Source organism: Achromobacter sp. K91, from assembly GCF_003576205.1.
Classification (GTDB): Bacteria; Pseudomonadota; Gammaproteobacteria; order Burkholderiales; family Burkholderiaceae_B; genus Achromobacter; species Achromobacter aegrifaciens.
Map to the genome: position 1 here is coordinate 57,006 of NZ_QWFB01000086.1, position 55,037 is coordinate 112,042.

The window sequence follows — 55,037 nt, forward strand, 5'->3', positions numbered from 1 at the left end:
CGGGCCTGGTGGCCGGCCTGCTGGCCGACATCTCAATCGCGGCGCGCGACGCGCGCATCATCGACGGCCATACCCGCCTGGGCGTGACGGCCGGCGACCACGCCGCCATCGTCTGGCCGCTGCTTTGCGGCATGGCGCGCGCCAAGTACTACCTGATGCTGTGCGAAACCGTGACCGGCGAGGAAGCCGAGCGCATCGGCCTGGTGTCGCTGTGCGTGGACGAGGCCGAACTCATCGGCCGCGCCTTTGAGGTCGCCAACAAGCTGGCCGCCGGTTCCCAGACCGCCATCCGCTGGACCAAGTACTCGCTGAACAACTGGCTGCGCATGGCCGGGCCGAGCTTCGATACGTCGCTGGCGCTGGAATTCATGGGCTTTGGCGGCCCGGACGTGCGCGAAGGGATCCAGTCCCTGCGCGAACGCCGCGCCCCGAACTTCCGGCCGGATTCGCCGTTCTGAGGCGACGGATTACGCGCGCCAGGCTAGGGCGCGCAATCCGGCTTTCCTACTTCTTGAAGAACTTCGCGAACGCCGCCTGCGCTTCCTCGGATTGCAGGCGGATGCGGAATTGCTGGGCTTCATAGTCCAGCGTGTCCTGGATCGCCTGGCGGTCCGGGCGGCGCAGCATGGCCTTGGTCAGGCGCAGCGCGGCCGGCGGCTGGCGCGCCAGGTCGGCGGCGGTGGCTTGCGCCGCCGCCAGCGCCTGGCCCTTGGGCGTGACCGAAGTGGCCAGCCCGGCGTCGCAGGCGTCCTGCGCCGTGAAGGCCTTGCCCTGCAACAGCCATTCGGCGGCGCGGCGGGCGCCGGCCAGGCGCGGCATCAGCAGGCTGGAAGCGCCTTCCGGGCACAGCCCCAGCGCCACGAACGGCATGCGCAAGGTGGCGCCTTCGCCGATGTGGACGAAATCGCAGTGCTGCAACAGGGTCACGCCGATGCCGATGGCATAGCCTTCGACTGCGGCGATGACCGGCACGTCCGCCATCACCAGCGCCCGCAGGAAGGTCAAGGCGGCGCTGTCGCCTGCGCCGCGTTCCGCCTGGAAGTCGCGCAAATCATTGCCCGCCGTGAAATGCTCGCCCGCGCCGGTCAGGACCACTGCCGCCAACGCCGTGTCGGCGCATGCCAGCGTGATCTGCTCGGTCAGGGCGGCATAAGTGGCCGTATCCAGCGCGTTGCGGCGGTCCGGGCGATTGATGGTCAGCGTCAGCACCGCGCCGTCACGGCTGACCTGCAGGCCGGCGCTCATGCGCCGAAACCGTCGGCCAGGCGGGACTTGGCGTCCGCGTATTCGCTGCGCAGCGTGTCCACGATCTGGCGGGTCGGCAGCACGCTGGCGATGCCGCCTACGCCCTGGCCCGCGCCCCAGATGTCCTTCCAGGGCTTGACCCGGGTGGAGCCGAAATTGGACGCGCCGCTGTCTGGCTGCGGCAGGTTGGCCGGGTCCAGGCCGGCGGCGGCGATGCTGGCCTTCAGGTAGTTGCCGGGAATGCCGGTGAAGAACGGGGTATACAGGATGTCCGAGGCGCTGGCGTCCACGATGGCGGACTTGTAGCCTTCACTGGCGTTGGCTTCCTCGCTGGCGATGAAGCGCGTACCCATATAGGCGAAGTCCGCGCCCATGGCCTGCGCGGCCAGGATGTGCGCACCCGAGGTGATCGCGCCCGACAGGATCAGCGGGCCGTCATAGAAGCGGCGCACTTCGGACACCAGCGCGAAGGGGCTGAGCGTGCCCGCATGGCCGCCAGCGCCGGCGCACACCAGGATCAGGCCGTCCACGCCAGCTTCCAGCGCCTTTTCGGCGTGGCGGATGGTGGTCACGTCATGGAACACCTTGCCGCCCCAGTCATGGATGCCTTTGACCAGGTCGCCGGGGGCGCGCAGGCTGGTGATGATGAGCGGCACGCGGTGGCTGGCGCACACGGCCAGGTCCTGCTCCAGCCGGTCGTTGGACTGATGGATGATCTGGTTGACCGCAAACGGCGCCACCGTCGCGCCGGGGTTGGCCTCGCGGTGCGACGCCAGGCCGGCCTGGACTTCGTCCAGCCAGTCGGTCAGCAGGCTCTGCGGACGCGCGTTCAGCGCGGGGAACGACCCCACGATGCCGCTGGTGCACTGCGCCACCACCAGCTTGGGATTGGACACGATGAACATCGGGGCGCAGATGACCGGCAGGGACATCTGGCCGTACAAATCAGTCACGAGAGAGTGGGGCATGGCTTCGTCGCGGAAAAAGGTCACGGGAGAACTTGAACATCGGGACTTGAACACCGTTGGCGGGTGTGCCTATAATTACCTACCGACCGTCCGGTAATTAATTAATCCTTATTAAACGGCATGCGCTGAAGCGCTGTCAATGGAGGTACGCGAGTCCCTCCGGCAGCTGCGGCGCGGCCCCTGCAAAGGCTGCCATGGCGACCTCCGCCCCTCCCGCCCAGAAACGCGCCCGCGCCGGCCGGCCGCCCACCGTGGCGGCCCCGCGCGAACGCATCCTGGAAGAAGCCGCCAAGCTCTTCGCCCAAAGCGGCTACGACGGCAGTTCGGTATCCGACCTGGCCGGCGCGCTCGGCGTGTCCAAGGCGGCCATCTACCACTACTACACCACCAAGCAGGACATCTACGACGCCATCATCCTGGCCGTGCTCAGCGGCCTGACGCAGGCCGTCGCCCAGGATGTGGCGCGGGCGGAGGGCGCCACGGCCCGGCTGCGCGCCTTCATGGTGGGCCACGCGCGCTACTTCGAGCAGCACCACGCCGAATTCGTCACCATGCTGATCGGCTATTCCGGCATGGCCCTGACCGAACGCGAAGACGCCGCCCGGCTGCGCGACGGCTACGAGAAGCGCCTGCGCGAACTGATCGCGCAAGGCGTCGCCGCCGGCGAGTTCCGCGCGCTGGACGTGGCCGCCGCGGGCCGCGCCGTGCTGTCCATGCTGAACTGGATGGTGCGCTGGTACAAGCCCGGCCAGGGCGACAGCGCCGAAGCCATCGCCGCCGGCTATTTCGATCTATTGGTCGGAGGCATGCGCGCCTGAGGCGCGGCTGTCCCCGGCTTGCCCCGTATCTTCTTGAGACTCCCACCATGGCCCTCGATACCGAAACCCTGAACCTGTTGCTGGACGCCGTGCGCCGCTTCGTGCACGAACGCCTGATCCCCGCCGAAGACGAACTCGCCGAAAGCGGCCAGGTGCCGCCCGACATCGTCAACGAGATGCGCGACCTGGGCCTGTTCGGCCTGTCCATCTCGCCCGACCATGGCGGCCTGGGCCTCACCATGGAAGAGGAAGTGCGAGTGGTCTTCGAACTGGGGCAGACCTCGCCCGCGTTCCGTTCGCTGGCCGGCACCAACATCGGCATCGGCTCGCAGGCCATCGTGCTGGCCGGCACCGACGAGCAGCGCGCCCGCTACCTGCCCAAGCTGGCCAGCGGCGAATTGATCGGCTCGTTCGCGCTGACCGAACCCGACGCAGGTTCCGACGCAATGGCGCTGCGCCTGTCCGCGGTGCGCGACGGCGACAGCTATGTGCTCAACGGCACCAAGCGCTACATCACCAACGCGCCCATCGCCGGCCTGTTCTCTGTCATGGCCCGCACCGCGCCGGAACGTCGCGCCAATTCCATTTCGTGCTTCCTGGTCGAAGCAGGCACGCCGGGCCTGACCATCGGCAAGCCCGACAAGAAGATGGGCCAGGCCGGCGCCCTGACCAGCGACGTGGTGTTCGACAACTGCCGCGTCCCGGCCAGCGCGCTGCTGGGCGGCGAAGAGGGCAACGGTTTCCGCACCTCGATGCGGGTGCTGGACAAGGGCCGCCTGCATATCTCGGCGCTGTGCGTGGGCATCGCCGACCGCCTGCTGAGCGATGCCGTGAAGTACGCCATTGAGCGTAAGCAATTCGGCCAACCCATCGCCGAATTCCAGCTGATCCAGGCCATGATCGCCGACAGCCAGGCCGAACTCTACGCCGCGCGCTGCATGGTGCTGGACGCCGCCCGCATGCGCGACCGCGGCGAGAACACCACCATGCAGGCCGCTTGCTGCAAGCTGTACGCCACCGAAATGGTGGGCCGCGTGGCTGACCGTGCGGTGCAGATCCACGGCGGCGCCGGCTACATGTCGGAGTACGCGGTCGAGCGCTTCTACCGCGACGTGCGTCTGTTCCGCATCTTCGAAGGCACTTCGCAGATCCAGCAGCTGGTGATCGCCCGCGAAACCATCAAGGCGCATTCCTGAGCGCGGACCCGGCGCAAGAGGCTAATATCCTGCATGACTGACGGTGATCCGGCGCACGGCCCATGGCCGCGCCGGCATATGACGCGCCAGCGGCCGCGCGCCGCCGGCATGACGGAATTCCAGTCTGGCTTGCGCGCCGCCGCAAGCCGGACGTTTTCATTTCTCTTCTAGCGAAAAGACTAATGTCGCAACGTCCCGCTCCCCTTACCGGCATACGCGTGCTGGATCTCACCCGCGTCCTGGCGGGTCCCTGGTGCACCCAGAACCTCGCCGACCTCGGCGCCGAGGTCATCAAGATCGAACGCCCCGGCGCGGGCGACGACACGCGGGCTTGGGGGCCTCCGTACCTGAAGGACGAGGCGGGCAACGACACCACCGAAGCTGCCTATTACCTGTCCGCCAACCGCAACAAGCTGTCGGTGGCGCTGGACATCGCCTCGCCGCGCGGCGCCGAGCTGGTGCGCGAACTGGCGTTGCAAAGCGACATCCTGGTTGAAAACTTCAAGGTGGGCGGCCTGTCCAAGTACGGCCTGGACTACGAAAGCCTGAAGGAGCTCAACCCGCGCCTGATCTACTGCTCCATCACCGGCTTCGGCCAGACCGGCCCTTACGCCAGCCGCCCCGGCTATGACTTCATGATCCAGGGCATGGGCGGGCTGATGAGCATCACCGGCGAACGCGATGACCTGCCCGGCGGCGGGCCGCAGAAAGCGGGCGTGGCGGTGACCGACCTGATGACCGGCATGTACTCCACGGTGGGCATCCTGGCCGCGCTGCACGAGCGCTCGCGCAGCGGCCTGGGCCAGCACATCGACATGGCGCTGCTGGACTGCCAGGTCAGCATGCTGGCCAACCAGAACCTCAATTACATGACCTCGGGCGTGGCGCCCAAGCGCGCCGGCAATGCGCACCAGAATCTGGTGCCTTACCAGGTCTTCGCGGCCAGCGACGGCCACCTGATCGTGGCGGTCGGCAACGACAGCCAGTTCCGCAACTACTGCGGCGCGATCGGCCTGCCCGAGCTGTCGGCCGATCCGCGCTTTGCCACCAATCCGCAGCGCGTGAAGAACCGCGCCGAACTGGTGCCGCTCCTGGCCGAACGCATGGCCACCGGCGCGCGCGACCACTGGCTGGCCGCGCTGGAAGGCGTGGGCGTTCCCGCCGGCCCCATCAACACGCTGGACCAGGTCTACGAAGACCCGCAGGTCCTGGCGCGCGGCATGAAGCGCGAAATGCCGCATCCGACCGCGGGCACAGTGCCCATTGCCTCCAGCCCGCTGAAGTTTTCCGACAGCCCGGTCGAGTACCGTCGTCCGCCGCCCATGCTGGGCGAGCACACCGAACAGGTGCTGTCCGAGAAGCTGGGCCTGTCGGCCGAAGAAATCCTGGCGCTGGCGCAAAGCCGGGCCTGAACCCCATCCAATAAAGGCAGGAGAGTGTTGATGAAGGAGATTCAAACCATCGGCGTCGTCGGCGCCGGGGCCATGGGGCGCGGCATCGCGCAGATCGCGGCGCAGGCCGGGCTGCGCGTGCGCCTGTACGACACCAGCGCCGATGCCGTGGCGGCTGCGCGCGAATCGTTGCGCCAGACCTGGGACAAGCTGGCCCAGAAGGGCAAGCTGAGCGCGGCCGACGCGCAGGCCGCGCTGGAACGCGTGGAATCCGCCACCGCGCTGACCGACATGTCCAACTGCCAGCTGGTGGTGGAAGCCATCGTCGAACGCCTGGACGTCAAGCGTGACCTGTTTGCCGCGCTGGAAGGCGTGGTGGCCGAAGATTGCATCCTGGCGTCGAACACCTCGTCGCTGTCGATCACCGCCATCGCCGCCGCCTGCAAGCGGCCGCAGCGCGTGGCCGGCTACCACTTCTTCAACCCGGTCGCGCTGATGAAGGTGGTCGAAGTCATCGACGGCCTGCGCAGCGCGCCCGAAGTCGGCGACGCGCTGGCCGATCTGGCGCGCCGCATGGGCCACACGCCCGTGCGCGCCAAGGACATGCCGGGCTTCATCGTCAACCACGCTGGCCGCGGCATGAATACCGAAGGCCTGCGCGTGGCGCAGGAAGCCGTGGCGACCTTCGCCCAGGTCGACGCCGTGATGCGCGAACAGGCCGGTTTCCGCATGGGGCCGTTCGAACTGCTGGACCTGACGGCGCTGGACGTGTCGCACCCCGTCATGGAGTCCATCTACCGCCAGTTCTTCGACGAGCCGCGCTTCCGTCCTTCGCCCATCACCACCGTGCGCCTGGCGGGCGGGCTGATCGGCCGCAAGGCCGGCGAAGGTTTCTACGTCTACGCCGACGGCCAGAAGCAGGTGCCAGCCGAGCCGCCCGTGCCGGCGCTGCCCGAAAACCTGAAGGTCTGGGTCAGCCCCAAGCACGGTGAAGGCTACGCCCGCGCCGCTGCGCTGGTCGAAAAGCTGGGCGCCACGCTGGTGACCGGTTCCACGCCCGACGCCGACGCGCTCATCCTGGTCACGCCCTACGGCGAAGACGTCTCCACCACCGTTTCCGCGCAAGGCCTGAACGCGGCCCGCACGGTCGGCCTGGACACGCTCTACGCTTTCGACAGCGCCAAGCGCCGCACCATCATGGTGTCGCCCGCCACCGAAGCCAAGTGGCGCGACGCCGCGCACGCGCTGCTGGCTGCGGACGGCGTGCCCGTCACGGTGATCGAGGATTCGCCTGGCTTCATCGCCCAGCGCATCGTCGCCACCATCGTCAACATCGCCAGCGACATCGCGCAGCAGCAGATCGCCACGCCCAAGGACATCGACCTGGCGGTGACGCTGGGCCTGGGTTATCCGGTGGGCCCGCTGGCCCTGGGCGACAAGCTCGGCGCCGACCGCATCCTGGAAATCCTCAAGAGCATGCAGCGCGTGACCGGCGATCCACGCTATCGCCCCAGCCTGTGGCTGCAGCGCCGCGTGCAGCTGGGCATGTCGCTGACCAAGGCGGCTGGCGAAGAGTGACGCGATGAGCATGGCAGGCGCCGCCCTGGCATGCGAAAAAGCCCGCAAGACATCATGTCTTGCGGGCTTTTTTTCGCGACGCCGGCCGCCTCAGTTCGCCGGCTTGACCCCGATCAGGGACACCAGCGGCGTCCATAGCGCGATGTCGTCGCGGATGCGCCGGGCGAACTTCTCCTTTACTTCGCCTGCCCGCGGCTGGCTGCCGGACGCGTCGAATTTGCTGAGCACCTCCGGGTCGCGCAGCATGACCTGCACGGCGTCGGCCAGCCTGTCCACCACTTCGGCGGGCGTGCCAGGGGGCGCGAACAGGCCGTTCCAGGTTTCGATCTCGTGTCCGGAGATGGTGTCGGCGATGGCCGGCACGCCGGGCAACTGAGGCACGGGCTGGCGGCTGGACACGCCCAGGAAACGAATGCGGCCGCTGTCCTTGTACGGCAGGATTTCGGAGATGTTGGCCGAGTACAGATCGGTCGTGCCGCCCATGGTGTCGAGCAGGGCGGGCGCGCCGCCCCGGTAGCCGATCAGTGTCGCCTCGACACCCGCGCGCTTGAGAAACACCAGCACCGACATGTGCGACATCGACCCTTCGCCGCCGTGCGCGACGGTCAGCGCGCCCGGCTTGGCCCGGCCATACTCGATCAGTTGCGCCAGGCTCTGGAAACGCGAACTGGACGGCACCGTGAGCACCAGCGGATTGCTGGCGATGTTGGCGACCGGCACCAGATCGTTCAACGGGTCGTAACGCACATTGAACAAAAACCGCACCAGCGAAACCTGGCCGATGGAGCCCACCATCAGCGTGTTGCCGTCGTTGCGCGAGCGTATCAGCGCATCGGTGGCAATGGTGCCGCCTGCGCCGGCCTGGTTCTTCACGACGACCGATGAACCCAGGGTGCGGCGCAGCGAATCGGAGGTAATGCGCGCCACGTAGTCGGTATTGCCGCCAGGCGGATACGGCACGATCAACGTGATGGCGGTCCCATCCTGGGCGCGGACCAACGTGGGCAGCAGCAATGGCGCAGAAGCCAGCAGCCGCGAGAACTGACGACGATTCATGATGTTTTCCCCTTGTGTCGTAGTGATGCGCGGCCTGGGCTTCAGCGTACCGCGGCAGCCATCTGGCCGCCGCCCTTGGCGCCGACCACTTTACCGTCCGCGTACACCGTGGCGCCGCGCACCAGCGTGTGCACCGGCTTGCCCTTGAGGCGGCGGCCGGCATAGGGGCTCCAGCCCACCAGGCTGAGCACGTCCTCGTCACGCACCTCGTATTCCGTCTCCAGATCGACCAGCACCAGATCGGCGTCCAGGCCCGCGCGGATTTCACCCTTGCTGCGCAGTCGGAACAATTCCGCGGGCTTGGCCGAACATGCCTCGGCCACGCGCTCCAGGCTGATCTTGCCTTCCTGGGCCGCCGTCAGGAACATGCTCAGGTAGAACTGCGTCGATGGCGTGCCGGTATGGGCTTTCCAGCCATCGGTCCAGCCCACTTCCTTTTCTTCGCGCGTGTGCGGCGCATGGTCGGTGGCGATGATGTCGATCGTTCCGTCGTTCAGGCCTTCCCACAAGCCGGGCACGTTCTTCTCCGGCACCCAGTACGACAGCGCATACGAGCCCAGGCGCTGGATGGCCGACCATTCGCAACCCAGGAACAGGGCCCAGGGATTGATTTCGCAGGTGACCTTCTGGCCTGCCGCCTTGGCCTCGCGGATGAGCTGCACGCTGCCGGCGGTCTGGGTGTGCAGGATGTGCAGGTGGCAGCCGGCCGCCTTCTGCAGCCGCAGCAGCGTGGCAATGGCGGTTTCCCAGATCACGCCATCGTGGGCGGCGTAGGCGCGCGCATAGGCGAGAGCGTCGCGTTCGCCCCGGTCCCAGTAGGTCTGTTCGATCACGTCCATCAGGGCCTGGTCGTGGGGATGCACCATCAAGGGCACGTCCAGTTCGGCGCAGCGCTGCATGATGCGCAGCAGCTTGCCGTGATCATGCACGCCGATGCCGGGCATGTGCGGGTAGTCTCGGCCCGTGTCCACCACCATGAAGATCTTGAACGCGGCGATACCCGTGGCGGTCATGGCTTCCATTTCCGACTCTATCGTCGGCGCCGGGTTGAAGTTCCAGTCGACCACGGCATCGCTGCGGTAGATGGCGAACTGCTTTTCCAGCAGGTCCAGCGAGTTGGGCGGCGGATTGACGTTGGGCATGCCCACGCTGGTGGTAACGCCGCCAGCGGCGCATTGCTGCGTGGCGGTGAGGATGGTGTCCTTGTACTCGAACCCCTTCTGCGAGCCCTGGCGGTGGTGCGAGTGCATGTCGATCGCGCCCGGCAATACGGCCAGGCCGCTGGCGTCGATGACGTTGCGCGCCTCGGGTTCGCTGCCTGCCTCGTACAAGCCGGCGATCTTGCCGTCGCGGATGCCGATAGAGGCGCGCACCTGTCCCTGGGGAGTGACCACCAGGCCGTTCTTGATCAAAGTGTCCATGCTGTTTTCCTTGTGATGGGGAATGCCGAAACGATCAGGCCGCGCGGGCGGCAGGCGGGAGGGCGCGCTCGCGCACCGTGTCCCAGACCTGCATGACGTAGTCCTTGCTCAGGCCTTTGGTAATGAAAACCATGCGGGATTGCCGGTCCGCGTCCGGCCATTGCGGCAACTCGACAGGCGGATGGAACAGGCGCTGCACCGCTTGCAGCACGATGGGCCGTTCGTGGCCGGCTATGTGCAGGATGCCCTTGACGCGCAGCAGCTCGTCGGGATGCGCCATGACCAGCGCATCCAGCCAGGCGCTGACCTGGGACCAGTGCAGGGGGGCGGCGAAGTCCAGGCAGAAGCTGTCGATGCGCGCATGGTCATGCGCATGCGTGTGTTCATGGTGGTGCCCATGCCCATGCCCGTCCGCGTAGGGCGCGGCATTGAGCCATTGCCGCGCCTGCTCCGGGCGCACATCCACGTCATAGACGTCGGGTCCGTCCAGCACGGCGGCGTCCGGCCGGGCGGCGGGGTCGCAGACCAGGCGCGTGGCGCCGGGGTTGACTTGCGCAAGCGTGTCCACAAGCGCCGCGCCGCGCGCGCCCGGCAGGTCGGTCTTGGTGACGATCAAGGCATCGGCCACAGCCACCTGCTTGATGGCTTCCGGGTGTGCCGCCAGGGTGCCTGGCCCGTTGACGGCATCCACCACGGTCAGCACGCGGTTCAGGCGAAACGAGCGCGCCACCGGAAACGTCATCAAGGCCTGGATGACCGGCACCACGTCGGCCATGCCCGTGGTCTCGATCAGGACGCGGTCGAAGGCCGGAATCTGGCCAGCGCTGCGCTTGGCGCGCAAATCGCGCAGCGTCTCGACCAGATCGCCCTGCACGGTGCAGCACAGGCATCCCGTGCTCAGTTCGATGGTGTTGTCGTTACTGCTGGCGATCAGCGCGTGATCGATGCCGATCTCGCCAAACTCGTTGACGATGACCGCCGCATCGGCCAGCGCCGGATCGCGCAGCCAGTGATTCAGCAGAGTGGTCTTGCCGCTGCCCAGGAAGCCCGTCAGCAAGGTGACCGGGATGCGTGTTTCGGAGGTTCCATCGATTGCCATGATGCGCCTTTGCAAAAAACATTAAATTCGCAATCATTGCGATTAAATGGATTTTTGCATCCACTTGACGCTTTGGCAAGCCCCCCGCGATTTCGCGCCACAGCCTCGGGGCAGAGGGAGGGATGACGCTGCTAGAATCGCGGAGAAATTAAATTTCGCAATGGATGCGAAATTGCGGGCCGTAAAGGCGCAACAACAAAGAGAGGGCGACGTGGCGGGTGAAATCAGGACGCGCAACCGGATACTGCACATCCTGCAGCTCTATGACAGGAGCGCCGCATGGTCGGTGGAGGAAATCGCCGTTGAAATGGATGTGTCCGTCAGCTCGGCCTATCGCGACGTGCAGGAACTGGTGCGCGCGGATTTCCTGACCCCGGTGATGGGCGCGCGCTACGTGCTGGGGCCCACGTTTGCCCATTTCGACCTGCTGATGCGCCATGGCGACCCCTTGCTCAAGGTGGCGGAGCCGCTGATGCGGCGGCTGGTGGAGGCCACCACGCCCTCGTCGGCCTCGGTGCTCACGCGCAGCTACCAGGACAAGGTCATGTGCATCCACCAGGAAATCGGCGATCCGGCCGCGCGCGTGGGCCGCTACGAACGCGGCGCCACCATGCCGATGTTCCGCGGCGCCACCTCCAAAGTCATCCTGGCGCACCAGAGCCGCCGCGCCCTGGAGCGCATGTACCTGGCCCACGAAGAGGAAGTGCGCGCCATTTCGCACTGGAAGAGCCTGAAGGACCTGTGCCTGGAACTCGATGCCATCCGCGAGGCGGGCGTCGCCGTCAGCGATTCCGAGATCACGCCGGGGACCATAGGCATTGCAGCGCCGATTTTTCTGGAGCAACGCGTGGTGGCCGGGCTGAGCCTGATCGTGCGCGCCGAGCATTGCCGTCTCGAGCCGTTCCGCGCGGCGGTCATCGAGGCCGCCGGCCAGATCAGCAGCCAGTTGGCCGAGGTGGAAGGCGCCTGGGTGGCGCGCGCCTGAGCGCCAGCACAAGACTTCGCAATCGAGTCGCGCCCGTGGTCTGGCGCAAAGAAAAAGCCCCTTGATCAGATCAAGGGGCTTTATTCATCATGGGCCGCGAGCCTTACTTCACTTGGCCGCATCCACCATGTACTGCACCGCTGCGCGGATGTCGTCTTCCGAGGCGTTGGCCGCGCCGCCCTTCGGGGGCATCGGCGGCTTGCCTTGCATGGCGACCTTCACCATGGCGTCCATGCCGGTCTTGATGTAGGGCTCCCAGGCGGCCTTGTCGCCGAACTTGGGGGCGTTGGCCACGCCGGTGGCATGGCAGGCGAAACAGACGCTCTTGTACAGCTTTTCGCCAGCCGGATTGACTGCCGCTGCTTGCGGCGCGGCGGCTTGGGCTGCCGGAGCGGGAGCGGGAGCAGGCGTGGCGGCGGCCGGTGCCGGAGCTGCCGCAGCGGGGGCGGCAGCGGCGGGCGCTGCAGGCGCTGCGGCGGGAGCGGCAGCGGCTTCCTTCTTGTCGCCTTCCGCGGCCGGAGCGGCGGGTTCGGGCAGCGAAGCGCCCGACTTGTTGGCCATGTACACCACGGCGCGCGCGACTTCGTAGTCGGACAGCGTGGGGTTGCCACCCTTGGCGGGCATGCCGCCCTTGCCGTGCAGGGCCACGTTCATCATGGCGTCGTAGCCCGCGGTGATGAAGGGCGCCCAGGCGGCGTTATCGCCCACCTTGGGTGCGCCAGCCACGCCGGCGGTATGACAGGCCGTACAGACGGCGGCGAAGACCTGTTCGCCGGTCTTGAAGACCTTGGGGGCATTTGCATCGACCAGCTGGAAACCCGCGACCGGGGCAATGCGCTTGGCGACAGCTTCTTGGGACAGCGTGTCCGAACCCGCTCCTGTTTTGTTGCCCGACACCACCATGTTCACCAATAGGATGATGATGGCGATCGGGATCACGAAAGACAGGACGATCGTGACGATCAGTTGCTTCGGGGTCTTGATGGGGGAGGAGTGCTCTTCTATGTGTTCCTGCTCGTTGCTCATGACCAAATCCTGCTAACGGGTACCGGGGGCGCCTGGCGGCGGCAACAGAAAATCAGTACTGCACAAGTCGGCGGCATGAAGAGCCCGCCTTGCAAGCAAACGCTGGATTATATAACGGTGTCATAGACACGAGTCCAATGCAACCGACGGGGTTTTCGCTGAGTTTGCCGGAAGATTTGATCCCGTTCATGCAGTTCAGCGAAAACTGGGTACAATACCGCCTCCTTGCGCTGCGCCCGTAGTTCAATGGATAGAATGAGAGTTTCCGAAGCTCTTGATACAGGTTCGATTCCTGTCGGGCGCGCCACCAAATCCAAGACTAAGGAATGGCTTGGGTCCGCACTGGGCCTGAATGTGGCTGTTCCGATTCCGGTTCAGAAGGCCTGATTGGCCTCGCCCGAAGATGCCGCGCAGCAAGCCGCCGCATCGTGTCTCTCCCCTGGCTGATTTGCGATCTTGTCGATCCACTTCGAGTAGCGCTCGAAGAGCATCTTGACGTCTTGCGCCCATCTGCGTGGACGGATGCTTCAGGATATGCCACTTCAAGAACTGCGGTAGACACGAGGCTTGTCGCAGAAGGTTTTGGCTGACATATTGCATGTCCAGCAGCCGTTCAAGGCCAATCATGATGCAGAACCCTCCGCATCCGGGTGAAATTCTCCGGAACGATGTAATTGTTCCCTTGGGGCTATCGGTGACCGAGGCTGCCGACAGGCTGGCCATGTCGCGCGTGGCGCTTTCACGAGTTCTCAACGGCAAGGCGGGCATCAGCCCGGATCTTGCCGTCCGTCTGGAGCATGCCGGGGCCAGTACTGCCCAGGCTTGGGTCGCAATGCAGGCTAACTATGATCTGTGGCAGGCGCTACAGCATGAGCAGCCGCCCGTTAGGCCGTTGACTTCGACAGCAGCCGCGCAGTGATCCTGTCAATTTGATCGCCAAACAGGCCAGCCTCCTGCCGTCTCAGGTAGTAGTCTGCACATGCAGCCGGCTGGACTTGCAGCGGTGCAAGGCGCGGTAGTGCTCCAGCGCCCGCCCGTTGGCGCCATAGGCGATGGACTCGATGCGCAGCAAGGGTTCGGGATCTTTCATGCCCAGCAATTCGCAGGTCTGGGCGTCCGGTTGCACCGCGTCTATCCAACGTTCCGCGCGCACGATGCGCAGGCCGTACTGTCTGCGCAGCACGTCGTAGAGCGAACGGTTTTCCAGGCGGGTGCGGTGCAGGCCCGGCACCAGGTCCGCGGGCACGGCCGTTTCCACCAGCAACTGCAGTTCGCCGTCGACGCTGCGCAACCGCTTGAGCGCCACGACCTGGCTGTCTTCGGTCAGCCCTAGCGAACTGGCTTCGTGCGCCGTGGGGGCGCGGAGTTCCTGCAGCAGCACCTGGGTGCGTACCGTGCGGCCCTTGCGCTCCATTTCGTCCGAAAAGCCCAGCACGGTGGACACGAAGTCTTCGTCGCGCTCGCGCGCCGACACGAAGGCGCCCTGGCCGCGGATCTTGTAGATCAGGCCGTTGCGGACCAGGTCCGCCAGCGCTTCGCGCACGACGATGCGCGAAATGCCATATTGCTCGCCGAACTCGGCCTCGGTGGGCAGCTTGTCGCCCACGGCCAGTTCGCCTTGCAGGATCTTGCCGCGCACCACGTCGCGGAACTGTGTCCAGAGCGGGGCGCCGGCGCTGCGGTCCAATATGGCTTCGGTGGAGATGGGGCTGCTCATGTCGTCAAAGAGTTTGAAATCGAACCTGTAGCCAAGGCGGAATCGGCGGGCTCTGCCCAGGGCGCCTCGTCTGGAGGAAGTTGAACACAGTGCCGGTCCCGCAGCGTCGCGGTGCAGGCTCGTAACTCGTCTTGCCGGCGCGCCGGGCTCCAGCCCAGCTCGGCTGCGGCGATATCCGCCAGTTCCGCAAGCAGTGCCGGCGTGACATGGCCGCGAATGGCCAGCAAGGTGCGCCGGATCGCCAGGTCGGCCAGGTGCTGCACAGACGTTTCGCGGCACAGATAGCGGATCTCGGCCGTTGAATGATCTGGCGCGTGGCGCAAGGGCTTATCGCCCGCCGCGGCGAAATCCGCCGCCACGACGCCCGCCCGCGCACCATAGCGCATGAACAGTTCGGCGACGCGCCCGCGGTCCAGCGCGGTGGCGGCCTGAATGCTGTCCAGAAAGCGTTGCCGTCCCGCCGCATCGGCGGGCATGCCCGCGCCTCCACCGATCGCCACCTGCTCGGTCGACTGCCGCCGCGCGCGGCCCAGTTGCTGCAGCACCGCGTCGGCCGCCAGTTGCGCCAGCGAACGGAACGTCGTCCATTTTCCGCCGACCAGGCACACCATCGGCACCTCGCGGCGCGAGTTGGGCGGGTCGATCACCACCGCGTGGTCGCGCGATATCTGCCCGGGTTTGTCGGCATCCGACTGGGCCAGCGGCCTGACGCCCACGTAAGTGTAGACCACGTCCTTCCGGCTGAAGTCCAGGCGGGGAAACACCTCATGCAGTACATCGAGCAGGTAGTCGATCTCCGCCGGTTCGGTCGCGGCGAGGTCGGGATCATCCACCGGAATGTCGGTGGATCCCACCAGCACCCGGTCCAGGAACGGGTAGACGATGCACACCCGGCCGTCGGACGCCTCGAAGTACGCCATGCGTCCCTGGAGCGCGGTGCGCAGTGCGGGGTGATCCAGGATCAGGTGTGATCCTTTGGTGCCCATGACGCGCGAGCCGTCGCCTTCCAGGGCGCCAGCCGCGCGGTCCAGCCAGGCGCCCGTTGCGTTGACCACCGTGTCGGCAGTCACTTGCACGGATTCGCCGGTCAGCGCATCGCGCAGGGTAATGGCGCGGCCCTGGCAAGCCGTCACGCTGCAATAGTTCGACGCGACCGAGGCCGGGTGGCCGCGATGCGCATCGTCGATCAGCTCCAGCACCAGCCATTCCGGATGCCGTATCCAGGCGTCGTAATACGTGGCCGTCCAGCGCACCGCCGCGCCGAACAGCGCGCTGTCCGCCGCCGGCAGGCGCTCGATGCGATGTTCGGGCATGACGCGCTGGTTGCGGCCCAGCTTGTCATAGAGGCGCAAGCCCAGTCCCACCACGCACAGTCCCCGCGCGCCAGGCGAGGCGTTCAGGCCGGCAAAGCGCAGCATGCTGCCCCAAAGTCCGCCGAAGCGGCTGGATAGCGGCACCACGGTTTCCAGCGGCTGCACCAGATGCGCCGCATTGCGCAGCAGCAGATTGCGTTCGCGCGTGGCCTCCGCCACCAGGGAAAATGATCCGCTTTCCAGGTAGCGCAAGCCGCCGTGGATCATGCGCGATGGCGCGCTGCTGGCGCCGGCGGCCACATCGTCCTTGTCCACGATCAGGCAATCCACGCCCTGCAGCGACAGGTCGCGGAACACGCCAGCCCCGTTGATGCCCGCGCCTACGATCACCGTCGAAAAATGGCGTCCCGCCAACGAAGCCGGGCGCATGAAAGCGGATGTGCGAGGAGTCATCGCGCGGATCCCGCAAGATGGCCGAAAGCCGGGGCCATGCTGTCCACCAGGCCATGGAAGCTGGCGTAGAAATCGGCGTGCGCCTGCGCTTCGGTGGCCAAGGGTTCGACCCGTTCGCATGGGGCGGGCAGCAAGTCGGCGCCGCCAGGGTTCTGCGACAGCGCGGCATACAGCGCAGCGCCGCGCGCGCCGGTTTCGTCGTCGCCGCAGCGTTCCACGGCGTGGCCCAGAAAGCCCGCCAGCAGGCGCGCCAAACGCAAGTCCCGGGCGCCGCCGCCCAGCGCGGCGACCTTGTCTGGCACGCCCAGTCCAAGCGCCGCCAGGCGCTTCAGGTGCCGCGCGTGCAGCGCTACCACGGCGTCCACCACGGCACGCGCCATGTGCGCGCGGGTGTGATGGCCTTGCAGGCCGACGTAACCCGCGCAGGCTCCCGCCGGCCAGCTGCCGCCATTGATGAAGGGCAGAAAACGCAGACCGTCGGCGCCCAGGGGCACGCCCATCGCGCAATCCACCGCCGCGGCCGCATCCTGGAACTGCAAGGTGCGCGCCAGCCAGGCCACGTTCGCCATCGATGAGGGGCTGTTTTCCAGATAAAGCCTGCGGTCCGGATCGCCGAAGCTGACGATGGCGCCCACCTCCGGCTTCGGTTCGCGGGCCGGCGCCACCACGGCATTCACGCACCAGGTGCCGAGCACGGCCACGGCGTGCCCCTGGCGCTCCGCGTTCACCGCCTTCAGCGAGGCGAGCAGATCGATTGCGCCGAGCGCCACGGGCAGGCCGGCGGGCAAACCGAAAGCGGCCGCCTGGGCCGGCCGCAGCCGGCCGATCACGGCGCCGCTGGGCGCGATGGGCGCCAGCGCCGTGGCGGACAGGCCGGACAGGCCGGCGGCCTCGAAAGCCATCGTGGACCAAGTCCCCGTGTTGAGCGACAGCAGGCCGGCCGTGCTGGCGTCGCTGGCGTCCGTGACGATTTCGCCGGTCAACAGGAATCCCAGATAGTCCTTGGCGAACGCCAGGTGGCGGATGCGGCGGAGTTGAGCGGCGTCCGCGCCGTAGAGTTCTGCAGCGATCAGCGACGACTGTCCTGACCACGGCCGGCAGCCGACTTCGTCATACAGTGCGTCCCCCATGTTGCGGCCCAGCGCCCGGGCGCGCGCGGCGGCGCGCTGGTCAGTCGATGCCACCGCGCGGCCTTCCAGCAATTGGCCGCTTGCATCCAGCGCATACAGGCCGGCGCCATGGCCGGTGCAGCACAGCGCGCGCAGGTCGGCCAAGCGCGGACCCAACTGGGTTGCCACGCCTTGCAAGGCCCGCGCCAGCGCCGTCTGGATGGCGCCCGCGGGCAGTTCACAACCGCCTTGCGCCAGTTGCCGATAGGGCAGCGCGCCGCCCGATGCGGCCAGTGTGGTCCCGCTCCCGGCCTCGAAGGCAACTGCCTTCAAGCCCGTGGAGCCCATGTCTATGCCCAGGTAGATGTCTGTTTTCATGTCATAACATTGTCTACAGATATTTTCCGCAGAATAGCAGTGTTTCCCCTAGTAATCTAAAAAATCCGGCTGCAATATAGTTCGTCGATGTCATAACAACGATTCGACCAAAGCAAGGTTGAACAACAGGCACCGAGGGCTGCAGGGTTCTTGGAACGATGCGAAAAAAGGAGCGGAACATGAGACGAGATTTCTTGAAGACCGTAGCGGCGGCGGGCGCCGGCCTGGCGAGCGTCAACGCCTTTGCGCAGAACACCCCGCAAGCCCCCGGGCTGCGCGGCAACGCCAACGACGTCTACGTGATGAACGTGATGGTGTCCGGGGTGGAGTACTGGTTCCCTGTCTACGAAATGATGAAGCAGCTGGGCCATTCGCTCGGCGTGCGCACCCGCTATTCGGGCACGCCCGAGTACGACGTCAACAAGCAACTGGCCTCGTTCGAGCAGGAACTGGCGCGCAAGCCGGCCGGCATCCTGCTGCATCCCATGAACCCCGACCCCTTCATCGAACCCATCAACCGCGCCGCGGCCATGGGCATCCCGGTGGTGACCTTTGCGGCCGACTCGCCCAATTCCAAGCGCGTGTCCTTTGTCACGTCCGACAACGACCGCGAAGGCGCGCAGGCCGCCGACGCCATCGCGGCCTCGCTCAATGGCAAGGGCGAATACGCGGTGCTGGAAAACCCCGGCCAGGACAACCATGACCGCCGCGTCGCCGCCTTCATCAACCGCATGAAGACCCAGCATCCCGGCATGAAGCTGGTGGGCCGCGCGGCCAGCAACCAGGATCCGAACAAGGCCTACCAGGCCACGCTGAGCCTGGCGCAGGCCAACCCCGGCCTGGGCGCCCTGTTCATGCCTGAAGCCAACTCGGCGCTGGGCGCGGCGCAGGCCTCCATCGAGACCAAGAAGAACATCAAGGTCCTGTGCTGCGACGTGAACGCCAAGATCCTGGACATGATCAAGTCGGGCGAGGTCTTCGGCTCCGTCAACCCGAACCAGGGCGTGCAGGGCTATATGGGCATGATGCTGCTGTTCCTGGCGCGCAACCAGCAACTGATCGACCCGATGAATGACGCCAAGCGCAACGGCACCAACCCCATGGCCGTGCCGTTCCTGGACAACGGCCTGTCCATCGTCAGCAAGGCGAACGCCGACGACTTCTATTGGGACAAGTACCTGGCGCGTCGCGGCACCAAGGGCATCAACGAATGAAGGCGCCCGCAGCGCTGCTGGAACTGCAGGGCATCAGCAAGCAGTTCGGCGCGTCCAAAGCCCTGGCCGACGTGCGCTTCACGCTGCGCCGGGGCGAAATCCATGCCTTGTGCGGCGAGAACGGCGCTGGCAAGTCGACGCTGATGAAGATCATCGACGGCATCCACCAGCCCGACAGCGGCGACATCTACCTGGAAGGCGAGCGCGTGGTCATCAACGGGCCGGCCCATGCGATGCGCCTGGGCATCGGCCTGGTGCACCAGGAAATCTCGCTATGCGGCGATGCGACCGTGGCCGAGAACATCTTCATGCCCATGATCAGCGCGGGTGCACAGGCCTGGATGGACTATGCCGGCCTGCAAGAGCGCGCTGCGGCCGTGCTGCGGCGGCTGGGCCAGGACATCGACCCGGGCCTGCGGGTGGATGCGCTGGGCATATCGAGCCAGCAGCTGGTCGAGATTGCCCGCGCCTTGACGCTGGACTGCAAGGTGCTGATCCTGGACGAACCCACCGCAGCGTTGACGGAAGTGGAGTCCGTGGCGCTGTTCCGCGTCCTGCATGACCTCAAGGCCCAGGGCATCGGCATCGTCTACATCAGCCACCGCATGGCAGAGATCTTCGAGCACTGCGACCGCGTTACGGTACTGCGCGACGGCCGCGATGTGCACAGCGGCGATATTGCGGCGCTTTCTCCGGATGCGCTGGTGCGCTGCATGGTGGGGCGCGATCTGGGCAATTACTACCCGCCCCGGCAGGCGGCTGGCGATGCGCCGGCCGAGACCCTGCTGGAAGTGGAGGACCTTGCCGACGGCGCCGCAGTCCACGGCATTTCGTTCACGCTGCGCCGAGGCGAAATCCTGGGCATCTCCGGCCTGATGGGCGCGGGCCGCAGCGAACTGGCCGAAACCGTGTGCGGCCTGCGGCGCGCGCGGCGAGGCGCCGTGCGGCTGCGCGGCCAGCCCCTGCGGCTGCGCCGCTATGCCGACGCCCTGCGCCATGGTATTGCCTACCTGAGCGAAGACCGCAAGGCAGCCGGCCTGTTCCTGGACATGCCTATCGAACAGAACGTGTCTTCGATGGCGCTGCGCCGCATCAGCTCGCGCTTCGGCCTGCTCAAACGCACGGCGGAACGCAGCCTGGCCGTCGAGCTGGGCGCCCGGCTCAGGCTCAAGTCGGACGGCGTGGCGATCGACGCCAGCTGCCTGTCGGGCGGCAACCAGCAGAAGGTGGCCATCGCCAAACTGCTGGCGACCCGCCCTTCGGTGCTGCTGATGGACGAACCGACGCGCGGCGTGGACGTCGGCGCCAAATCCGAGATCCATCACCTGCTGCGCGACCTGGCCAACCAGGGCGTGGGCGTGGTGGTGATCTCGTCCGAGCTGCCGGAAATCATCGGCCTGTGCGACCGGGCCTTGGTGATACGCAATGGCAGGCTCGCCGGAGAGCTTGCGGCCAGCGAAATGACGGAAGAAAAATTGCTGCGGCTGGCCTCCGGCCTGTCCGCCGAGGAGGCGACATGACGAGCGACCTGAAAACCCAACCGGCGGCGCAAGCAGTCCTGATGCCTCCGGCCACCGGCCTGCCGACGGGGGCCCGCCCGGGACGCCGGCTGGGCAGCTTCCGCGAAGCGGGGCTGCTGCTGATCATTGCCGCGCTGTGCGCCGTCATGAGCTTCGCGTCGCCGCATTTCCTGACCTGGGAAAACGTGCGCGCCATGCTGCTGTCGTTTTCCATCGAAGGCATCGTGGTGGTCGGCATGACCATACTGGTCATCGTCGGCGGCATCGACTTGTCGGTGGGCTCGGTGGTCTGCCTGGCCATGGTCATCACCGGCAAGCTCTTCCTGATGGGACTGGACCCATGGACCGCCAGCCTGGCCGCGATCGCCGTCTGCACGATGGTGGGCGCGCTCATCGGCGGCTGCGTCACCCGCATCGGCCTCAGCCATTTCATCGCGTCGCTGGCGTTCATGGTGATCGTGCGCGGCCTGTGCCTGGCCATCACCCAGGGCACGCCGCAATCGCTGTTCTCCTTGCCGCCGCAGTTCAAGTTCATCGGGCAGGGATCCATCGCGGGCATACCCGCCGTCATCCTGATCTTCGCCGCCATCGTCGTCATCAGCGATTTCGCGTTGCGCCGCGCCGCTCTGTTGCGCAAGGTGTTCTACACCGGCAGCAATGAAAAGGCGGCGCTCTATGCCGGCATCCGCACCGGCCGCGTGAAGTTCTGGGTCACTGTGCTGTGCTCGACCTTGGCCGGCGTCGCAGGGGTGGTCTACACGGCCCGCTTCGGCGCTGCCACGCCCAACTTCGGCGTGGGCATGGAGCTCAACGTCATCGCGGCGGTGGTGATCGGGGGCGCCAGTCTCAAGGGCGGCTCGGGCACCGTGCTGGGCGCGGTGCTGGGCTTGGCCTTGCTGTCGGTCGTCACCAGCTCGCTCATCCTGCTGGACGTGTCGCCCTACTGGCAAGACGTCGTCAAGGGGCTGATCCTGCTGGCCGCGGTCACCGTCGACCATCTCATGAACGTCAAAAAGGTTTCACGATGAAGACAACAACACTGGGCGCGTCCGGCATCGCCTGCGAATCCGTCGGCCTGGGCACCTGGGCCATGGGCGGCTGGATGTGGGGGGGCGGGGACGATGCGGCTGCCGTTGCCGCCATCCAGGCGTCCCTGGACGCGGGCGTGCGGCTTATCGATACCGCGCCTGCCTATGGCCTGGGGCACGCCGAAAGCCTGGTCGGCCAGGCGCTCAAGGGGCGCCGCCAGCAGGCCGTCATCGCCACCAAGTGCGGGCTGGTCTGGCATACACGCCAAGGCGAGCATTTCTTCGACGAGGAAGGCCAGGCCGTGCACCGCCACCTGGGCCGCGCTTCCATCTTCCACGAAGTAGAGCAAAGCCTGGCGCGGCTGCAGACGGACTACATCGACCTCTACATCACGCATTGGCAGGACGCCGGCACGCCCGTCGCCGAGACCATGGACGCCTTGCTGGATCTGAAGCGGCACGGCAAGATCCGCGCCATCGGCGTCAGCAACGTGGATCCCGGCACTTTGGCCGAATACCTGCGCCATGGCCCGGTGGACGCCATTCAGGAACGCTACAGCCTGATCGACCGCGAGATCGAAGCCACGCTGATGCCGCTATGCCGCCGCCACAACGTCGGCATCCTCGGGTATTCCTCGTTGGCGCTCGGCCTGCTGGCCGGACCCATCGATCCGGGGCGCCGCTTTACCGGCGACGACCAGCGCGCCGACAACCCCCGTTTCAGCGTCGCTAATCGCAGCCGGCTGCAAGGCTTCTTCGCGGAACTGGAACCGCTGTGCCAGCGGCTGGACTGCTCGGCTTCGCAACTGATGATCGCCTGGACCACGCGCCCAGGCGGGGTCACCGTGGCGCTATGCGGCGCCCGCACGCCGCAGCAGGCCAGGCAGAACGCCGGCGCTGCCGCGCTGGAACTTACGCCTGAAGACATTGCCGCCATCGACCTGGCAGCCGGGCGTCATCTGCAAACACTGGATTGAACAAGGAATCCCCATGCTGCACAGAAAAGAAGCGCGCCTGAACCGCCTGCTGAACGGCGGCCGCTGCCTGGACATCGCCGTCGACCACGGCGTCTGCAATGAACCCAGCTTCCTGTCCGGACTGGAGGACATGCCGGCCGTGATGGAACAACTGGCCGCCGCGCGCCCCGACGCCATCCAGCTGAACTATGGCCAGGCCGACCTGCTCCAGCAACGCCCCGGCCGCGACAAACCCGCGCTGGTCATGCGGCTGGACATGGGCAATCCCTACAACGCCACGACCCACCGCGTCATGTGGGCCGTGCTGCAGAACGAGCAGGACCCGGTGCTGCCTGCGGTCCAGATGGACGCGGCCTGCGTGGTGGTCAACCTGTTCATGCTGCCGGACGAGCCCGACCTGTTCCGCCAGTGCGTCGCCAACATCGCGCGGGTACGCGCGGACTGCGACCGCTATGGCATGCCGCTGATGATCGAACCCCTGGTCATGGCGCCGCATTCCGCGCGCGGCGGCTATATGGTCGATGGCGACGCGGAGAAGATCGTCACGCTGGTCAGGCTGGCGCGCGAAATGGGCGCCGACATCGTCAAGGCCGACCCCACGACCGCCACGCGCGATTTCCACCGCGTGGTGCAGGCGGCGCGCTGCCCGGTGCTGGTGCGCGGCGGCGGCCGGGAGGACCTGCGGCAGGTCTTCGAGCGGTCGCGCGAGTTGCTCGATGAAGGGGCGGTGGGGCTGGTGTATGGCCGCAATGTCTACCAACACGCCGATCCGTCATCGGTGGTGCGGGCGCTGATGGCCATGATCCATGATGACGCCAGCGCCGGACAGGCATGGGACATCTACGAGGCAGGCGGCCGACAGGATGCAAGGCTCATCGGCCGAAGTTCCTGACACCTCAGCCAGATCCTAATGCTCTTCCTTCGCATGGTTGATCGTGTATTTGGGGATGGCGACGGTAAGGTCCTCTTCCGCGACGATCGCCTGGCAGCTCAGGCGGGATTGGGCTTCCAGCCCCCAGGCGCGGTCGAGCAGGTCGTCCTCGGACTCGTTCGCTTCGTTCAAGGATTCGAAACCCTTGCGCACGATGCAGTGGCAGGTGGTGCAGGCGGCGCTCATGTCGCATGCATGTTCTATTTCAATGCCGTTGGCCAGCAGGGCCTCGCAAATTGTGGTGCCAGCCCGCACCTCCAGCTCGGCGCCTTCGGGCGCAAGCTCGGCATGCGGGAGTACGGTGATTTTTGGCATATGGAATTCCTGTTCGTGGATGTCTCTCTGTTCAAGGGAAAGCGCAGTGGCGTGAGAGAAGCCTGGGGCTTACCACCGTTGGAATGTCAATGCCGAACGAAAATCGCGCAGCGCCTGCGGAAATCCGCACGATGGGTCTAAAATCCGCACACGTTTCGATCCGCCCCTGCGCAAGCGGCAGGTCCCTCGCACGTAACATCCCCACGCCATTGCAGCCAACCATCGGTCAGACTTCCGCTTCCACGCCGCCAAGTTCGTCCTATGCCGCCCGCATCCATCAGGTGCAGGTCGACGCATTGCGCCGAAGCTTTCCGTTCGCCCTGGCCGGGTCGCTGATCAGCGCCTGTTTTTCCGCATTCGCCTTGGTCGGCGTGCTGCCCCACCACGAGATCCTGCTGTGGCTGGGCGCCACGTTGGCCGTGGGCGTGCTGCGCTGGGCCGCCGTGGTGGCGTACGACCGCCATCGCGCCGACCCGTCAGCGGCGCAGCGCTGGGTGCGCCGCATGCTGGCCGGGAATCTGTGCTCCGGCATCCTGTGGGGACTGCCCCTGGCCTACTGGACGTTTTTCGTCCCGCTGGAGTACCAGCTGTTCTTCATCGTCATCCTGTTCGGACTGGGTACGGGCGCCATCTATTCGAACTACATGATGCTGCCGGTGATGTACGCGTTCGAAGTGCCGGCTTTCGCGCCGATGTTCATCGCGCTGGCGGCGCAGCCTTCCGCCATCCATCTGGCGCTGGTGACGGGCGGCCTGGCATATCTGGTCGCGACCCTGGCGTTCATCCATCGCATGAACCGCACCCACCTGGACGCGTTGCGGCTGGGTTATGAAAACCTGGCGCTGCTGGAACAGGTGCGCCAGGAGAAGATAGCGGCCGAACGCAGCGATCTGGAGAAGTCCCGCTTTCTTGCTGCGGCCAGCCACGACCTGCGCCAGCCCGTGCATGCGGTGAACTTGTTCCTGGGCTTGCTGGCGAACGAACCCCTGTCCCGGCACGGGCGCTATCTGGTCGACAACATCACCAGCGCGCTGTCGGCGATGGGCCATCTGTTCGACGCGCTGTTGAATCTGTCGCGGCTGGACGCCGGCGTCATCGAACCTCGTTTCGAGACGTTCAGGATGCAGCCGCTGCTGGACCAGCTCAAGGCCGAATACGCGCCGCAGGCCAGCGAGAAGGGGATACGGCTGCGGGTGCGCGCGTGCGCGGCCAGCGTGCGTTCGGATCCCGTGCTGCTGGAGCGCATGCTGCGCAATCTGATCAGCAATGCCATCGTGCACTCCGACGGCGGCCGCGTCCTGGTGGGCTGCCGCAGGCGCGGAAGCCGATTGCGCATCGAGGTCTGGGACAACGGCCCGGGGATTCCCAAGGCCGAGCAGGAGCGCGTCTTCTGGGAGTTCCATCAACTGGCCAATCCCGAGCGCGACCGCAGCAAGGGCCTGGGCTTGGGCCTGGCCATCGTGCGCCGCACCGCCAGGCTGCTGGCCCACGAACTGGCGCTGCGCTCGGAAGAAGGCCGCAGCACGGTGTTCGCGGTCACGGCGCCGCTGTCGGATCCGGCCGCGGCAGGCCTTTCGATCACGGATGCCAATGTGGGACTGCCCCGGGCGCCTGCAAGTGAAGACAGCCTGCGCGGCAAGCTGGCGCTGCTGGTGGACGACGACGCGCAGAACCTGGCGGGCCTGTCGATGCTGTTCGAAAGCTGGGGCTGCCGCGTCATCGCCGCGACCAGCGGCAATGCGCTGTTCGAGCGCGTGCTGCCGCTGGCCGAAACGCCGGCCCTGATCGTCACGGATTACCGGCTGCGCGAACACGAGACCGGCATTCACGTAATCGAAAGGCTGCGCGAGGAATACAACGATCCCGATCTGCCTGCCTTGCTGGTCAGCGGCGATACCGATCCGGCGCGCCTGACCGAGGCCGCCGCGCGCGGCGTGCCGCTCTTGCACAAGCCCGTGCAAGTCCAGGCTTTGCGCGAGCACGTGACGGGCCTGCTGCATGCCAGGGAAGCAGCGCCCCTTCCCGGAGATGCCGAATGACGGCAGTGTTATTGGTCGACGACCACGCCATGTTCCGCGAAGCGCTGGTGATGGCGCTGGGCCAGGGCGTGGCCGGCCTGGAGATCCATCCCGCGGCCAGCGGCCAGGAAGCGCTGGAGATACTGGATCGGCATACGGCGATCCAGCACGTCATCATGGATTTCTACCTGCCCGACATGGCTGGCGCCGACTTGCTCAAACGCTTGCGTCAGCGCCGGTCGAAGTTGCGCATCCTGGTGCTGTCGGCCTCGCAAGATCCCGAGGACATGCGCCGGGCGCTGGAGGCCGGCGCGCAGGGCTTCCTGAACAAGTCCGCCAGCTGCCAGGAGCTGGCCGCCGCGCTGGAAGCGGTCAACGAGGCGGCGCCGCCGCAGCGCCGCGCGCTGTCCGCAGGCGACCAGGACGAAGCAGCCTTGCTGCGCGCGCTGACGCCTCGCCAGGTCGAGGTGCTATGCCTGATGTGCGACGGACTGCGCAACAAGGAAATCTCGGAACGGCTGAACATGACCGAGAAGACCGTCAAGACGCATGTGTCGGCCATTCTGGGCACCCTGGGCGTGCTCAATCGTACGCAGGCGACGCTAGTGGCGCGGCGCGGCGGCGTGTTCGGGAAGCCGGCATAGGCGGCTGCCCGCTGTCGCTGGCCACCTTGCCGGCTACCAGCGAGATCTCGCGTCCGGCCGTCGCAATCGTGTCGGGGCGATGCGCCACGATCACGCGCGTCATGTCGAGCCTGGCGATTGCCGTGTTGACGATCCGTTCGCGTTCGAGGTCCAGATGGCTGGTAGCCTCGTCCAGGAACAGGATGGCGGGTTGCTTGTACAGCGCCCGCGCCAGCAGCACCCGCTGTTTCTGGCCGCCAGACAGCACCGTGCCCATGTCTCCCACCAGCGTGTTGTACCCCATGGGCATGGCGCAGATGTCGTCGTGGATGGCGGCGATCTCGGCGCAGTGGCTGGCGCGGTCAGGGTCGTATTGGGAATCGAAGAAGCTGATGTTCTCGCCGATGGACCCGGCGAACAGGACGTCGTCCTGCATCACCGTGCCGGCGATGCGCCGCAGGGAGGCCGCACCCGCTCCGCGCGCTGGCACGCCATCGATGAGCACTTCGCCGTCGGTCGGCGCAAGAATGCCCAGCAGGATGTTGATCAAGGTGGTCTTGCCGCCACCGGAAGGACCGGTGATCGCGACCGATTCGCCAGCCTCGATTCTGAAGCTGACGTCGTCCAGCACGTACGGTTCCTGCGGTCCATACCGGAAGCGCAGATTGCGGACTTCTATTACCGGTGAGCGTGCGTGCTCCTCCTGCACGGGCAATCTTTCGTCGGTCGGCTCGGGTGTTTCGCGCACGATGTCGGCCAGGCGTTCGCCTTGCAACCGCAACATCTTCACCTCCACCAGCTTGTCCAGCAGCGCCGCCACGCGCTGGTCGAAGAGGGTCTTGTAGACGATGAACGCGAGCAGCGCGCCCACTGTGAACTGGCCGTCCAGCACCAGTCTTGCGCCCAGCCACAGTATCCCGATGGAGGACAGGCCGAACAGCAGGCCGTTGAACGTGCGGAAGAACAGCGTCCACTTCTGTACGCGCAGATCCGCGTTGATCTCGTTGACCAGCAGCGACAACCAGCGGGAACGCCGGTCGTCCTGATGCTGGTACAGCTTGATCGCCTTGACGCCTCGCACGGTTTCCAGGAAATGCGATTGCTCCTTCGCGGCGTGTACGATGCGCTCCTCTGTCGCGTAGTGCAGCGGTGCATAGCCGAACCAGCGGGCCAGTCCGTACAACGCCATGGCGCCCACCGCGATCCATGCCAGGGGCGGGCTGTACAGGAACATCAGCACCAGCGTGATCAGCATGACCAGGCCGTCCAGCACCGCCTCCAGAAATGAGGTCGTCACGGTGCGCTGTATGGCGTCGATGGCGCCGAAGCGCGACACCACGTCGCCCAAATGCCGCTTCTCGAAATACGCCACTGGCAGGCGTAGCAGATGCGTGAAGACGTTGGTGCGCCATTGCAGGTTCAGCGTCGTACCCATGACCATCAGCATCCAGCTGCGCGCCACCGAAGTCAGCTGCTTCATGATCATCAGCAGTCCGAAGGCCAGCGCCAGCGTGGTCAGCAGGTCGCGGTCGCCGGTGTTCAGCACGTGGTCCACCACCCATTGCAGGAAGAACGGCTGGACCACGGTGAGGATTTCCAGCGCCAGTGCCAGCAGCAGCACTTGCGAGAACGCGCCGCCCAGGCCGGAAACCCTGCCGGTCAACTCGCGCAGCCGCACGCGCCTGTTGTCCCGGGCTTCCTGGAAATCGGGCGTGGGCCAGAGTTCCAGCGCGACGCCGGTGAAAGACGCGGACAGCTCGCCGATGGAGCATTTGCGGGTTCCAGACGCGGGGTCGATCAGCGTGGCCGAGCGCCCGTTGATGGCGGTCAGCACCACGAAGTGATTGAATTCCCAGTGCAGGATGCAGGGCAGCTTCAGTTTGCCCAAGGCGCCCAGGCTGACCTTGACTGGCCGCGACGCCAGCCCCAACTGGCTGGCGACGTGGATCAAGGTGGCCAGCGTCGCGCCCTTGAGCGACACTGGAAAGCGGCCGCGCAGGGTGGCCAGGCTTTGCTCATGGCCGTGATAGCCCGCGATCATGCCCACGCAGGCCAGGCCGCATTCGGCGGCTTCGGTCTGCAGCAGCCTGGGCACGCGCCGTTTGACCCCCAGCGTCAGGCGTTCGAGCATGTTCATAGTTTCCCCGACAGGCGGTAGGCGGGGTCGAACGCCCACTGGTACAGGCGGCGCGTCTGCTGCAGGATGTCCGCCTCCAGCCGCATGCCGGGCCGCAGCGTCAGCGTTTGGCCCTGCGGTCCGCGGGCGGGCGTATCCAGCGCCACCGTGATCCGGTACAGGTCCTCGTGGGGGGCGCCGTTGGCGGCGGCTTCATTCAGTTGCCATTCGGGCAGGGCGCTGCGCGTCACCGTCTGCACGACGCCGGCCTGCTGTCCGAAGGTTTGATACGGATACGCCGCAAAGCGCATGAGCACCCTGTCGCCGGGCGCGACGAAGCCCACCGCGCGGCTAGGCGTTAGTAGTTCGGCCTGTAGCCGGGCGCCGTCGGGCACGATGGTGGCGAGCGGCCGCTTGTTGTCCACGGTCTGGCCCGCGGCGGCGGTTACGGCGGTGGCGACGCCAGCCTGGGGCGCGGTGATGACGACGCGTCGCTTGGCCTCGCTGCGGCTGAGCTCCACGGCAATGTCGGCCATGTCCCGGTCCAGCTGGGCCAGCTGGTTCTGTTGCCGTAACGCCAGGTCTGCCAGCGCGGCCTGGCGGTTGGACAGGTCCATGGCCAGGCCGATGCGGTCGCGCAGGAGCGCTTGCAGCTGATTGCGCTGTTCCAGCAGTTCGGCGCGTTTCTGGTCGGCCTCCTCGGCGGACAGATAGCCTTTTTCCATCAGGCCGTGATAGCGGCGGGCGCTGTCTTCGGCCAACTTGACGCGGGCGCGCTGTCCCTCGATCTGGCTGTCCATTGCGGCCAGCTGCGCCTTCAGGCTGGCGATCGCCGCGGCCTGGTTGTCATGTTCGCCCTGCTGCAGCAATAGCGTCTTCTGGCGCGCCAGCCGCAGGCTTTCCTCGCGTTGCCGGATCTGGCCGCTGATCGCCTCCTGGGTGTCACCCAAGGCGCTTTGCTGATCGCCGGAGACCACGTAGAGCACCTCGCCCGCCGCGACGTGCTGGCCTTCCTGGACCCGGCGCTCGAGCACGATGCCGGACTGTGGCACGTAAAGCTTGACCAGCCCGGTGTCGGGCGCCAGCTGGCCGCTCACGGTCGCGCGCTTGGTGTACGAGCCGAACGCAAGAAACAGGCAGACGGCCAGCACGAAGCCCGCCAGCACGGCGGTGACCAATGCGAACGACACGGGCCGGATCAGGACGATATCGCCCAGCCCGACGGAGCGTTGCGCGGCAAGCGCCTGTTTGCGATAGAGCGTCACGGCGTGGGAAGCAACCCAGGAAAACGTGGTGAGTAAAAGCCGGTCGGCATGAAAAAAAAGCCGCGGCGGGCGCGCCGCCGCGCCATGAAATCGGATGCCTTTCGGGGCATTCGTCCGATGCGGCCAGAATCCTTACTGACTACCGCGGCATGTAAAGCGTCTTGCCGCCGGGCCAGCCGTCTTTCTGGGGGGCAACGTTGATAATCGTACGGTTTGGCCCCCAGCCGCCACTGACCGCCTGGGTTTCCTCGGCGCTCAAGGGCTGGATCTGCTGTTCTGCGTCGTCCCGCTGATCGGGCTGTTCGACCTTTTCCATTTTTATCTCCTGCTGCATGCTGACGAAGGGAAACCGCGCCAGCGTCGGCCGAGCAAGCCCGGGAACGGATTCCGGCCGCGCCTGCACTGCAGACGGGAAGCCAGAGTCCCAAACATAGGCATGCTCCGGCCGGACAGTAGCAGTGCACTGGTGCGGACGCATCGGTCTTTAGTCGTAGATGGCGGCCCCTTGATAACGATTGCCGCTACCGCCGCCATGTGCTGGGCCAGAAGCCGGGAATGCCGCCTGCTGCATACCGGAAAGGGCCGCCGACGACGTCGGGGCGAGCGCCGCAAACATGCGGAGCAACCGCACATAGGAGAGGTCGCTATGAAGTTCACCAAGGAAACCAAGGCACGCGCGCAGGGCGACGCCATACTTTTCGAGCTGGAAACGGGGGGCGTTACCCGTCCCTTCGAAATATCCGGAGACGTGCTCCGGCGCCGGTTCGGCGCAAAGGATGACAGCGCTCCAGAGCTTCTGCAGGCGTTTGAAGGCGCTGCCGAGGCTTTGCGGGATGTCGCACACCGCGCACAGTGGGTGCCTTCCGAGGACCGGATCGAGCTCGGGGCCGGCGATTTCGAGGAGCGTTGAGGGAATCCGCCGCGGCAAGCGCCTTCGCTTTGCGGGAATGCTGCGTGCTGACACGGAAGTGTGCATGACACACATATGGCGGGCGGCACGCACGGCGTTCTTTGCGCCGCACAGCGCCGCTGCCGCGCCGCGGTGCGTAAAGGAGCAGCGATGAGTCCTACTGAAGAAACCCGCCCGCCGCAGGGCGAAAGAGGGGAAGCGCAGACGGTGCGCACGCCGCGGGGAAAGCGCGGCCCGTGGCAGCTGCTGGCGTTTTGGGCATTTGTCGTCGCTATCCTGTTCCTGGTCGGCGTGGTGTCCCGCTGGCTTCAATAGCAGGCTGGCCTTGCTGGAAGTTCCGCCTAGAGCCCGCCCGGGCGTTCGCCGACGCGTGCGCCCATCACCATCTCCGTCACCCAGTTGACCAGGATCGAGGTATACGCGCGTTGCGCCGGCTTTTCCGTCAGCGCGTGATCGGCGCCGTCGAGGATCCGGTGGGTCAATGAGTGCGAGCGACGAAAGGCCGAGCGGTAGCTCATGATGGTGGAGTGCGGGATGTAGATGTCTTCCTCCGCTTCCACCAGCAGTACGTCACCGGCGAACTCGGTGCAAGCCTTCAACGCACGGTTCTCCTCGGCCGGCACATAGGCGCTGCGGTAGGCGCGCAATGTCTCGCGGTTGAGCTGGTTCTTGGGCACCAGCCATTCGTCGTCGCGGTACAGGGCCGGCACATGCAGCGCCAGCCAGCGCACCCGGCGCAGGGTGCAGAGCAGGGCGGCCAGATAGCCGCCGTAGCTGCTGCCCACAACGGCGATCGAACCGGAGTCCAGCGAAGGGTGGAGCGACAATCTGTCGTAGGCCGCCACCACGTCGCGCAGATTGTCTTCACGGGTCACCCGTAGTTGCTGGGAGCGCGTGCCCGCGTGGCCGCGCAGGTCAAAAGTCAGGCAGACACAACCCAGCGCTGCGATGCCCTTGGCGCGGGACAGGTCGAAGTCCTGGCTGCCACCCCAGCCGTGGATGAACAGCACGCCGGGCACCTTGTCTTGTGGCGTGAGAAAGGTCGCCTCCAGCGATACGTCGTCCACCTCCAGGGCGGTCGGGGTGCTAAGCGCTGCCATCTTCGGCCTCCACGATGCCCCCGGACTTGCTGATTTGCCCGACGGCGCTGTCGACTCCGTGGAACACCAGGCGTTGCGCAATAGGCACGGGTTCGCCCGCGCCGTAACGTTCGCGGGTTTCGGCGCGCACTTCCTGCAATGCGGGCGACAGCGCGAAGGCCTGCATGGCGGCAAGTTCGGCCAGGCTGGCGCCGCCAGCGCGCCAGGACTGCTCCAGCACGCCGGCGCGTATGCTGCCATCCGCTGCGCGTCCGACCGCCACGTCATAGTTGCGCCGCGAGGCGATCAATTGCGGATAGGCTGCCCAGGCCGCCGCGTCATAGCGGCACGCCAGATCGATGGCGCGCCGCTCGTCCGCGTGAAGATCCAGGGCGCGCAGGGCGTCGAAGCCGCCGCGCGCCACGTGGAGTTCAGAACCGCCATATACCTGGCAGCCTTCGTTGTCGTTGGTCAGAGACTGCGTGCCGACGTAGGCGATTTCCATCTCGCCCACTTTCGACCAGCCTACGCTATAGGTTTCGACTTCCTCGAGGTCTTCTTCCAGCACCAGGCCCAGGCGCTCCGTCAAGCGCGGGGATTGCTCCGCCAGCGCGGCCCGCAGCCCTTGCTGGTCCTTGGCCACGATCTGTCCGCGCCCGGCGGTAGCATCCGTCGGCTTCACGCGCACCGCGCCGTGTTCGAGCAGGCGTAGTCCCGCGGCCAGGGCGTCGTCGTGGCAAAAGGCGGTATAGCCTTCCAGCACGGCGTCGCCCAGCATGTCCGCCAGCGTCACGGACCAGCCCGCGGGGCGGCGTGCCCGCGGCCCCACCAGGCCGTGGCTGATGGATTTGGTGGCCACGAACGCGTGCGGCGCCACGCCGCCGTAGAGGTCTGTCTCACTGAGGATGCCCAACACGGCGGCGCGTCTGGCGCCTATGATGGTGCGATCAGGCACGTAATAGGGAGCAGCCCCGCCGCAGTGGCGGCTGGGTCGGAAGCCGGGTGCGTAGCGCCTGCCCAGCAGCGCGGCGAGGCGGGCTGCCTGGGCGTCCAGCGAAGCTACTTCGTGTTCGGAGGCCTGAGCGCGCCGGGGGAAGGCCGCCACGATACCCTCCGAGCGGGGATCGGGTTTTGATGTCATGGCAGGCTGCCCAGCAAGCGCCGTGCCTGCTCGGGAATGCCGGTCCGCAAAGCTGGCGGCGCCGCGGTGGGGCGGGGGCGGAACTCCGGGCATGGGAGTTGCTGCTATGCGTTTCCCTCCGCGTGCACATCACCTAGGAGAAATTCTCATGGCCACGCGAACCATCTGGAAGGGCGCGATCACCTTCGGCCTGGTCCACATCCCCGTGGGCTTGCATACCGCCACGACGGAATCGGGCGTGGATTTCGATTGGCTGGACCGCCGGTCGATGGACCCCGTCGGCTACAAGCGCATCAACAAGCGCACGGGCAAGGAGATCGAATCCAAGGACATCGTCAAAGGGGTCGAATACGAGGACGGCCAGTACGTCATCATCTCCCCCGAGGAGATCGCGGAGGCCTATCCGCGCACGACGCAAACCATCGAAATCCAGCAATTTGTCGAATCGGCCGAAGTCTCGTTCGTCTACCTGGAGCGGCCGTATTACATCGCCCCGATCAACAAGGGGCAGAAGGTGTACGCGCTGCTGCGCGACACGCTGGTGAAAAGCGGCAAGATAGGCATCGCCAAGGTCGTGATCCAGACCAAGCAGCATCTGGCGGCATTGATTCCCATGGGAGACGCGCTGGTCCTGAATCTGATGCGTTGGGGCGACGAGGTGAAGTCCGTGGAGGGACTGGATCTGCCCAAGGCAGGCGCCAAGAGCATGTCGCCCAGCGCGTCCGAATTGAAGATGGCCAAGATGCTGGTGGACGAAATGTCGGCAGAGTGGGATCCGGCCGAGTACCAGGACGAATTCAAGGCGGCCATCATGGGGCTGGTGGAACAAAAGGCCCAGGCAGGCAAGACCGAAACCGTGATCGCGCCGCAGGAGGAAGCGCCTGCGTATGCGGATAACGTGATCGATCTGACGGACCTGTTGCAGCGCAGCTTGCGCGGCGGCGCGTCCAAGGGGCGCGCCAAGGCCGAGGCCAAGCCCGCCAAGAAAGCCGCGCCGCGTAGTTCCGCTGTGAAAAAGGCGCCTGCGAAGAAGGCCGCCAAGAGCGCCAGGCAGGCGAAAAAGGCGGCCTGAAAATGGCGGACAGCCTGAAGAAATACCGCGAGAAGCGCAATTTCGCCGTCACGCCGGAACCGGCGGAAGGCGGTGAATCAGGCGGCGCAGACCTGGTGTTCGTCATACAAAAGCACTGGGCCAGCCGCCTGCACTATGACTTCCGCCTGGAGCTGGATGGCGCGATGAAAAGCTGGGCGGTGCCGAAAGGGCCGTCGTTCGATCCCTCCGTCAAGCGCATGGCGGTGCAGGTCGAAGACCATCCCATCGCGTACAACCAGTTCGAAGGCACCATCCCCGAGGGGCAGTACGGGGCCGGCAAGGTGATCATCTGGGACGAGGGGCGCTGGACGCCTATAGGCGATCCGCGCAAGGGATACAAGACAGGCCATCTGAAGTTCACGCTCGACGGCGTGAAGCTGCGCGGGCGCTGGGCGCTGATCCGCATGAAGGGGAAAGAGAGCGATCGCCAGCCGCCCTGGCTGCTGATCAAGGAAAACGACGAGTACGCGCGGCCAGACCAGGATTTCAGCGTCGTGGATGAGATGCCGGACAGCGTGGTGCCGCTGCGCACGAAGAAGAAGGCGGCTGCGCGCAGCAAACCGCAAGCCCGCGCCGTGAATGCAACAGAATCCACCGCGGCCTTGCCGGGCAAGGCCGCTCCCCTGCCCGTGTCGCTCAAGCCTCAGCTGGCCACCCTGGTCGACGGCGTGCCGAGGGGCGCGGACGACTGGTCCTATGAAATGAAGTTCGACGGCTACCGGATCCTGGCCAGGCTGGATGGCGGCAGCGCGAAGCTGTACACGCGCAACGGCCACGATTGGACAGCCAGGATTCCGCGGCTGGCCCAGGAGCTGGCGGCACTGGAGATCGCCAATGCCTGGATCGACGGCGAGATCGTGGTGCTGACGCGCGAAGGCGTGCCCAGCTTCCAGGCCTTGCAGAACGCCTTCGATGCCGCGAGCACGGCGGATATCGTCTTCTACGCCTTCGACCTGCCCTACGTCGCGGGACGCGACCTGCGCGACGAGCCTCTCAGGCTGCGGCGGGACCTGCTGCGGCAGGTCATCGCCAGGTGCAAGGGCCAGCACGTGAAGTTCAGCGAGGCCTTCGATAAGCCGCCGGCAGACCTGGTCGCTTCGGCCTGCAAGCTGGGCCTGGAGGGGATCATCGGCAAGCGTCTGTCCGCGCCCTATGTGTCGCGCCGCACGGACGACTGGATCAAGCTCAAGTGCACCAAGCGCCAGGAATTCGTCATCGTGGGCTACACCGAGCCCAAGGGCAGCCGCCAGGGCTTTGGCGCGCTGCTGCTGGCGGTGCACGAGCCGGATGGCGGGCTGCGCTACGCCGGCAATGTGGGCACGGGTTTCGACGACAGGACGCTGCTGGACCTGCATCGCAAGCTGGCCGGCATTGAACAAGAAACCAGCGCGTTGACCCAGGGCAAGCCGCGCGCCCTCAAGCAGGTCCATTGGGTCCATCCTACGCTGGTGGGAGAGGTTTCGTTCGGCGAATGGACTGGCGACGGCCATGTGCGCCATTCGACCTTCCGCGGGCTGCGGACCGACAAACCCCCCAAGAAGATCACGCGCGAGGTTGCCATGCCGGCTGAAAAGATATCCACCCGCGAACGCCCCGCCAAGGCCTTGAAAGAGAGCGCGGCAACGCCGCCGAAGGGAATGAAACTGTCCAATCCCGACCGCGTCATAGATCCCTCTTCGGGAGCGACCAAGCTCGATCTGGCGCGCTATTACGGGTTGGTGGCGCCTCTGATGATGCCGCACCTGCGCGGCCGCCCGGTTTCCTTCGTCAGGGCGCCCGCGGGGATCCAGGGTCAGCACTTCTTCCAGCGGCACTCGGAATCACCCATCGCGGGGGTGCTGGCGCTGCCTGAACGCCTGTACCCAGAGCATCCGCCGCTCATGGAAATCTCGAACGAAGCAGCGATACTCGCTGCCGCCCAACTGAACGTGGTGGAGTTCCATACCTGGAATGCGATCAAGACCTCGATCGCCAAGCCGGACCGGATGCTGTTCGACCTGGACCCTGGAGAAGGGGTGGATTGGCCTGCCGTGCAGCAGGGCGCGGAGCTGGTGCGCGTGCTGCTTCAGGAGCTAGGCCTGCGCGGCTGGCTGAAGACCAGCGGCGGCAAGGGCCTGCATGTGGTCGTGCCGATCCGCAAGCAATACGGCTGGGACGCCGTGAAGGACTTTTCCGAAGCCATGGTGCGCCATCTGGCGCAAACGCTGCCGAAGCTGTTCGTCGCCAAAAGCGGGCCCAAGAACCGCGTGGGCAAGATATTCGCCGATTACCTGCGCAACGGCTTCGGCGCCACGACGGTGGCGGCCTGGTCGGCCCGGGCCCGGCCCGGCCTGGGCGTGTCCGTACCGGTCCGCTGGGACGAACTGGACGGGCTGAAAGGCTCGGCGCAATGGACCATCGCCAACATCCACGCCCGCCTGGATGCGGGCAACGAGCCTTGGGACGATTACGCGCCCCAGGCCATCGGCCGGGCCATGAAACAACTCGGGATCGAACCGAAATCCTGAACCTGAACATGGCCGTCAGCGCGCGCTGACGATTGTTGCCGCCGCGGCAACATCATGGTCCCCTCCGCGGGCCTACTGCCGTTTTGCCGGCAGACCTACGATTTGGGCGTCGTTCAACCCATCGAGGAAGTCACCATGAGTCAACGTCTGAATGCCTTTGCGCAATCGCCCGAACTGTTCAAGAAATTCGTCGAGTTCGGCATGCTCCTGAAGTCCGGCGCGATCGAGCAATCGATCCTGCGCCTGGTCGAAATCCGCGCTTCGCAGATCAACGGCTGCGGCTTCTGCCTGGACATGCATGTGAAGGATGCCAAGATCCACGGCGAAGGCGAACTGCGCCTGCATCACGTGGCGATCTGGCGCGAATCGACCGAGTTTTCGCCGCGTGAACGCGCCTGCCTGGCCTGGACCGAAGCGCTGACCACGCTGGGCGCGCAGGGCGTGCCCGACGAGATCTATGAACGCGTCCGCACGCAACTGTCCGAAAAGGAAATCTCGGACCTCAGCTTCGCCGTCATGGCGATCAATGGCTGGAACCGCCTGAACGTGGGCTTCCGCACCGTGCCGGGTTCTGCCGACAAGGCATATGGCCTGGATAAGGCCAAGTTCAACTAAGGAACCACCATGAAAATCCTGGTTATCGGCGGCACGGGCCTGATCGGCTCCAAACTCGTCAAACTGCTGACTGAGCGCGGCCATGAGGCGATTGCCGCATCGCCCGCCACGGGCGTCAACACCATGACTGGCGAGGGCCTGGACGCCGCGCTCGCCGGCGTCGACACGGTGGTCGACGTCGCCAACTCGCCGTCGTTCGAAGACCGCGCCGTGCTGGAGTTCTTCCAGACATCGGGGCGCAACCTGTTGGCGGCGGAGGCCCGCGCCGGCGTGCGCCACCACGTCGCGCTGTCGGTGGTCGGCACGCAGCGCCTGGCCGAAAGCGGCTACTTCCGCGGCAAGATCGCGCAGGAAGCGCTGATCGTGGCTGCTGGAATCCCGTACACCATCGTGCATAGCACCCAGTTCTTCGAATTCCTGGGCGGTATCGTGCAGTCGGGGACCGAAGGGGCGGAAGTGCGGCTGTCGCCCGCCTACGTCCAGCCCATTGCGTCGGACGACGTCGCCCTGGCCATGGCCGACGCCACGCTGGCGCCGCCGGTGAACGGCATCGTGGAAATCGCCGGCCCCGAGCGGGTACGCCTGGCCGAGCTGGTGCAGCGCTACATGGCCAAGATCGGTGACGCGCGCCCCGTGCGGGCGGACACCGGCGCGCGCTATTTCGGCGCGCTGCTCGATGACGACACGCTGGTTCCGGGAGCCGGCCCGCGCCTGGGCCAGATCGGCTTCGAAACCTGGTTCAGCCGTTCGGGCGCAAGAAAGTAGCGGCAGGCGCAAGGACCCTCATGAGCAAACTGCGGCCTCCTCCCCAGAGTCTCCTGGACAAGTACCGGGGGAAGGATTTCCATCCCCTGTACACCACCAGCGTGACGGTGCGCGGCGGGGAGGCCGCGCATGGACGCGCCTCCGGCATGGCCATTTCGGACGATGGCGAGCTGATCGTGGAACTGCGCCTGCCGGTGGAGCTGGGCGGCACGGGCGGGGGCACCAACCCCGAACAGCTATTCGCCGCCGGCTATGCGGCGTGCTTCCACGGCGCGCTCAGCATGCTGGCCGAACGCGCCGGCCTGGCCATCCCGGACGCTTCCGTGACGGCCACCATCTCGTTCGGCCGGGACCCCGTCGACGGCTTTTTCGCGCTGACGGCGGACGTCAATATCCACCTTCCGGGCGTGCCCACGCCCATCGCGGAAGAGCTGGTGCGCAATACGGAACGCCTGTGTCCTTACGCCAAGATGGCCCAGGGCGGGATCCAGAGCGTCGTGGCCCTGACCCAATAGCGCTCAGGCCTGTTTCGGCAGCAGGCTGTCGATGATCAGCAGGTCCTGCGCGCGGATGCTCTCGGTCATGAAATCGATGAAGACCCGCATGCGGGCGGGCAGGTGCTGGCGGCTGAGAAAGCACAGGTAGTGCCCGCGGTCGTCGGGCGAGTACTGCGGCATGCAGGCGACCAGCGTGCCTGCGCGCAGATGCTCGCAGACCTGGTACGCCGCCATCTGCGCGATGCCATGGCCGTCCAGCACGGCCTGCAGGACCAGGTCGGCATCGTTGAAGGTCAGCATGGCGGGCGGCGCGAACTTGCGCAGATGGCCGCCGACCTTGAATTCCCATTCGAATACGCGGCCGGACGCCAGCAGGAAGTTCACGCAGCTATGGCCGGACAGCTCGTCGACGCTTAGCGGCAGCCCGTGCCTGGCGGCATAGTCGGGCGAGGCGCACAGGATCATCTGCATGGGAATGACTTTCTTGGCGATCACCTGGCTGTCTTCCATGCGGCCATTGCGAAACGACACGTCGACGCGGTCCGTGGTGAAGTCGGTCGGGCCGTCATCCAGCAACAGCTCCACCGAGATGTTCGGATGCGCTTCGCGGAACGCCTTCAGCAGGGGCGCCACGACCTTGCGGCCGAAACCCACGGTGGAGCAGACGCGCACCAGGCCGGAAGGCGGGCCCTCGCGCAGGTCGCGCATGTTGTCCAGTGCCTGGATGATCCGTTCCACGCCGGGATGGCATTGCTCGTAGAAGCGCTGCCCCTCCGCGGTCAGCGAGGTGCTGCGCGTGGTGCGCACGAAGAGCCGCACGCCCAGCTGGTCTTCGAGTTTCTGCACGCTGCGGCTGACTGCCGAACGCCCTATGCCCAGCCGGTCGCCGGCCTTGGCGAAGTTGCCCTCGGCGGCGACCGCCAGGAAGGCCATGACGCCGGCATAGCTGGTGGCAAAGCTGTCGGCCAGGGAGTCCGGGCCGTTCGCGGGAGGGGTGACCGGGGAGGCTGGGATAGGGGTAGGCATGGTGGCAGCGCCGCAAGTTGGTTGATCCTACCTGCTAAGACGTTGCGCTGGACGGTTTTGTGACGCCTCCTTGAAAAAAATGGCCATCCCCGGGCGGGGAGACACCCGGGGATGGCCAGGAAGGGATAAATATCCGTCCCTTATTGAACGGGGATCAGGGCGGGAGCGCCCTTTTTCTTGATCAGCACGACCACGAACTTGGCCGGCTTGGTCTGGCTGGCGTTGCGGCCCACGGTGTGGATGTCGTCCGGCCCTTCGTAGAAGGTCTGGCCCGGGGTCAGCGTCACTTCCTTGCCGCCTTTGACCTGCATGACGATGCTGCCCTCCAGCACATAGACGAAGGCCGAGGCGTCATGGCGGTGCAAGGGGTCGGCGGCCCCGGGCGGGTAGTCGACGACGAGCATGACGGCATCCCGGCCGGGAATGTCGGGCAGGTCCTTGCTCATCACTTCCGTGACGATCGGATCGGCCGGCTTGCCGGCGGGCGCGCCGTGGTGCGATGCGGCATGGGCGGGCTGGCCCAGCAGCGCGCCGGCGGCGATGAAAGACAACGCGAGTTTGGTGAGTTTCGGCATGGCCTGTCCTGAGTGGAGTGGTGACAGGTCCATCGTAGAAGCGAGGGCGGCGCGGCGGTAGGTCCGCGCAAGGGACCACCATGTTGCCCGCGATGCACCAACGCCGGTGCGGGCGGTCTCAGCGTTGCGCCAGGGCGGCCGCGATGCGGGCCAGCTTGTCCGGATTGCGCTGCACCAGCACCCGGGTCAGGCGCTTGCCGTCCGTTTCGTAGGACTGCACCGATTCGAGATCGCCATCGATGAAGCGCAGCAAGGTCCACTGGCCGTTCACCTGGACCACCTCGGTGCGCAACGCGTCGCGGTAGCGGCGCTTGCCGGCGTAGAACAGCTGCGCCAGCCGCTTGCCGCCCACCAGGCTGGCAAAGGCGGTGACCTTGTCGCCGCCGTCGCCGATAAGTTCGGCATCGTCGCTCAGCAGCGCATGCAGGCCGTGGAAGTCGCTGCGGTCCATCGCATCGGCAAAGGTCAGCAGCAGCCGATGCAGCGTCGCGCGCGGCACGGCCTCGCGCGGGGTGCCTTGGCGCAATTGCTGCTTGGCGCGCCGCACCAGTTGGCGGACCGCGGCCTGGGTCTTGTCCAGGGTCTGCGCGATGTCCTCGTAGTCGGCGTCGAACACTTCGCGCATCAGGAAGGCCGCGCGGGCGTCCGGCGACAGGCGCTCCAGCATGAACAGAAATGCCACTGACACATCGTCGGCCAGTTCATGGATCTGTTCGGGCGTGGACGGCGCGGCCATCAGCATCGGTTCCGGCAGCCAGACGCCCACGTAGTTTTCCCGTTCCGTACGGGCAGCGCGCAGGCGGTCGATCGCCAGACGGGTGGTGACGGTGACGAGCCAGGCCTCGGGGTTCTCCAGCGTGGAGCGGTCGGCGCCATGCCAGCGCAGCCACGCATCCTGCACCACGTCTTCCGCCTCGGCCACCGAGCCCAGCATGCGATAGGCGATCGCGTAGAGGCGCGGGCGATGGCGGTCGAACAGGGTCACGGAGCCGGTCATGGAATGGGCCAATGCCTAGCGGAAATGGGGGGGCGGGAGGGCAGGGTATTTTGCCGCAGCGGCCCGGGCAGGACAAGCTGCGCAAGCCTCTGCCAGCTAGTCCCGGACGGAGGGGCGCGCCGCGTGCCGCGCGCTACAGCGCGATCACCGAGGCAGGCAGCGCGGGCAGGTTGGCGCTGCCTGCCATCTGCTTCAGATCCCTTTCGATCATGACGCTCAGGCGGCTGATGGGTACGTCGTTGGCGCTGCCCTCGAAGGGATTCTCCGTGCTTTCGCCCACCTGCTCGAGCGAGGTGTAGATCCACGAGATGATTACGCTGAACGGCACCGCCAGCCACGCCATCTGGCCTTGCATGTAGCCGCCGATATCCTGGCCCAGCTGGGCGAATTGGCCCGTCAGTCCGAACGGCAGCGCCACGCAGAAAGAGCGCACGAACAAGGTGTTGATGATGGCGTACTGGCGTGGATACGGAAAATTCTTGATGCGCTCGGCCTGTCCCTGCAGATCCAGCAGTTCCCGGATGCGGCTGTTGAGCTCGGCGTATTCCGCCGCGGTGATGGCGCCTGCATCCAGCAGTCCGCGGACCGCCCGGCCTTGCATTGCCAGCATTTGCGCGGCCTTGTCATCGGTCTGCATCAAACCGGCAATGTCCTGTGCCGGCAGGTAGCGGGAAAGCGCGGACTCCAGGGGCTCGGCGCGTTCCGGGATCACGTACTGCCTGCGGTATTCGGCATTGGGACGGTTGCCGACGGTCTCCCATACGCGGGCCTCGCGCAGCCGGTAGCGCAACGCCGTCAACCAGGCCAGATGCCGCTGCACCAAGGCCGTGCCGCGTTCGGCGTCGCCGACGTAGTTGCGGCTGATCACGCCCCAGTAGCGGCTGGCGCTGACAATGCTCATCCAGACCTTCTGCGCTTCGACCGTGCGCGCATAGGTCTGCACGTTCTTGAAGCCGACGACAAAGGTGGTGGCGGTGCCCAGTAGCGAAACCACCGACAAGGGCAGGGTCAGCCATTTCAGGCCAGCCAGCTGATGGAGCAGCACTGGCGCGAAGCCCAGCGCCAGCAGGACGTAGATCTTCCTGCGGGTCCAGATGATGAACTCGCCCAGGCGATAGGATTTTCCCAGATGCATGATGTCGGCCCCCGGTCGGCGCGCAGCGGCGCGTCTGGTGTGTGTGGGTGCGCTCATCCTAAGAGCGTCGCGCGTGACGCGGTAGGGCCATGCAAGGACGCATGGTGTTGCCGGCGCGACACCAATCATCGCTTCTCCTTCCGAATAAGTGCGGCCCGCGTGACGTGGGCCTGTGTAGCGCGCGTCATGTCCATGCCGCGGCGCATTGGTGCCCGTCGCGCAACAGCGTGCTTCCCGCCGCGTGCCTACCGCGGACCAGACCGCATACCTACCATGCCCTCACTCACTTTGCCGAAACAGGAGTTCCCATGAACGACTCGCACAACCCGGCCCGCCGCAGTCTTCTTGCCGGCAGCGCCGTCCTGGCGACGGGGGCATTCGCCATCCGCGCCGAAGCAGCCGCGCAGAGCAACGCGCAATCCAACCGGAGCACGACCATGACCCGCAATACCTTCACCACCAACGACGGTACGCAGATCTACTTCAAGGATTGGGGCCAGGGCCCCGTGGTCACCTTTTCGCATGGCTGGCCGCTGAACGCGGATGCCTGGGACGGGCAGATGCACTACCTGGCGCGCAATGGCTTTCGCGTCATCGCGCATGATCGGCGCGGCCATGGCCGTTCTTCGCAGCCGTCTGCCGGCAACGACATGAACGGCTATGCCGATGACCTGGCGCAGTTGATCGAGGCGCTCGATCTGAAGAACATCACCATGGTTGGCCATTCCACCGGCGGCGGCGAAGTGGCGCGCTATATCGGCCGCCACGGCAGCAAGCGCGTGGCCCGCGCGGTGCTTATCGGCGCGGTGCCGCCGGTGATGTTGAAGTCCGCCGCCAATCCCGAAGGCCTGCCTGTCGAGGTCTTCGACGGCATCCGCGCGGGCGTGGCGGGAGACCGCTCACAGTTCTACAAGGAGCTGGCGGTTCCGTTCTACGGCGCCAACCGCCCCGATGCCAAGGTCTCGCAAGGCATGCTGGACCAGTTCTGGTTGTGGAGCATGCAAAGCGGCCAGAAGAACGCCTACGAATGCGTCAAGGCGTTTTCCGAGACCGACTTCGCCGAGGACCTGAAGAAGATCGACGTCCCGACCCTGTTCATGCACGGCGAAGACGATCAGATCGTGCCGGTGCACGACTCGGCGAAGAAGGCCGCGCGCCTGGTCAAGAACGCCAGGGAAATCTATTACCCCGGCGCGCCGCATGGCCTGACCGCCACCATGCAGGACCGCGTCAACGACGACCTGCTCGCCTTCATCCGCGCCACCGCCTGAACGGCGCACCTACCTGGAGTTACCGCCATGTTTGCCATTGAAAACACCGAATCCCTCGACCTGGTCCCGTCGCGCTATGCGCTGCAGATCGGCGACATCGACGCCCTGGTCGTGAGCGACGGCGTGCTGCCGCTGCCGACTTCGACCATGGCCACCAATGCCGATCCTGCCGATCTCGCTGCCTGGCTGGAACACATGTTCATGCCTCCGGACGCGTTCGACTGGCCGCTGAACGTGATGGTGGCGCGCAGCGGCGACCAGACCATCCTCATCGATGCGGGGCTGGGCGGGCAGTTCGCGGGCTTTCCGCGCGCCGGGATGTTCCCGCAGAGATTGGAGTCCGCCGGCATCGCGCTGGAATCCGTGACCGACGTGATCATCACGCACATGCACATGGACCACGTGGGCGGGCTGCTCGTGCCGGACGTCAAGGAGCGCTTGCGTCCCGACGTGCGCATCCACGTGTCCGCGACCGAAGTGGCGTTCTGGACCTCGCCGGATTTCTCGCACACCGTCATGCCCAAGCCTGTGCCTGCGGTATTGAAGTCGACGGCTACCAGCTTCTACAACGAGTACCGCGACCGGCTGCGCCTCTTCGACGATCGGCATGAGGTGGCGCCGGGCGTCATCGTGCGCATGACCGGCGGCCATACTCCCGGGCACAGCGTGGTCGACTTGGTCTCGGGCGGCGAAAGGCTGACGTTTGCTGGCGACGCCATGTTCCCGGTCGCGTTCGACCATCCCGAATGGCAAAACGGTTTCGAGCACGACCCCGAGGAATCGGCCCGCGTCCGCCTCGGTCTGTTCCAGGAGCTGGCGCAGAACCGCGGGCTGTTGGTCGCCGCCCATCTGCCGTTCCCGTCCCTGGGCCGTGTGGCGGTCGACGGCGACGCGTTCCGCTGGGTGCCGGTCATCTGGGACTTCTGAGTACCGGCGCACGGTCCTCAGGTGTCTTCTGGGGGACGGGAACGTGACTTGCGAGTCCGCTTTTCCTGGCGCCATGGCGCCGCGGATCCCCACCTCCCCAGGAGACACGAAATGCCAAAACTACCGTTTCATGCCGATTCCGACAACGCCAGGCGCGATGGCCAACCCGTTGCGGACGGCCCGCCGACGAGCAAGCAGAATCGCGATCCCAACACCAATTCCGGCTATCCGGCGGGAGGCAAGGAACTGCCCAAAGGGAAGGATGCGTTCGGCCGCAGCGCCAAAGTGCGAGAACAGGCGGAAAAGCGGCGCGGCTAGGCGTTCCGGAGCACGCGTGCGTCCGATAAAATGCAGGATTGCCCAGCGCTCAAATCAGTGGCGGCGATCCTCCATCTGGCGCCCGATCGACCCGATGCTCCGCCCACCTCGCGAAAATGAATTCACAGCCTGACATGCTTATCGTAGGAATTTGCGCTTCAGCGGGCGGTGTCGAGGCGCTGGAGGGCTTTTTCCGGGGCGTGCCGCCTGACCCTGGCATGGCGTTCATTGTGGTCACGCACATCGGCCCGGGCCGCGAGAGCTTTCTGCCTCAGTTGATCGCCAGGCACACGGACCTTCAAATCGTCGCCGCGCGGGATGAGTTGCCGTTGGAACGTAACCGCGTCTATGTGGTGACCATTGATTCGGATGTGGCGCTCAGCCAGGGGCGCCTGCGACTCAAAGCTGCCTCCGAGCGCCGGGGTTTGAGACGGCCGCTGGATATCTTTCTTACGTCCTTGGCGGAAGATTGCCGTGAACGGGCGGTCGGCGTGATTCTCTCTGGCAGCGATACCGACGGCACATTGGGACTCAAGGCCATAAAAGAATGCGGCGGCATCACCATGGCCCAAACGGCAGACGGTTTTGGGCCCCAGTATTCGGAAATGCCTGCAAGCGCAATTTCGGCCGGGGTAGTGGATTTCTGCCTGCATGCGAAAGAGATGGGGCCTAGGCTTGCGCAGTTGGGCCGTATCTCATCGGCCGTGGAGACCTTGCCCATCGAAGATCAAGCCTCCGACGCCTCCAAGAAAATGGAAGAAGCGCACGCACAAATCTGTGCGCTGCTGCTGTCGCGTACCGGGCATGACTTCAGCGGTTACAAGAGCAGGACCTTCATGCGGCGGGTGCAGCGGCGCATGAAGGTGCATCAGATTGATACCGTGGAGGGCTATCTGGAATGTCTGCGCAGCGTGCCCCAGGAAGCCGGCGACCTCTTTCGGGATCTACTGATCAGCGTCACGAGTTTTTTCCGCGACCCGGAGGCCTTCGAGGCATTGGGACGCAACGTGGTCGTCAAGCTGCTGGAAGGTCGGAGTGCGGCGGATACCATCCGTGTCTGGGTGCCAGGCTGTGCGACCGGTGAAGAGGTCTATTCCCTGGCAATCCTGTTTCGCGAGAAACTGGATGAGATCGAAACGCCGCCGCGGGTTCAGCTATTCGCCACCGACATCGATGAACCTGCCCTCAATGTGGCGCGGCTTGCGCGCTACCCGGCGCAGTTGCTGGATAGCGTTACCCCCGAACGCAGGGAGCGGTTCTTCATCCGTGACGGGGACAGCTATACGGTAAGCAAGCAGCTGCGTGATCTCTGCATTTTTTCTCCGCACAGCGTGTTGCGCGATCCTCCGTTTTCGCGCATAGATCTGGTGTCCTGCCGCAACCTGTTGATCTATTTTGGCGGCACCATACAGAAGCAGGTCATTCCGACGTTCCATTACGCCTTGCGGCCTGGGGGCTACCTGTTTCTTGGCATGTCGGAAAACGCTTCGCAATTTGGCGACCTGTTCACCCATGTCGACAAGCGGCATCGGATTTTTCAGCGACGCAGCGATATGGGGCTGCACCGGCGGCCGCATTTTCATCTGCCTGCGGCGGGCGCGGTCGACAGGACGGAGCCCGCGCATCGGCGCGCGCTCATGGGACCGGGCAGCCTGCGACAGGCGATTGACCAGCAGGTACTGGGCCGGCACGCGCCGCCCCATGTACTGGTGAACAAAGACGGCGATGTGGTGTTTTATTCCGCTCGCACGGGCAAGTACCTGGAGGCTGCGGCTGGGGTCCCGACGCGCCAGGTCGTCACGCTCGCCAAAAAGGGTTTGCGGCTGGATCTGCGGGCGCTGCTCAACCAGGCCATGACCAGCGGTTCCCCGGCGGAGCGGCATAACGTTGCGGTGGAAGGCGAAGACGGTCGGATACAACTGCTGCGCCTGAGCGTCGAGCCGCTGCTCGAGAACCGCGAAGACGAGCCCTTGTACCTGGTGTTGTTTGCGGACGAAGGCCCTTCCTTGAGCAGGGAGGAAGCCCGCGCCTATCTGCATTCGTCGCATGAAGGGGCGACGGAACACATAGAGAGCGAATTGCGCGAAACCCGGGAACGGCTGCAATCCACGGTCGAAGAATACGAAACGGCCCTGGAAGAACTGAAGTCCTCCAACGAGGAACTGGTTTCCGTCAACGAGGAATTGCAGTCTTCGAACGAAGAACTGGAAGCGTCCAAGGAAGAGCTGGTATCGCTCAATGAGGAACTGCACACGGTAAACGCGGAATTGCAGGGCAAGGTCGACGACCTGGACCGCAGCAACAGCGACCTGCACAACTTGTTCGACAGCACCGCGTTTGCAACCCTGTTTCTGGACGGAAACATGGTGATTCGAAGCTTTACGCCCGCCGTCAGCGAAGTTTTCAGCATCCTCCCCAGCGACCGCGGTCGTCCGATTACCGATCTGGCGAGTCGCGTGTCGTTGCCGTCGTTCGGCAACGACATCCGCCATGTATTCGAGAGCCATGAAACGGTTGAGCGGCGCATCACGGGTACAGGCGAGTCCAAGCATTATCTTTTGCGTCTTGCTCCTTATCGCGATTCGAACAACCGGGTAAATGGCGTGGTTGTTACCTTTATCGACATAACGCAGATTACCGTGGCAGAGAATCGCCACCGTGTATTGATTGCCGAACTGCAGCATCGCACGCGCAATCTGCTGGCCTTGGTTCAGAGCCTGGCGTTCAAGGTGCTCGGCCGTGGCGACAGTTATGACCGCCTGAACACGCGACTGGCGGCGCTTGGACGTGTTCAGGGGCTGCTTAGCGACCCTGATCTGAAGCCCGTGGATTTCGCCAGCCTGATCCGGCTGGAGCTTGATGCGATCGGGCACCTGGAGCGGGTATGCGTGGAGGGAGAATCCGTTCTCATCACCCCGGATTGCGCGCAAACCCTGGCCCTGGCCCTGCACGAACTGGGAACCAATGCGGTCAAGCACGGCGCCCTGGGCGCCGAGAACGGCAAGCTGACCGTGCGCTGGCGCCAGGAACATCAATTGCTGGCTGAAAGCTTGGTCATAGAATGGATCGAGTCCGGCTTGCCGAATCCGCCGGATTCCACTCGCAGCGGCTATGGCAGGGAATTGATTGAAAAAGCCTTGCGTTTCACCTTGCGTGCCAAGGTGCAGCTCGACTTTACCGACGACGGCCTGAAGTGCCGTATCGAAATTCCATTATGTGCAAAATCACCGCCGGCTGCGGGAGCCGAGGATGGAGACAATGGATGAGTCTGCCCCATTGACGGAGTGCAGGATACTGGTAGTCGAAGATGAATATGTCATCGCCGAGACGCTGTGCGAGGCGCTGGGCGATGACGGCGCCACCATAGTGGGCGTCGTAGGTTGGCTGGACGAAGCGGTCCGATTTGCCAGGAACCGCCAGAATGACTTCAACTGCGCGGTCGTCGACGTGAATCTGCATGGCGACAGCTCCTACTCCGCAATCGACGCGATGCTGGAAAGAGATGTCTATGTGGTGTTGCTGACCGGGTTCGGGAAAGAGGCCCTGAAGAGTCCCTACTGCGACCTGCCTCGTTGTCAGAAGCCGTTCAATCAAAGAGCGTTGCAAACACTGCTCTCTGCTGGAATGGCCGCGCGCCATTCGCGATAACGCCTGGGCCGCGATGCGCCGCAGCGCCTCGGCAGGAAGCGCCGTGGACGCGCCGCCAGGTACGTCTCTTGCTGCCAGGGCTGGTGGCGCGCACGATTGCGGCGCCGCAACCAGGAGGCTTCAATGAAACTGAATCTGAAACCGTTGCGTGACCAGGTCATCGTGATCACGGGCGCGGGCAGCGGCATCGGCGCGGCCACGGCCCGGATGGCCGCCAGGCATGGCGCCAAGGTGATATTGGCGGGTCGGCAGGAGGAGACCTTGGCCAAGGTGGCGGAGGAAATTCTCCGCGAAGGCGGAACGGCAGCAAGCGTGGTTGCCGACGTGGGACTGCAGGAGGATCACGAACGCATACTCGCCCAGGCCATCGAGCATTATGGCCGTGTCGATACCTGGGTGAATAACGCCGGGGTTTCGATCTACGGGACGCTGGAAGAAGTGCCGATAGAGGATCAGCGCAAGCTGTTCGAGACGGACTATTGGGGCGTGGTCTATGGCTGCATGGCCGCGGTGAGGCACATGAAGTCGACAGGCGGCGCAATCATCAACGTTGGCAGCGAAGTATCGGACCGTGCCGTGCCTCTGCAGGGCGCCTACTCGGCCGCCAAACACGCGGTGAAGGGCTACACCGACGCCTTGCGCATGGAGTTGCGGGAACAGCAGGCGCCTATCTCCGTCACGCTGATCAAACCTGCGTCGATAGCCACGGGGTTCACTGTGCACGCGCGAAACTACATGGACGCGCAGCCCGACCTGCCGCCGCCAGTCTATTCCGCCGACATGGTGGCCGAGGCTATTCTCCATGCAGCACGCCATCCGGTGAGAGATCTTTACGTGGGCGGGGCGTCGCGCGCGATAGCGGCGCTGGGCCAGAATATGCCGGGCATTGCGGATCGCATGGCGGGCTGGTTGTTCAGGCGTCAGCGCGGGCCCGCGCGTGCAGGCCAGGGTACGGATTCCCTGTATGAAGCGGGAGGCGAACATGAGGCGGTGCAGCGCGCCGGCCGCCGGCATAGCGTCTACACCCATCTGGCCATGCACCAACGCGCCACGGTAGTGACGACCGTGGCGCTGGCGGGTGGCGCAGCGTTATGGTTGCTGCGCGGCCGGCGCTGACGCGGGGCGGCCTTAAGGAGTCAGAACCACCTTGATGCACCCGTCGGCCTTGTCCCGGAATGTCTTATACATCTCGGGGCCAGCCTGCAGGCGGGCGCGATGGGTGATCACGAAGGAAGGGTCGATCTTGTTTTCGCCGATCAATCGCAGCAGCTCATCGGTCCACCTGCGCACGTGCGTTTGGCCCATGCGCCACGTCAGGCCCTTGTTCATTGCGGCGCCGAACGGAATCTTGTCTATCATCCCGCCGTATACGCCTGGTATGGAAAGGATCCCCGCCGGCCGGCAGGCATAGATCATTTCCCGCAGGACATGGGGCCGGTCCGTTTCCGCGCCCACAGCCTGCTTGACCCGGTCATAGAGGAACTCCATCGAGTTGCCCGCATGCGATTCCATGCCCACGGCATCGATGCACTTTTCCGGGCCCTTGCCGCCCGTAAGATCGCGCAGCCGATCGATCACGCTTTCGCTGGAAAAGTCGATCGCGATGGCGCCTGCATCTTGCGCCATGGCCAGCCTTTCGGGCACGGCATCGATGCAGACAACCTGTCTGGCGCCGAGCAGGATCGCGCTGCGTATGGCCATTTGCCCCACGGGACCGCCACCCCATACGGCCACCGTATCGGAGGCCTCGACGTCGCATTGCTTTGCGGCCTGCCATCCCGTGGGAAAAATATCGCCGAGAAACAGCACCTGCTCGTCGGAGAGCTGCTCCGGCACGGCGATGTGCGTGGAATCGGCGTAAGGCACCCGTACGTACTCGGCTTGCCCGCCGGCATAGCCGCCAGTGAGATGCGTATAGCCGAATAAGCCCGCCGTCGTGTGGCCGAACATCTTCGCCGCTTTTTTGGCGTTGCGGTTGGTGCGCTCGCACACCGAGTAGTTGCCTTTCCTGCATTGCTCGCACTCGCCGCAGGTGATCGTGAACGGAATCACCACGCGATCTCCGGGTTTCAGTCCGCCGGCTTGCACACCCGCTTCGACGACTTCCCCCATGAACTCATGCCCCAGTACATCGCCTGACTTCATCTCGGGCATGAATCCGTCGAACAGGTGCAGATCCGAGCCGCATATGGCGCAGGCGCTAACCTTGATGATCGCATCGCGAGGGTGTTCCAGAATGGGGTCCGCGACCGTGTCGAAACGGACGTCGTGCTTGCCGTGCCAGCAAAGTGCTTTCATGAGACTGCTCCCGGTGTTGGTTGCATAGGACGGGGGCAGGGCAGCAAGCCGCGTGCCGTCAAAGGCGCGCGGTCAAAGTCGAGTAAAGTCCGCAGGCACGAGTCTTGCAGCTTCGATCGCAAGGTCGCGCGAGGAAACGGTGCGTGCCGGATAAATCAATCCGTGGCGGGAAAAGGAGCATGCATATGACACATCCCATGTCGGCGCAGAACGAAGCGCGCAGGCTTGAGATAGCGCGCGAGCTGGGCGTGAATCCAGACTGCGATATCGACGCGGAGCTGGAGCGCAGGATCGAATTTCTGGCGGATTGCCTGCTTGCCGCCCGCAAGGATGCCTACGTGATTGGAATCAGCGGAGGCGTCGACTCCTTGGTCGCGGGACGTATCGCACAGCTCGCCGTTCAACGGCTCCGTTCTTCGGGCCATGCCAGCATGCTGGTCGCGGCGCGCCTGCCGTACGGCGCGCAGGGCGACGAACAGGATGCAATACGGGCATTGAGTTTCGTGGGGGCCGCCAGGCATCTGACGATCAATATTCAACCGGCGGTGGACGCCCAGCGGGATGCGCTCAAGGCGGCCGGGGTCGATTACCCCGATGAGTACGCCGAGGACTTTCTCGCTGGCAACATGAAAGCCCGGCAACGAATGATTTCCCTATACGCGTTGGCGGGATCCTTCAACGGCTTGGTCGTGGGGACGGACAACGCCGCAGAAGCGTTGACGGGGTTCTTCACCAAACACGGCGACGGCGCGGCGGACGTGATGCCGCTGACCGGGCTGACCAAGCGTTGCGTACGGGAGTTGGCCGCAGCCCTTGGCGCCCCGGCCGACCTTGTCATGAAGACCCCGACCGCAGACCTGGAAACGCTGCGGCCCTTGCGGTCGGATGAAGAAGCCTTGGGCGTGTCTTATCAAGAGATAGACGACTTCCTGGAGGGCCGGCCAGTGGCCCAGGGCGCTGCCGAACACCTTATTCGCCTGTTCGAAGCCTCCGCACACAAGCGCCGGCCGGCAGCCGCGCCGCTGGCCGGCGCGGCTGCCGGCTAGGGCGGAGGAAAAGCGGACGGGAGCGGAAAAAATTACCTGCGAGTACCGGCTCCATTGGCGCGGTTTATCCGAGGATGATGATCGACACCGACAGCGCCGCCGCGCACAGTCCCCAGGATTGCCGCCGCTGCAAGGTTTCCTTCAACAGCAGGATTCCAAGTGCCACCGGCACGGCCGGGTACAGTGATGCCAGCACCACCGCGATGCTCATGATCGATTGCCAGCTCGCGTACAGATACAGCGCGAGGGATGCTGCGGCAACGGCCCCGATCCAGGCAGCGGCGCCCTCTTGACGCCGCGGAAGGCGCCAGGAGACGCCGGCGTGGCGGGCGTAGGCGGCCACGAAGATCACGGACGCCATCCGATTCGCGAGCAAGGGCCAAAGGCCCGCGGCGTCCGAAGCTTGCGCGATCGCCGCATATTGCAGAGCAACGCCCGCGCCAGCCACAACGGCGTCCTGGAAGCCGCTGATAGGGCCTCTGCTGCGGGGCGCGGGCGAGAAGGACACCAGCCAGGTCGCCGCGAGTGCACCGGCCATTCCCGCCATCACCCAGGGCGACGGCCGCTCTCCGAGCGCCGCGATGGAAAACAATACGGGCAAGCTGGCGCCCACGAGTGCCGTGAGCGGAACGATGAGGCTGATCTGCCCGCGACGCATGCCGCGGTACAGGAACATGATCGCCACGCCGCTGCCCGCGCCGGAGACTGCTCCCCAGCCAAGGTCTGCAGCGGACGGTACGCCGCTGCTCAACGGGGCTGCAACCAGCATCGCGACCACCCCGTACGCTTGCACCCTCAAGGCCAGCGCGTAGGGATGGACCTGACGGGCGACGCGTCCGCCCGCGAAATCCACGATGCCGTATGCCAGCGCTGACAGCAAGGCTAGAACTTCTGCCAAGGCCGACCCCGAGCACATGGCAGGAGCTGGCGCGGCGTCCCTTCGCGGGAGAGGACATGCCGGCTCAACTCAGCCTCTTCAAGATTCTCGCGGCTCTCGCGATGCCGCCCGTGCCGCTGGCGGCTCGGCCTATCAACGCCGTGCCTAGCGCCGTCAGAATGACACCCCTCCAGCCAGGGCCGCTGCGCATGCCGGAGAGCATCAGCCAGGCGCCGGCGCCGAAGACGAGGACATGCTCGCCGGGGAATCCGGGGCGCGCCGCATCGATGCGATGCAGCCGTTCGAACAGAGGTTCCGGGGCGTCGACCGAGGTAGGGACAATGTGCATGGTTTTCATGGCGGTCCTTGTGGTTTGGCGGGTCTACGGCGCGCGCAAGTTCCATGCCTGATGGCTGGTTGACGCACCTGCCCGATCTTTTTCGAGCGCAGTCAGCAATGGCGTCCGCGGTTTGGATACTTTTGTTTGCGAGTGCGCCTGGCAAATATTCGGTTTGCACCGTGTTTGTTTATTGCTGTTTATGCGAAACGCCCCTGGCCAGATCAACCAACGAAAGGGGATATGCGTGGACACATAAATGCCTGATAAAGCGAAGCGAAGGCGTCCAGGGGAGAAGGCAATATCTGCGAGTTTTGTTGCACTGAAGCATGCGGAATATTTCGCGGATCGCGATGTGTGGCTGCGTGTCGCTTGACGCGCTTTTACGAAATCGCGATGCAGAAAAAAACACGAAGTTTTGATAGGGGGGTTTTGCCCTTGAGGTTAAAAAATTTGGGTAAAATCAACTGCTTGGGATTGTGAGCGGGAGCGCCGTCTCCCGCTTTGCATTTAGGCGCGCAAACAAATACCAGTGTTTGCGGGCCTTGGGAAAAACGGGTTAAGAGCCCTTATTTTTCTTCCGCAGTTGGCCCTCGCTCGCTAATCAGGCGTGCATATTGATGCAATGCGGCATGGCGGCCCAGCTCCTTCAGATTCTGACAACCCTCCTGGTACCGACCGGAATTGTCCTGCCGACTGGTCGCAGGATCAGGGTTGCATCTCAGGCTTAGGATATCCACGCATGAATCTCCGGTTTCTGGAAACGTTTGTCCGAGCCGCCAGGCTCAAGAAAATGACCTTGGCCGCGGAAGAACTCCACGCGTCCCAGGCGGCGATCTCTGCCCGCATCGCAGCCTTCGAGGAAGAACTGGGGGTAAGGGTTTTTGTGCGCGAGAAGGGCAAGCAACTGAGCTTGACGCCGGTCGGCGCTGAAATGCTTGGACCCGCGGAAGAATTGCTGGCCCATGCGAGAGCCTTCACCAGCCGGTTCGCGACCACGGACGCAAGACTTACCCAGATCAGCGTCGGCCTGAGCGGGACCGTCGCGGAAGCGATACTCGAACCCATGGCCGCCGCGCTGAGCAGACTATGGCCCAACGTCACCGCGCACCTGCAATCGTTGACTAGCACGGACATACGCCAGCAATTGCTTGAGGGGGCGCTCGACATCGGGCTATTGCTGGGCAGTATCGAAGAGCCGACGGTGGTCAACCGACAGTTGCTCGAACTGGATTACGTCTGGGTCTGCAGCCCGAGCCTGATGCGCGGCGACGTTGAGCCGTCGTTGAGCCAGTTGAAGCGGCTGCCCCTGCTGTCTTATCCGGTGGATTCGCTGTTGTACTCCGCCGTTGCCAGCTATTTCTCATCTTCGCAGATGCAAGGCTTCAAGTTGATCGTCCTGAGGTCGTTGACGGTCATGCTGCGCTTGGCTGTTGCGGGTGCGGGATACTGTGTCTTGCCGATCGAGCTCATCCGCAGGGAACTCGATTCGGGCAAGCTGGTGCGGCTGCCGCTTCCCAGGCCGTTTCCGAAGCAGATCTACTTCGCCGCCTATGTCGATCAGCCCTCGATTCCGCTGCGCGCTGCCATGGCTGATTGCATTTGCGAGGTCGCGCGGCTGGTCCCGGGCGGCGTGGCGGACGAGACCACGCTTACCGCTTGACTGCAGCCGGGCTTCGGTCTGCGCTGCCTGCCCGTCAATCGCGTTCCGCTTGGGACGCCGCGATGATCTGCCGCCACGCCATGCTATCGCGCTGTATGGTCTGCGCAAACGCTTCGGGGCCGTCTCCCACTGGTTCGGCAATTTGCCTGGCGAACGAGTCCTGCAACGCGGGTTGGGCCAATGCCTGCTGCACGCTGCGGGCGACCTTGGCGGTGATCTCGGGCGGCGTGCCGCGCGGCGCGCAAATGCCGACCCAGCCCACAAAGCCCAAGTCGTCCAGGCCCTGTTCGGCCAAGGTTGGTACGGACGGCAGCTGCGGCAGGCGTTGATCGACGCTGACGGCCAGTCCCTTGACACGGCCAGACTCGATAAACGGCAGCGCTGAAATGATGCTGTCCATCATCAGGTTCACGCGCCCCGTGGCGAGATCCGCATAGGCGGGCGTGGACCCGCGGTATGGCACGTGCAGCATGTCCAGGCCATTGCGCGCGCTGATCGTCTGGCCGGCAAGATGCGGCATGGTGTTCTTGCCGCCCGAGGCGTAGCCGTACT

52 protein-coding genes and 1 tRNA gene (2 of these 53 cut by a window edge) are annotated in these 55,037 nt (G+C 65.4%); 30 read left to right on the forward strand and 23 right to left on the reverse strand.

Going from position 1 to position 55,037, the window contains the following annotated elements:
- Window positions 1–458, forward strand: the 3' portion of a protein-coding gene (locus DXK93_RS30955) for an enoyl-CoA hydratase/isomerase family protein (protein WP_054455150.1). The gene continues 376 nt to the left of window position 1, outside the view; the window shows 458 of its 834 coding nt (coding positions 377–834); the start codon falls outside the window, past its left edge; the stop codon is at window positions 456–458.
- Window positions 459–504: 46 nt separating this feature from the next.
- Here DXK93_RS30955 and DXK93_RS30960 read toward each other — a convergent pair whose 3' ends face one another.
- Window positions 505–1,245 carry an enoyl-CoA hydratase-related protein gene (locus DXK93_RS30960; protein WP_054455148.1) on the reverse strand — a complete coding sequence of 247 codons (741 nt, stop codon included), beginning with the start codon at window positions 1,243–1,245 and terminating at the stop codon, window positions 505–507.
- Window positions 1,242–2,213 (reverse strand): nitronate monooxygenase family protein, encoded by a 972-nt coding sequence (locus DXK93_RS30965; RefSeq protein ID WP_054455881.1) that lies wholly within the window; start codon window positions 2,211–2,213, stop codon window positions 1,242–1,244. Before DXK93_RS30965 ends, DXK93_RS30960 begins: the two co-directional genes overlap by 4 nt.
- 194 nt (window positions 2,214–2,407) lie before the next feature.
- Between DXK93_RS30965 and DXK93_RS30970 the strand changes: the two genes are divergently transcribed.
- From DXK93_RS30970 to DXK93_RS30985, 4 genes are all read left to right on the forward strand, one after another.
- Entirely contained in the window at window positions 2,408–3,031 is a 624-nt protein-coding gene (locus DXK93_RS30970) for a TetR/AcrR family transcriptional regulator (RefSeq protein WP_054455146.1), read from the forward strand.
- Between the two features lie 47 nt (window positions 3,032–3,078).
- Window positions 3,079–4,227 (forward strand): acyl-CoA dehydrogenase family protein, encoded by a 1,149-nt coding sequence (locus DXK93_RS30975; RefSeq protein ID WP_054455144.1) that lies wholly within the window; start codon window positions 3,079–3,081, stop codon window positions 4,225–4,227.
- Window positions 4,228–4,409: 182 nt separating this feature from the next.
- Window positions 4,410–5,639, forward strand: coding sequence for a CaiB/BaiF CoA-transferase family protein (locus tag DXK93_RS30980; protein WP_054455142.1), 1,230 nt, complete (start codon window positions 4,410–4,412; stop codon window positions 5,637–5,639).
- Between the two features lie 30 nt (window positions 5,640–5,669).
- Complete coding sequence (locus DXK93_RS30985) at window positions 5,670–7,196, forward strand: 3-hydroxyacyl-CoA dehydrogenase (RefSeq protein ID WP_119452136.1); 1,527 nt, start codon at window positions 5,670–5,672, stop codon at window positions 7,194–7,196.
- A gap of 90 nt (window positions 7,197–7,286) precedes the next feature.
- Here the strand turns inward: DXK93_RS30985 and DXK93_RS30990 are convergent, their stop codons facing one another.
- From DXK93_RS30990 to DXK93_RS31000, 3 genes are read right to left on the reverse strand one after another with little or no spacing between them, the layout of a single operon-like run.
- Window positions 7,287–8,252, reverse strand: coding sequence for a tripartite tricarboxylate transporter substrate binding protein (locus DXK93_RS30990; RefSeq protein ID WP_119452137.1), 966 nt, complete (start codon window positions 8,250–8,252; stop codon window positions 7,287–7,289).
- A 41-nt stretch (window positions 8,253–8,293) separates the two neighbouring features.
- Window positions 8,294–9,727 carry a dihydroorotase family protein gene (locus tag DXK93_RS30995; protein ID WP_255509607.1) on the reverse strand — a complete coding sequence of 478 codons (1,434 nt, stop codon included), beginning with the start codon at window positions 9,725–9,727 and terminating at the stop codon, window positions 8,294–8,296.
- Window positions 9,708–10,772 (reverse strand): GTP-binding protein, encoded by a 1,065-nt coding sequence (locus tag DXK93_RS31000; protein ID WP_119452138.1) that lies wholly within the window; start codon window positions 10,770–10,772, stop codon window positions 9,708–9,710. The genes DXK93_RS30995 and DXK93_RS31000 overlap by 20 nt, the downstream gene beginning before the upstream one ends.
- Window positions 10,773–10,932: 160 nt before the next feature.
- Between DXK93_RS31000 and DXK93_RS31005 the strand changes: the two genes are divergently transcribed.
- Window positions 10,933–11,757, forward strand: a complete 825-nt coding sequence (locus tag DXK93_RS31005; RefSeq protein WP_054455132.1) for an IclR family transcriptional regulator — start codon at window positions 10,933–10,935, stop codon at window positions 11,755–11,757.
- A gap of 108 nt (window positions 11,758–11,865) precedes the next feature.
- Here the strand turns inward: DXK93_RS31005 and DXK93_RS31010 are convergent, their stop codons facing one another.
- Complete coding sequence (locus DXK93_RS31010; protein ID WP_119452140.1) at window positions 11,866–12,783, reverse strand: cytochrome c5 family protein; 918 nt, start codon at window positions 12,781–12,783, stop codon at window positions 11,866–11,868.
- Between the two features lie 232 nt (window positions 12,784–13,015).
- On the opposite strand from DXK93_RS31010, the gene DXK93_RS31015 reads away from it, so the two are divergent.
- Both DXK93_RS31015 and DXK93_RS31025 read left to right on the forward strand, forming a co-directional pair.
- Window positions 13,016–13,090: transfer RNA gene (locus DXK93_RS31015), tRNA-Arg, on the forward strand.
- A gap of 291 nt (window positions 13,091–13,381) precedes the next feature.
- On the forward strand, window positions 13,382–13,702 hold the full coding sequence (locus tag DXK93_RS31025) for a HigA family addiction module antitoxin (protein ID WP_309568415.1): 321 nt from the start codon (window positions 13,382–13,384) through the stop codon (window positions 13,700–13,702).
- Between the two features lie 42 nt (window positions 13,703–13,744).
- Here DXK93_RS31025 and DXK93_RS31030 read toward each other — a convergent pair whose 3' ends face one another.
- From DXK93_RS31030 to DXK93_RS31040, 3 genes are read right to left on the reverse strand one after another with little or no spacing between them, the layout of a single operon-like run.
- On the reverse strand, window positions 13,745–14,500 hold the full coding sequence (locus tag DXK93_RS31030; RefSeq protein WP_119452142.1) for a GntR family transcriptional regulator: 756 nt from the start codon (window positions 14,498–14,500) through the stop codon (window positions 13,745–13,747).
- Window positions 14,497–16,266 carry a glycerol-3-phosphate dehydrogenase/oxidase gene (locus DXK93_RS31035; RefSeq protein ID WP_119452143.1) on the reverse strand — a complete coding sequence of 590 codons (1,770 nt, stop codon included), beginning with the start codon at window positions 16,264–16,266 and terminating at the stop codon, window positions 14,497–14,499. Before DXK93_RS31035 ends, DXK93_RS31030 begins: the two co-directional genes overlap by 4 nt.
- Window positions 16,263–17,753, reverse strand: coding sequence for an FGGY family carbohydrate kinase (locus tag DXK93_RS31040; RefSeq protein ID WP_119452144.1), 1,491 nt, complete (start codon window positions 17,751–17,753; stop codon window positions 16,263–16,265). The genes DXK93_RS31035 and DXK93_RS31040 overlap by 4 nt, the downstream gene beginning before the upstream one ends.
- A gap of 179 nt (window positions 17,754–17,932) precedes the next feature.
- On the opposite strand from DXK93_RS31040, the gene DXK93_RS31045 reads away from it, so the two are divergent.
- Genes DXK93_RS31045 through DXK93_RS31065 form a run of 5 tightly spaced genes read left to right on the forward strand, consistent with a single transcriptional unit; the run spans window position 17,933 to window position 23,384 of the window.
- Complete coding sequence (locus DXK93_RS31045) at window positions 17,933–18,967, forward strand: substrate-binding domain-containing protein (protein WP_054455120.1); 1,035 nt, start codon at window positions 17,933–17,935, stop codon at window positions 18,965–18,967.
- Window positions 18,964–20,487, forward strand: coding sequence for a sugar ABC transporter ATP-binding protein (locus DXK93_RS31050; protein ID WP_119452145.1), 1,524 nt, complete (start codon window positions 18,964–18,966; stop codon window positions 20,485–20,487). Before DXK93_RS31045 ends, DXK93_RS31050 begins: the two co-directional genes overlap by 4 nt.
- 41 nt (window positions 20,488–20,528) lie before the next feature.
- Entirely contained in the window at window positions 20,529–21,515 is a 987-nt protein-coding gene (locus DXK93_RS31055; protein ID WP_119452204.1) for an ABC transporter permease, read from the forward strand.
- Window positions 21,512–22,492, forward strand: a complete 981-nt coding sequence (locus DXK93_RS31060; protein WP_119452146.1) for an aldo/keto reductase — start codon at window positions 21,512–21,514, stop codon at window positions 22,490–22,492. The genes DXK93_RS31055 and DXK93_RS31060 overlap by 4 nt, the downstream gene beginning before the upstream one ends.
- 13 nt (window positions 22,493–22,505) lie before the next feature.
- Window positions 22,506–23,384, forward strand: coding sequence for a class I fructose-bisphosphate aldolase (locus DXK93_RS31065; RefSeq protein WP_054455113.1), 879 nt, complete (start codon window positions 22,506–22,508; stop codon window positions 23,382–23,384).
- Between the two features lie 15 nt (window positions 23,385–23,399).
- Here DXK93_RS31065 and fdx read toward each other — a convergent pair whose 3' ends face one another.
- Entirely contained in the window at window positions 23,400–23,738 is a 339-nt protein-coding gene (gene fdx, locus DXK93_RS31070; RefSeq protein WP_054455112.1) for an ISC system 2Fe-2S type ferredoxin, read from the reverse strand.
- A gap of 209 nt (window positions 23,739–23,947) precedes the next feature.
- Here fdx and DXK93_RS31075 point away from each other — a divergent pair, with 209 nt between their 5' ends.
- Together DXK93_RS31075 and DXK93_RS31080 are read left to right on the forward strand one after the other, a co-directional pair.
- Window positions 23,948–25,777, forward strand: a complete 1,830-nt coding sequence (locus DXK93_RS31075; RefSeq protein ID WP_054455100.1) for a hybrid sensor histidine kinase/response regulator — start codon at window positions 23,948–23,950, stop codon at window positions 25,775–25,777.
- Window positions 25,774–26,400: a response regulator transcription factor gene (locus tag DXK93_RS31080; RefSeq protein ID WP_054455098.1), complete on the forward strand. Its 627-nt coding sequence runs from the start codon at window positions 25,774–25,776 to the stop codon at window positions 26,398–26,400. Before DXK93_RS31075 ends, DXK93_RS31080 begins: the two co-directional genes overlap by 4 nt.
- Here DXK93_RS31080 and DXK93_RS31085 read toward each other — a convergent pair.
- The 3 genes from DXK93_RS31085 to DXK93_RS32060 all read right to left on the reverse strand — a co-directional run bounded on the left by DXK93_RS31085 (window position 26,339) and on the right by DXK93_RS32060 (window position 30,076).
- Window positions 26,339–28,516: a peptidase domain-containing ABC transporter gene (locus tag DXK93_RS31085; protein ID WP_233564656.1), complete on the reverse strand. Its 2,178-nt coding sequence runs from the start codon at window positions 28,514–28,516 to the stop codon at window positions 26,339–26,341. The genes DXK93_RS31080 and DXK93_RS31085 overlap by 62 nt on opposite strands.
- Window positions 28,513–29,760: an HlyD family secretion protein gene (locus DXK93_RS31090; RefSeq protein WP_119452147.1), complete on the reverse strand. Its 1,248-nt coding sequence runs from the start codon at window positions 29,758–29,760 to the stop codon at window positions 28,513–28,515. Before DXK93_RS31090 ends, DXK93_RS31085 begins: the two co-directional genes overlap by 4 nt.
- Window positions 29,761–29,899: 139 nt before the next feature.
- Window positions 29,900–30,076, reverse strand: a complete 177-nt coding sequence (locus DXK93_RS32060) for a hypothetical protein (protein WP_158598598.1) — start codon at window positions 30,074–30,076, stop codon at window positions 29,900–29,902.
- Between the two features lie 330 nt (window positions 30,077–30,406).
- Here DXK93_RS32060 and DXK93_RS31095 point away from each other — a divergent pair, with 330 nt between their 5' ends.
- Window positions 30,407–30,670: a DUF1488 family protein gene (locus DXK93_RS31095; protein WP_119452148.1), complete on the forward strand. Its 264-nt coding sequence runs from the start codon at window positions 30,407–30,409 to the stop codon at window positions 30,668–30,670.
- A 150-nt stretch (window positions 30,671–30,820) separates the two neighbouring features.
- On the forward strand, window positions 30,821–30,985 hold the full coding sequence (locus DXK93_RS32065) for a hypothetical protein (protein WP_158598599.1): 165 nt from the start codon (window positions 30,821–30,823) through the stop codon (window positions 30,983–30,985).
- Between the two features lie 26 nt (window positions 30,986–31,011).
- Here DXK93_RS32065 and DXK93_RS31100 read toward each other — a convergent pair whose 3' ends face one another.
- Window positions 31,012–31,770: a S9 family peptidase gene (locus tag DXK93_RS31100; RefSeq protein ID WP_119452149.1), complete on the reverse strand. Its 759-nt coding sequence runs from the start codon at window positions 31,768–31,770 to the stop codon at window positions 31,012–31,014.
- Window positions 31,757–32,890, reverse strand: a complete 1,134-nt coding sequence (locus DXK93_RS31105) for a DUF3182 family protein (protein ID WP_119452150.1) — start codon at window positions 32,888–32,890, stop codon at window positions 31,757–31,759. Before DXK93_RS31105 ends, DXK93_RS31100 begins: the two co-directional genes overlap by 14 nt.
- Window positions 32,891–33,038: 148 nt before the next feature.
- Between DXK93_RS31105 and DXK93_RS31110 the strand changes: the two genes are divergently transcribed.
- The 5 genes from DXK93_RS31110 (at window position 33,039) to DXK93_RS31130 (ending at window position 38,385) form a co-directional block, all read left to right on the forward strand.
- The gene (locus DXK93_RS31110; protein ID WP_054455092.1) at window positions 33,039–33,962 is read left to right on the forward strand and encodes a Ku protein; all 924 of its coding nucleotides are present in this window, start codon (window positions 33,039–33,041) and stop codon (window positions 33,960–33,962) included.
- A 2-nt stretch (window positions 33,963–33,964) separates the two neighbouring features.
- Window positions 33,965–36,490, forward strand: a complete 2,526-nt coding sequence (gene ligD, locus DXK93_RS31115; RefSeq protein ID WP_119452151.1) for a DNA ligase D — start codon at window positions 33,965–33,967, stop codon at window positions 36,488–36,490.
- Between the two features lie 135 nt (window positions 36,491–36,625).
- Window positions 36,626–37,105, forward strand: coding sequence for a carboxymuconolactone decarboxylase family protein (locus DXK93_RS31120; RefSeq protein ID WP_119452206.1), 480 nt, complete (start codon window positions 36,626–36,628; stop codon window positions 37,103–37,105).
- Between the two features lie 9 nt (window positions 37,106–37,114).
- Window positions 37,115–37,870 (forward strand): SDR family oxidoreductase, encoded by a 756-nt coding sequence (locus tag DXK93_RS31125; RefSeq protein WP_054455087.1) that lies wholly within the window; start codon window positions 37,115–37,117, stop codon window positions 37,868–37,870.
- A 20-nt stretch (window positions 37,871–37,890) separates the two neighbouring features.
- On the forward strand, window positions 37,891–38,385 hold the full coding sequence (locus tag DXK93_RS31130; RefSeq protein WP_054455086.1) for an Ohr family peroxiredoxin: 495 nt from the start codon (window positions 37,891–37,893) through the stop codon (window positions 38,383–38,385).
- A 3-nt stretch (window positions 38,386–38,388) separates the two neighbouring features.
- Here DXK93_RS31130 and DXK93_RS31135 read toward each other — a convergent pair whose 3' ends face one another.
- The 4 genes from DXK93_RS31135 to DXK93_RS31150 form a co-directional block, all read right to left on the reverse strand.
- Entirely contained in the window at window positions 38,389–39,393 is a 1,005-nt protein-coding gene (locus DXK93_RS31135) for a LysR family transcriptional regulator (RefSeq protein WP_054455083.1), read from the reverse strand.
- A gap of 140 nt (window positions 39,394–39,533) precedes the next feature.
- Complete coding sequence (locus DXK93_RS31140) at window positions 39,534–39,968, reverse strand: cupin domain-containing protein (RefSeq protein ID WP_054455081.1); 435 nt, start codon at window positions 39,966–39,968, stop codon at window positions 39,534–39,536.
- 118 nt (window positions 39,969–40,086) lie between these two features.
- Window positions 40,087–40,965 carry an RNA polymerase sigma-70 factor gene (locus tag DXK93_RS31145; protein ID WP_054455078.1) on the reverse strand — a complete coding sequence of 293 codons (879 nt, stop codon included), beginning with the start codon at window positions 40,963–40,965 and terminating at the stop codon, window positions 40,087–40,089.
- A gap of 133 nt (window positions 40,966–41,098) precedes the next feature.
- Window positions 41,099–42,100: a bestrophin family protein gene (locus DXK93_RS31150; RefSeq protein WP_119452152.1), complete on the reverse strand. Its 1,002-nt coding sequence runs from the start codon at window positions 42,098–42,100 to the stop codon at window positions 41,099–41,101.
- Between the two features lie 437 nt (window positions 42,101–42,537).
- Here DXK93_RS31150 and DXK93_RS31155 point away from each other — a divergent pair, with 437 nt between their 5' ends.
- The 6 genes from DXK93_RS31155 to DXK93_RS31180 all read left to right on the forward strand — a co-directional run bounded on the left by DXK93_RS31155 (window position 42,538) and on the right by DXK93_RS31180 (window position 49,380).
- Window positions 42,538–43,371, forward strand: a complete 834-nt coding sequence (locus DXK93_RS31155; protein ID WP_199728359.1) for an alpha/beta fold hydrolase — start codon at window positions 42,538–42,540, stop codon at window positions 43,369–43,371.
- 27 nt (window positions 43,372–43,398) lie between these two features.
- A complete protein-coding gene (locus tag DXK93_RS31160; RefSeq protein ID WP_054455072.1) occupies window positions 43,399–44,298 on the forward strand; it encodes an MBL fold metallo-hydrolase in 900 nt (299 codons plus the stop codon).
- Between the two features lie 111 nt (window positions 44,299–44,409).
- Window positions 44,410–44,616 (forward strand): hypothetical protein, encoded by a 207-nt coding sequence (locus DXK93_RS31165; protein ID WP_119452154.1) that lies wholly within the window; start codon window positions 44,410–44,412, stop codon window positions 44,614–44,616.
- Window positions 44,617–44,750: 134 nt separating this feature from the next.
- On the forward strand, window positions 44,751–47,882 hold the full coding sequence (locus tag DXK93_RS31170) for a CheR family methyltransferase (protein ID WP_233564657.1): 3,132 nt from the start codon (window positions 44,751–44,753) through the stop codon (window positions 47,880–47,882).
- Window positions 47,875–48,264 carry a response regulator gene (locus DXK93_RS31175; RefSeq protein WP_158598600.1) on the forward strand — a complete coding sequence of 130 codons (390 nt, stop codon included), beginning with the start codon at window positions 47,875–47,877 and terminating at the stop codon, window positions 48,262–48,264. The genes DXK93_RS31170 and DXK93_RS31175 overlap by 8 nt, the downstream gene beginning before the upstream one ends.
- A gap of 123 nt (window positions 48,265–48,387) precedes the next feature.
- Window positions 48,388–49,380, forward strand: coding sequence for an SDR family oxidoreductase (locus tag DXK93_RS31180; RefSeq protein ID WP_119452157.1), 993 nt, complete (start codon window positions 48,388–48,390; stop codon window positions 49,378–49,380).
- A 12-nt stretch (window positions 49,381–49,392) separates the two neighbouring features.
- Here the strand turns inward: DXK93_RS31180 and DXK93_RS31185 are convergent, their stop codons facing one another.
- Window positions 49,393–50,562, reverse strand: a complete 1,170-nt coding sequence (locus tag DXK93_RS31185; RefSeq protein ID WP_119452158.1) for a zinc-dependent alcohol dehydrogenase — start codon at window positions 50,560–50,562, stop codon at window positions 49,393–49,395.
- Between the two features lie 185 nt (window positions 50,563–50,747).
- Here DXK93_RS31185 and nadE point away from each other — a divergent pair, with 185 nt between their 5' ends.
- Window positions 50,748–51,608, forward strand: coding sequence for an ammonia-dependent NAD(+) synthetase (gene nadE / locus DXK93_RS31190; RefSeq protein ID WP_119452159.1), 861 nt, complete (start codon window positions 50,748–50,750; stop codon window positions 51,606–51,608).
- A gap of 64 nt (window positions 51,609–51,672) precedes the next feature.
- Here nadE and DXK93_RS31195 read toward each other — a convergent pair whose 3' ends face one another.
- Both DXK93_RS31195 and DXK93_RS31200 read right to left on the reverse strand, forming a co-directional pair.
- Window positions 51,673–52,524: an EamA family transporter gene (locus DXK93_RS31195; RefSeq protein ID WP_119452160.1), complete on the reverse strand. Its 852-nt coding sequence runs from the start codon at window positions 52,522–52,524 to the stop codon at window positions 51,673–51,675.
- Window positions 52,525–52,570: 46 nt separating this feature from the next.
- Window positions 52,571–52,843 carry a hypothetical protein gene (locus DXK93_RS31200; protein WP_233564658.1) on the reverse strand — a complete coding sequence of 91 codons (273 nt, stop codon included), beginning with the start codon at window positions 52,841–52,843 and terminating at the stop codon, window positions 52,571–52,573.
- A 721-nt stretch (window positions 52,844–53,564) separates the two neighbouring features.
- On the opposite strand from DXK93_RS31200, the gene DXK93_RS31205 reads away from it, so the two are divergent.
- Window positions 53,565–54,485 carry a LysR family transcriptional regulator gene (locus DXK93_RS31205; protein WP_158598602.1) on the forward strand — a complete coding sequence of 307 codons (921 nt, stop codon included), beginning with the start codon at window positions 53,565–53,567 and terminating at the stop codon, window positions 54,483–54,485.
- 34 nt (window positions 54,486–54,519) lie between these two features.
- On the opposite strand, the gene DXK93_RS31210 is transcribed toward DXK93_RS31205, so the two are convergent.
- On the reverse strand, window positions 54,520–55,037 hold the 3' portion of the coding sequence (locus tag DXK93_RS31210) for a tripartite tricarboxylate transporter substrate binding protein (protein ID WP_233564659.1). It continues 475 nt past the right edge of the window; only the last 518 of its 993 coding nucleotides appear in the window; the start codon falls outside the window, past its right edge — the gene reads right to left on this strand; its stop codon occupies window positions 54,520–54,522.

What these genes read in the sequence shown, in the direction of transcription:
- DXK93_RS30960 (WP_054455148.1), bottom strand. Translation starts at nt 1,245, where the DNA reads ATGAGCGCCGGCCTGCAGGTCAGCCGTGACGGCGCGGTGCTGACGCTG.
- DXK93_RS30965 (WP_054455881.1), bottom strand. Translation starts at nt 2,213, where the DNA reads ATGCCCCACTCTCTCGTGACTGATTTGTACGGCCAGATGTCCCTGCCG.
- DXK93_RS30970 (WP_054455146.1), top strand. Translation starts at nt 2,408, where the DNA reads ATGGCGACCTCCGCCCCTCCCGCCCAGAAACGCGCCCGCGCCGGCCGG.
- DXK93_RS30975 (WP_054455144.1), top strand. Translation starts at nt 3,079, where the DNA reads ATGGCCCTCGATACCGAAACCCTGAACCTGTTGCTGGACGCCGTGCGC.
- DXK93_RS30980 (WP_054455142.1), top strand. Translation starts at nt 4,410, where the DNA reads ATGTCGCAACGTCCCGCTCCCCTTACCGGCATACGCGTGCTGGATCTC.
- DXK93_RS30985 (WP_119452136.1), top strand. Translation starts at nt 5,670, where the DNA reads ATGAAGGAGATTCAAACCATCGGCGTCGTCGGCGCCGGGGCCATGGGG.
- DXK93_RS30990 (WP_119452137.1), bottom strand. Translation starts at nt 8,252, where the DNA reads ATGAATCGTCGTCAGTTCTCGCGGCTGCTGGCTTCTGCGCCATTGCTG.
- DXK93_RS31000 (WP_119452138.1), bottom strand. Translation starts at nt 10,772, where the DNA reads ATGGCAATCGATGGAACCTCCGAAACACGCATCCCGGTCACCTTGCTG.
- DXK93_RS31005 (WP_054455132.1), top strand. Translation starts at nt 10,933, where the DNA reads ATGGATGCGAAATTGCGGGCCGTAAAGGCGCAACAACAAAGAGAGGGC.
- DXK93_RS31010 (WP_119452140.1), bottom strand. Translation starts at nt 12,783, where the DNA reads ATGAGCAACGAGCAGGAACACATAGAAGAGCACTCCTCCCCCATCAAG.
- DXK93_RS31025 (WP_309568415.1), top strand. Translation starts at nt 13,382, where the DNA reads ATGTCCAGCAGCCGTTCAAGGCCAATCATGATGCAGAACCCTCCGCAT.
- DXK93_RS31030 (WP_119452142.1), bottom strand. Translation starts at nt 14,500, where the DNA reads ATGAGCAGCCCCATCTCCACCGAAGCCATATTGGACCGCAGCGCCGGC.
- DXK93_RS31035 (WP_119452143.1), bottom strand. Translation starts at nt 16,266, where the DNA reads ATGACTCCTCGCACATCCGCTTTCATGCGCCCGGCTTCGTTGGCGGGA.
- DXK93_RS31040 (WP_119452144.1), bottom strand. Translation starts at nt 17,753, where the DNA reads ATGAAAACAGACATCTACCTGGGCATAGACATGGGCTCCACGGGCTTG.
- DXK93_RS31045 (WP_054455120.1), top strand. Translation starts at nt 17,933, where the DNA reads ATGAGACGAGATTTCTTGAAGACCGTAGCGGCGGCGGGCGCCGGCCTG.
- DXK93_RS31050 (WP_119452145.1), top strand. Translation starts at nt 18,964, where the DNA reads ATGAAGGCGCCCGCAGCGCTGCTGGAACTGCAGGGCATCAGCAAGCAG.
- DXK93_RS31055 (WP_119452204.1), top strand. Translation starts at nt 20,529, where the DNA reads ATGCCTCCGGCCACCGGCCTGCCGACGGGGGCCCGCCCGGGACGCCGG.
- DXK93_RS31060 (WP_119452146.1), top strand. Translation starts at nt 21,512, where the DNA reads ATGAAGACAACAACACTGGGCGCGTCCGGCATCGCCTGCGAATCCGTC.
- DXK93_RS31065 (WP_054455113.1), top strand. Translation starts at nt 22,506, where the DNA reads ATGCTGCACAGAAAAGAAGCGCGCCTGAACCGCCTGCTGAACGGCGGC.
- fdx (WP_054455112.1), bottom strand. Translation starts at nt 23,738, where the DNA reads ATGCCAAAAATCACCGTACTCCCGCATGCCGAGCTTGCGCCCGAAGGC.
- DXK93_RS31080 (WP_054455098.1), top strand. Translation starts at nt 25,774, where the DNA reads ATGACGGCAGTGTTATTGGTCGACGACCACGCCATGTTCCGCGAAGCG.
- DXK93_RS31085 (WP_233564656.1), bottom strand. Translation starts at nt 28,516, where the DNA reads ATGAACATGCTCGAACGCCTGACGCTGGGGGTCAAACGGCGCGTGCCC.
- DXK93_RS32060 (WP_158598598.1), bottom strand. Translation starts at nt 30,076, where the DNA reads ATGGAAAAGGTCGAACAGCCCGATCAGCGGGACGACGCAGAACAGCAG.
- DXK93_RS31095 (WP_119452148.1), top strand. Translation starts at nt 30,407, where the DNA reads ATGAAGTTCACCAAGGAAACCAAGGCACGCGCGCAGGGCGACGCCATA.
- DXK93_RS32065 (WP_158598599.1), top strand. Translation starts at nt 30,821, where the DNA reads ATGAGTCCTACTGAAGAAACCCGCCCGCCGCAGGGCGAAAGAGGGGAA.
- DXK93_RS31100 (WP_119452149.1), bottom strand. Translation starts at nt 31,770, where the DNA reads ATGGCAGCGCTTAGCACCCCGACCGCCCTGGAGGTGGACGACGTATCG.
- DXK93_RS31105 (WP_119452150.1), bottom strand. Translation starts at nt 32,890, where the DNA reads ATGACATCAAAACCCGATCCCCGCTCGGAGGGTATCGTGGCGGCCTTC.
- DXK93_RS31110 (WP_054455092.1), top strand. Translation starts at nt 33,039, where the DNA reads ATGGCCACGCGAACCATCTGGAAGGGCGCGATCACCTTCGGCCTGGTC.
- ligD (WP_119452151.1), top strand. Translation starts at nt 33,965, where the DNA reads ATGGCGGACAGCCTGAAGAAATACCGCGAGAAGCGCAATTTCGCCGTC.
- DXK93_RS31120 (WP_119452206.1), top strand. Translation starts at nt 36,626, where the DNA reads ATGAGTCAACGTCTGAATGCCTTTGCGCAATCGCCCGAACTGTTCAAG.
- DXK93_RS31125 (WP_054455087.1), top strand. Translation starts at nt 37,115, where the DNA reads ATGAAAATCCTGGTTATCGGCGGCACGGGCCTGATCGGCTCCAAACTC.
- DXK93_RS31130 (WP_054455086.1), top strand. Translation starts at nt 37,891, where the DNA reads ATGAGCAAACTGCGGCCTCCTCCCCAGAGTCTCCTGGACAAGTACCGG.
- DXK93_RS31135 (WP_054455083.1), bottom strand. Translation starts at nt 39,393, where the DNA reads ATGCCTACCCCTATCCCAGCCTCCCCGGTCACCCCTCCCGCGAACGGC.
- DXK93_RS31140 (WP_054455081.1), bottom strand. Translation starts at nt 39,968, where the DNA reads ATGCCGAAACTCACCAAACTCGCGTTGTCTTTCATCGCCGCCGGCGCG.
- DXK93_RS31145 (WP_054455078.1), bottom strand. Translation starts at nt 40,965, where the DNA reads ATGACCGGCTCCGTGACCCTGTTCGACCGCCATCGCCCGCGCCTCTAC.
- DXK93_RS31150 (WP_119452152.1), bottom strand. Translation starts at nt 42,100, where the DNA reads ATGCATCTGGGAAAATCCTATCGCCTGGGCGAGTTCATCATCTGGACC.
- DXK93_RS31155 (WP_199728359.1), top strand. Translation starts at nt 42,538, where the DNA reads ATGACCCGCAATACCTTCACCACCAACGACGGTACGCAGATCTACTTC.
- DXK93_RS31160 (WP_054455072.1), top strand. Translation starts at nt 43,399, where the DNA reads ATGTTTGCCATTGAAAACACCGAATCCCTCGACCTGGTCCCGTCGCGC.
- DXK93_RS31165 (WP_119452154.1), top strand. Translation starts at nt 44,410, where the DNA reads ATGCCAAAACTACCGTTTCATGCCGATTCCGACAACGCCAGGCGCGAT.
- DXK93_RS31170 (WP_233564657.1), top strand. Translation starts at nt 44,751, where the DNA reads ATGCTTATCGTAGGAATTTGCGCTTCAGCGGGCGGTGTCGAGGCGCTG.
- DXK93_RS31175 (WP_158598600.1), top strand. Translation starts at nt 47,875, where the DNA reads ATGGATGAGTCTGCCCCATTGACGGAGTGCAGGATACTGGTAGTCGAA.
- DXK93_RS31180 (WP_119452157.1), top strand. Translation starts at nt 48,388, where the DNA reads ATGAAACTGAATCTGAAACCGTTGCGTGACCAGGTCATCGTGATCACG.
- DXK93_RS31185 (WP_119452158.1), bottom strand. Translation starts at nt 50,562, where the DNA reads ATGAAAGCACTTTGCTGGCACGGCAAGCACGACGTCCGTTTCGACACG.
- nadE (WP_119452159.1), top strand. Translation starts at nt 50,748, where the DNA reads ATGACACATCCCATGTCGGCGCAGAACGAAGCGCGCAGGCTTGAGATA.
- DXK93_RS31195 (WP_119452160.1), bottom strand. Translation starts at nt 52,524, where the DNA reads ATGTGCTCGGGGTCGGCCTTGGCAGAAGTTCTAGCCTTGCTGTCAGCG.
- DXK93_RS31200 (WP_233564658.1), bottom strand. Translation starts at nt 52,843, where the DNA reads ATGAAAACCATGCACATTGTCCCTACCTCGGTCGACGCCCCGGAACCT.
- DXK93_RS31205 (WP_158598602.1), top strand. Translation starts at nt 53,565, where the DNA reads ATGAATCTCCGGTTTCTGGAAACGTTTGTCCGAGCCGCCAGGCTCAAG.